Origin of the sequence: Ciceribacter sp. L1K22 (genome assembly GCF_017599385.1) — a bacterium.
Taxonomy (GTDB): Bacteria; Pseudomonadota; Alphaproteobacteria; order Rhizobiales; family Rhizobiaceae; genus Allorhizobium.
On sequence record NZ_JAGFPK010000001.1, the window covers coordinates 3,071,030 to 3,126,699 of the forward strand.

Here is a 55,670-nt window from a genome sequence, read left to right on the forward strand (position 1 = left end):
GACACCAGCGTCTCGTGGCCGATGCCGGTCAGTCGACCCTCGGCATCGGCGGCAAGCCGCACGCGCTGGCGGGTTTCCGACCGGCGCATGGTCGCCTCGAACACCTGCGGCCGGGTCATCGTCACCGACACCGGGCGGCCGAGCTTCTGCGCCGCAATCGCCGCCGCCACCGCCTCCGGCGCGATGCCGAGCTTGGAGCCGAAACCGCCGCCGACATAGGGCGACAGGATGCGCACCTTCTCCGGCGCGATGCCGAGACTGTCGGCGAGTTCGTTGCGGTTGTACTTCAGCATCTGGTAGCTGCCGCGCAGTGTCAGACGGTCGCCATGCCATTGGGCGATCGAGGCATGCGGCTCCATCGGCGCGCTGGAATGCGGCGGCGTCGTATAGGTGACGTCGATGCTGTGGGTCGCATCGCGCATAGCCGCATCGAGATCGCCCATCGACGACTGCTTCTTCTCCGGCACTTCGGGCTCCACCGCCTCGGGATCGACTACGGCGTCCGCGGCCCGCTCGATGGTCAGCGTCAGCGCCTGCGCGCCATGGCGGGCCTGCTCGAAGGTCTCGGCAACGACAAGAGCCACCGGCTGGCCGAAATAGGCGATCTCCTCCGGCCCCTGCACCGGCGCCTCGTTGGCCATGCCCTGGGCCGGATTGCGCAGCATGCGCTTGTCGCTGATGACGGCCAGAATGCCCGGCATCGCCTCGACCGCGGCGGCTTCGATACCGGTGACCCGACCCTTCGTTGCCGGGGCGCGCACCAGCACGCCGTGGCAGAGATCAGGGTCCTGCCATTCGCCTGCATAAGGGGCGGCACCCGACACCTTCAAAGGCCCCTCGGGGCGATCGAGCGGCAGGCCCAGCGCACCCTGCGCCATATCATCGAGCCGGCGGCGCGTATCGGGAACGTCCATCTTCATGTGACGGGTCATCGGGTAGCCTCCTGAAGAACGGCTTTGAGGGTGCGTCGGGCGAGCGGGATCTTGAAATCGTTCCCGCCCTGCCCTTTGGCGTCGGCGAGCAGCGCATCGGCCGCCGCGTCGAACGCCGCCTCGGACGGCGCCTGGCCGACAAGCGCCTGTTCGACGGCGGCATCCCGCCACGGCATCGGCGCAAGGCCGCCGAAGGCGATGTCGGCCCGCGCGATCGTTCCGTCTTTCACGTCGACGATGGCCGCGACGGAGACCAGCGCGAAGGCATAGGATGCGCGGTCGCGCACCTTTCGATAGACCTGCCGGCCGGTGACGGGGCCAGGCAGGATGACGGATGTGATCAGGTCGCCGGCGGAAAGCACGGTCTCCCGTTCGGGCGTGGCGCCGGGCAGCAGGTAGAGCTCGCCAAGCGGCAGGCGACGGCTTTCGCCGTCGCGGCCGCGGATCTCGACCTCGGCACCGAGCGCCCGCATGGCGACCGCCATGTCGCTCGGATGCGTGGCGATGCAGTGGTCGCTGGCGCCAAGGATCGCATGGATGCGGTTCACCCCGCCGATCGCGCCGCAGCCGGAGCCCGGCTCGCGCTTGTTGCAGGGCATGGCGGTGTCGTAGAAATAATAGCAGCGCGTCCGCTGCAGCAGATTGCCGCCTGTTGTCGCCTTGTTGCGCAGCTGGCCGCTGGCGCCCGCAAGAAGCGCCCGCGACAGCACCGGCCAGCGGCGGCGCACGCGCATGTCGGCGGCAAGATCGCTGTTGGTGACGAGCGCGCCGATCCTGAGGCCGCCGTCTTCCGTCTCTTCGATGGACTTGAGGTCGAGCCGGTTGATGTCGATCAGCCGCTCCGGCGTCATCACCTCGAGCTTCATCAGGTCGAGAAGATTGGTGCCGCCGGCGATGATCGAGGTAGCCGCATCGGCGGACGAAAGGTCGGACGGGGCCGCCGCGCGCTGGTAGTCGAACGGCCTCATGCGTCGCCTCCCTTCGCCACGCCTCTGATAGCATCGACGATGTTGGGATAGGCGGCGCAGCGACAGAGATTGCCGCTCATGCGTTCGGAAATCTCGGCGTCGGAAAGCTCCGGTTCGGCGGCGATGTCCTCGGTCACGTGGCTCGGCCAGCCGGCCTTCGCCTCCTCGATCATCGCCGTGGCGGAACAGATCTGGCCCGGCGTGCAATAGCCGCACTGGAAACCGTCATGCTCGACGAAGGCCGTTTGCAGGGGCGAGAGGTCGCCAGTGCTTCCAAGGCCCTCGATCGTGGTGATTTCGTCGCCGTCATGCATGCAGGCGAGCGTCAGACAGGAATTGATACGCCGGCCGTTGACGATGACCGTGCAGGCGCCGCACTGGCCGTGGTCGCAGCCTTTTTTCGTGCCGGTCAGGCCGAGATGATGCCGCAGTGCATCAAGCAGCGAGGTGCGGGGATCGGCGGTAAGAGGTCGCCGAACGCCGTTGATCGTCAGGTCGGTTTTCATGAAGTCCTCGCGCGGTCGGAATTGCAGATTTGTCCCTGCCGTTAACCGATCGCCGGGGGAATGGTTCCAGGGGCACGTGCAGCAAGGCCGCATGCCCCCGGTAATCTCGAAGAGAAGAAGAGACGAAAACCGCCTCAGAACAGGCCTTCAACCTCTCCGTCGGAATTCAGGAAAATCCGCTCCGACGATGGCGAGCGCGGCAGGCCGGGCATCGTCATGATCTCGCCGGTGATCGCGACGACGAAGCCGGCGCCAGCCGACAGCCGGACTTCACGGACATGGACCGAGTGGCCTTCCGGAGCCCCGCGCAGGTTGGGGTCGGTCGAGAAAGAGTACTGCGTCTTGGCCATGCAGACCGGCAGGTCGCCGTAACCCTGCGCCTCCCAGGCCTTCAGCTGATCGCGCACCGCCTTGTCGGCCGTCACCTCGCCGGCGTGGTAAATCTTCGAGGCCACGGTCTCGATCTTTTCCATGAGCGACAGGGCATCAGGATAAAGCGGGCGGAAATCAGACTGGCCGCTGTCGGCAAGTTCGGCCACCTTGAGGGCGAGTTCCTCGATGCCGGCCGAACCCTCCGCCCAGTGGCGGCAGAGAATGGCGTCGGAGCCGAGACGCGCGACATACTCCTTCACGGCGGCGACCTCGGCCTCGGTGTCGGATATGAAGTGGTTGATCGCGACGACCACCGGCACGCCGAACTTGCGGACATTGGCGACGTGGCGGCCGAGATTGGCGCAGCCCTTGATCAACGCCTCGACATTGGGCGTGCCGAGGTCCTCCTTCTTGACGCCGCCGTTCATCTTCAGCGCGCGCACTGTGGCGACGATGACCGCCGCGGCGGGCTTCAGCCCCGCCTTGCGGCACTTGATGTCGAAGAATTTCTCGGCCCCCAGATCGGCGCCGAAGCCGGCCTCGGTCACCACGTAATCGGCGAGCTTGAGCGCCGTCGTCGTGGCGACGACGGAATTGCAGCCATGGGCGATGTTGGCGAACGGTCCGCCATGCACGAAGGCCGGGTTGTTCTCGAGCGTCTGCACGAGGTTCGGCAGCACGGCATCCTTGAGCAGCACCGCCATCGCGCCGTCGGCCTTGAGATCGCGAGCGAAGACCGGGCTCTTGTCGCGGCGATAACCGACGATGATGTCGCCGAGCCGTTTTTCGAGATCCTTGAGGTCGCGCGCCAGACAGAGGATCGCCATGACCTCCGAAGCAACCGTGATGTCAAAGCCCGCCTCGCGCGGAAAGCCGTTGGCCGGGCCGCCGAGCGCGCAGACAATCTCGCGCAGCGCCCGGTCGTTCATGTCCATCACCCGCCGCCAGGTCACGCGGCGCGTATCGATGCCGAGCTCGTTGCCCCAGTAGATGTGATTGTCGACGAGCGCTGAAAGAAGGTTGTGGGCCGAGGTGATGGCGTGGAAATCGCCGGTGAAGTGGAGGTTGATGTCCTCCATCGGCACCACCTGCGCATAACCGCCGCCGGCCGCCCCGCCCTTCACACCAAAGCAGGGCCCAAGCGAGGCCTCGCGGATGCAGACGATCGCCTTCTTGCCGATCCGGTTCAGTCCGTCGCCGAGACCGACCGTCGTGGTCGTCTTGCCCTCACCCGCCGGCGTCGGATTGATCGCCGTGACAAGGATCAGCTTGCCGTCCGGCCGGTCCTTCAGCCCGGCGATGAACTCCTGGCTGATCTTGGCCTTGTCGTGGCCGTAGGGGATAAGATCCGTATGAGAGATGCCGAGCCGCTGGCCGATCTCGGTGATCGGCTTCTTTTTGGCGACACGGGCAATCTCGATATCCGATTTGATGTCCATGGGTGCTTTTCCTCCAACACACCCGCCATTGATAGCCAAACCGGTCTGTCGTGGGAACTGTGAACCATGGCGTCAATGTGACCAAAAAAGCACAGGCTTAAATGTTGACTGTTTTTATCACCTTTAAACTTGACTCTTTTTGACATGATTTAATAACTCTGGTTTCCGACCGCTGCAACGCAGCAGGGGGCACATCGAAATCAGGCGCATCCCGCCCCTGGGCGAAGGGCGCTCTTTTTTGAGGACATCAGTATGAAGTGGGGACTTTCACCGCGCACGCGGCTGCTCAATGGGACAGCGGTCGCGCTCGTCGTCGCGTTCACCGGATCGACATACGCGCAGGATGCGCAGCAGGCCGGGGGAACGGTTCTGGATACCATCACCGTGGACGGTCAGGCGCAAACCGGCACCAGCGCAACGGCACCGCAAACCCAGACCACGGACCGCGCCGTCGTGCAGCAGAAGATGGTCACCGATTACAAGGATTTTGCCCGCCGTATCGATGCGGGCGTGAACTTCGACAGCGCCAGCGGCAGTGTCAACCTGCGCGGCCTGCAGGACAACCGCGTCTTGACCACGATCGACGGCATTCGCCTGCCGTGGCTGACCGACCCACGCGATTCAGCCGTGGGCGGCGGCGACGCCTTCGATTTCGACAGCCTGTCGTCGGTCGACATTACCAAGGGCGCGGACTCCAGTCGCTACGGCTCGGGCGCCCTCGGAGGCGTCGTTGAACTGCGGACACTGAACCCCGAGGACCTGATCGAGGACGGCAAGAATTTCGGCGCCCTGACGAAGACGACCTATGACAGCGCCAACGACAGCACCGGCGGCAACGCAGCGGCGGCGGCACGCTCTGGCGACACATGGTTCATGGTCCAGGGGGGCTACACCAAGGGCCACGAGACCGAGACATCAGGCGATGTCGGCGGCTACAACTCCACACGCACCGAGGCCAATCCAGGCGACTTCGTGCAGAAGAACCTGCTCGTCAAGTTCCACCAGTATCTGGAAGGCGGCCACCGCATCGGCCTGACCGGCGAAATCTTCAACCGCGACGAAGACTTCGACAACATGCGCGGCACCACCGCGACCAACTACGAGGAAGGCACGCTGAAGGGCGGCGAGGAAACCGACCGCAAGCGGATCTCGGCCTCCTACGACTACGTCGCGCCTGACAACAGCTCGATCGTCGATACCGCGAGCCTGATCGCCTACTGGCAGAAGGAAAGGATCAACAACACAACGAGCGGCATCCGCCTGCCCGATGCCCGCGGCTTCATCATTCCGGGCGACCCGTTCTTCTACGGCTATCCGTCGGGCGCCTATTCACGCGACAACATGATCGAACAGACAAGCTACGGCATCACCGGCAATGCCGCCAAACAGGTCGATATCGGCGGCGTCAGCAACGAGTTCCGCTTCGGCGGCGAGTTCGTTTGGCAGCAGACGCACCAGTATTCCGCCGGCGAGGACAATTGCCCCGACGTCGACTGGACGACCATCCCGCAGTTCTTCGGACCGCAGACATGCCGCATGCTGCACTCGAACGCGTCAGACATGCCTGACGTCGACAGCTACATCTTCGGCCTTTACGTCGAGGACGACATCAAGCTGATGGATGACCGCCTCACGGTGACGCCAGGCCTGCGTTTCGACTGGTACAGCCATAATCCGAAGTCCACGTCGGCCTACGAGGACAATCCGAACTACGACCCGGCCTTCCTCGAATCCACCGACGACATGGGCCTCTCGCCGAAACTGCGCCTCGCCTACCAGGTGACGCCGGAACTGGAGGTCTTTGCCCAGTACGCCCGCGGCTTCCGCGCGCCGACTGCGCAAGAGCTCTACCAGAACTTCGGCGCGCCGGGCTCCTACGCCCGCATCGGCAATCCCGACCTGGATACCGAAACCAGCAATGGCTTCGAGATCGGCGCCAAATATGACGGCGGCGACTACCGCGTCGGCGCGACGGTGTTCAACAACTACTACAAGAACTTCATCGATACCGTCATGCTCGCCCCTCCGGGCGGCGAATACCCGGTCGGCGGCGTCACCGGCTACGAGAACCTCAACAACGTCCAGATCTACGGCGTCGAAATCGCCGGCGAATGGGTCTTCCAGCCGAATTGGCGCACGTGGGGTTCGTTCGCCTGGACCTATGGCGAGGATCGCGACACCGGCGCTTACCTTGACTCGATTGCGCCGATGCGGGCGATCGTCGGCCTCGGCTACTTCACCGAGACCTGGGGCACCGACGTGTCGGTGACGATGGCATCGAAGCGCGACAAGGTCACCGACGGCTTCGTCGCACCGGGCTACGGCGTGGTCGACGCCACCATCTGGTGGACGCCCGAACGCATCGCCGATGTCGACGTATCCGGCCTCAGGGTTCAGGCCGGTGTCTTCAACCTGTTCGACAAGAAGTACTGGGATGCCCTGAGCGTGCCGGATGGCACCACGACGGCATCGGCCGACTACTTCAGCGAACCGGGCCGTACCTTCAAGGTCTCGATCTCGAAGACGTTCTGAACGGACATCCATCCGCAGAAGGACGCCGCGCTGGAAAAGGGCGCGGCGTTTGCCGTTTGGCATGCGGTTCTCGGCGGCACAGTCTCTGCTTGCCGCTCCGCAAGCAGGCGATTTGTATCAGGGAGACTACGCTACGGAGAAGACCTCAGCGCAGCGATTCTCGGCCTCTTATCCCAGGGAGATTGCAGAATGGCGGACCTCACGAAAAACGCCACCATGAGTTGCATATAATTCCAGCCGGAGGCGGAAATTTGCGGCCTCTTTACCACGTGTCAAATGTGGACGGTCTGCCATCCCGCTGATCGTGCGAAAAATTCCGGCAGTCCCTTGTCATTGATATATTTGTAGGCTTAAACACTTCTCCATTGGTCAACTTAGATTTTGCGGATGATCATCGACGAGCGACAAACGCTGCTAAGCGCCGACATCTCGAAAACCGAGACACGAGCGGCGCTGATGCAGGTCATGGGGCGGGTTGTGCGCGAATTCGGCTTCGAATACGCGAGCATCCTCACGGCTCCGGGTCCGAACGACATCCTTCTGTCGCCGCTTGTGCACGAAAGCACCATCCCGGGCGCCTTTGTCAGGGAGTTCGATCGCAACCACTTCCTACGCTCCTGCCCTCTTCTGCCGCGAATGAGCAATTCGATCCTGCCGCAGGGCTGGCGCATCGGATCGCGCGATCCGGCCCTCTCCTACGACTGCCCGCCGGAAATGGCCGATCTGTGGCGCCGCTTCGGCATCGAGATGGGCATGGTCTTCCCGCTGAACTCGATCGATTCCACGCGTTTCCTGGTGCGTTACGACGGAAATCGGTGCGATCTATGCCAGCAGGAGATCAACGAACTCTCGATGATCACAATCCATGCCTTCGACATGTTCGACCGCATGCGCAGGTCCGAGATCGCCATTCCGGTGGCGCTGTCGGCACGGGAACTGGAAGTCGTTCGCTGGACAGCACAGGGCAAGACCTCGGTCGAGATCGGGCAAATCCTCTCGCTCTCGGACCACACGGTCAACGCCTACATGACGAATGCGATCCGCAAGCTCGATTGCGTCAACCGCACACAACTGGTTGCTAAGGCTATTCGCCTCAAGCTAATTAACTAAAGCTTAAAGTAAAGCATGTAGCCCTCGTCACGATGAACCAGAGGAAGAGGTCGTGCCTTGCCGATCCGCTACGACCAGATCGACAGCAAGACGTTTCAGGACGGCAGCGCCGTCGGCATCACCCCACGTGATATCATCGAACTCGTGACCGCCTTCAGGCTGTACGGCTTTTTCCGGATCGATCTCGAGACCGGCCACTTCTTCGCGACGCCCGACGTCTACACGATCTTTGGCATGGAGTACCAAACGGGTCCGATGAACCTGCTGGAGTTCCGCGACCACATCCACCCCGATGACCTGCCACTGTTGATGACCTCCTTCGAGCGTGCCAGCACGCACAAGGAGATATATCACAACATATACAGGGTGAAGCGTCCGGAAGGCGCCTACCGCTTCGTCCGCACCGTTGGAAAGTTTAGGGAAAAAGAGGGCACGCCCGGCGAGATCGTCGGCATCACCTACGAGTTTTTCGAGCGCCTTCGCACGATCGCTTTCGCATCGGAATTCGACGAGCCCTGACCGCCCTTAGCGGTCGAGCACCGCCCGCAGCTCCACCATGTTCGACCGTACCCGCAGGATGTAGAAGCCCATGGTCGCAAGATGGGTCGGCATGATCCAGCCATCTTCCGAGCCATTCGAGATGATCGCCGGCTGAATGCGCAGCGACGCCTGCAACTGCTTCTCCATCTCAACCCAGATCGAGGTCAGGTTGCGCTCTCTGATGACGTCCCTGAAGTCCGCCTTCGCCGCCTGCAGAATCGCATACTGGGCATAGAGCTGCCCGTAGGCGAACCAGAAACGGTCATCGGCGCGGGTATCGAACCAGCCTGCGTTATATTCCTCCGACCGGCGCCGCAGAATGTCCGACGTATTGCCGAGATCGCTCGCCATCCGGTCGAGCAGCTGCATCAGGTTGTCCGCGCGCGCGTCGAAGACCGCATTGCAGAGCTCCAGATCGGAGTTGAACTTGCGCCAGCTGTTGACAGCAGCACGGTAAAAGCTCGGCGTAGGTGTCTTGAAGCCGAACGGATTGGTGCCGAAATACCAGGTTCCTTCGTCAAACTGGATGTTGCCGCGCGCGTCCTGGAGATCGTTGTTGATGCCGGAGGTGCCGCGCACACGGCCAAGATTGTCGGCAAGCTCGATGCCGACGCGCCGCACGACCTGGTTCACACCACGCTGGAAGGAGGCCTTGTTGTCGAAGAACGGGGTATTGTCCCAGTCCATGCCGAACAGGCCCGTCTTGTAGAGCAGCGTCGAGGAAATCCAGACGTTCTGGTTGACGTTCATGTCGGTCAGATCGGCGGCCAGCGTGACGATCGCCGAATTCTGGCACACACCCGCCTGCCCCGCGACGGGTTCGCCCGCGGCGACCGTGCGTTCATTGAGATTATACCCTGACGCCATTTCCGGGTTGAAGCCGTACCAGACCTGGGTGCGCCAGAACAGCAGTCCGTAGAAGATCACGAGAACCAGAAGCACGAGGATGATCGGTCCCTTGATCAGCCAGTTGCGGCGCTGATACCAGCCGTGGGCGGCCATGAACGGCCAGAGAAGCCAGGCGACGACGAGACCGACGCCGCGCCCGAAGGCGGCGAAGACGCGCTGGAAGAACGCGATGACCGGGTCAAGCATTTGTGTCGTCTCCTATGGCATAGAGGCGTTGCCTGAAGCCTCTCTTGTCCTGCAGATAAGTGGAGCTCAGGCGCGATACAACATAGTCCCTGAATCTTTCGCCGAAGCCTTCATAGGCCAAGTAGAAACCCTGCTTGTCGAAAACGAAACGGGACACGAAGTCGCTGGGGTTGAACTGCGCGATCAGCCGCCCGGTCAGCCATTGGTCCGGATGACCGGGCTTGGGCCTGACGAGCAGGAAACGACGCTCCGCCGGCACCTGGGCAAGACGGATGCTGCCCGTCGCCGCCAGCTGCCGGATCATTTCCTGGAGGAATGGATAGGTGCCATCTTCCGCGATCCGTGCGGCATTGCGCTGCGCGAACGCCTGGAGCCAGACGGTGTCCACCAGCGATAGATCGGCCTCGGGGTCGAGATCTCGAACGAGCGCGATCAGCGCCATTTCGGCCCGGTGACGATAGAGGCCGGACTGCTCGACCCAGCTTGCGCGCGGCATCTCGATGCGGCCGGTGCTTGCCAGAAAATCGAAGATCTTTTCCCGGTCGTTGATCGAGATGTAGCTGACCTGCCACGGTCGCGACCGCCGGAACCCCGGCGCCGAGGGATCGCAGATGACAGTCGTCGTCCGGTCGTCGACGAAAACGTAGACACCGCCGAAATGATTGGCCCAGAAGGCATCGTGGCGGAAGACCAGCTTGTCCGGCACCAGCTCGTTCTGGCGGATGTCGCCGGTGAGTTTCGCCAGTTCCACCATGCGGTTCAAGAGCGCATCGTCGCGCCAGGCATCCGCCTCGGTCTCGACGCGATCGGCGAGCCGCCGAAGCTCTGTTGCCTTGCCCAGCACATCCTCGGCCGAGAGCACCCGGAATTGCACCTCGTTGATCGACAGCAGATCTTCAAGGGTGCGCACCTCGGCAACGCTGTCCTCGATCTCGCCGTAGATCGCATCCTTGATGGTGATCGCGTTGATCGACCGCGCATTGGCGGTGAAGAACTCGTGCATCAATCCGGCCGTGTTGGAAAAGCTCGTGTGCACCACCGGCAGGTTCTCCTGCTCGGGCGTCATGACGATGAAGCGGCGATTGACGCGCTTCGGGTCGAGATAGTCCTTATCGCCGAGTTCGTCCGCCACCTGAGGCGAAAAGCCGGTCATGTCGATGTCGAATTCCGTGAGCGCCGTCGGCGGCAGGCCGAAACGCGTCAGCGCCTTGTTGTAGCGGTCGACGAGATGCGGCTCCGTGACCGGCAGCAGCCGGCCGTAGATCAGTTCGGCTTCAAGCAGGCGGTTCATAAGACAGGGGCTCTCGTGACGCGCTGGTATCGGGTTCGTCGTTGCCGCTCCAGGCGACAAGGTCCTCGAGATCGACCTTCAGCGCCCTTGCGATCTTCTTGAGCGACGAAATGCTGCCTTCCTTCTTCTTCGATTCGATCTCCGACAGATAGGTCGCGCTGATGCCGGCGGTGGCGGCAAGGTCCTTGGCCGAAAGCCCCCGGAAATCGCGCCACACGCGCACGGGGCTTTCGCCATCCATCATCCGGTAGACGAATTCGGCCGGGATGAGTTCTTCCTCGCCCTTGGCGAGCTTTTCCTTAAAGCGATCATAGGCCGCCACGTCCTCAAGCATTTCGGCAGCCTCGACGAGAGCTTCGTAGTCTTCCTGGGACAGTATCACCATGTCTTCGCCATTCGGCGTCTTGAAGCGTGTTGCTACACCCATGTTCTTACCCCGTTAATAGACACTTCCGCGGCTCGCGATCTTTTGAATATCAAGAACATTGTCGTATTCGTCAAAGATAACACGCCAGTCTCCGACCCGCAGGCGGTAGCCCGGGCGGTCCTGCAGCTTCACGACGTTGTTTGCCTGCGATCGCGGATCTTCGGCATATTGTTCGATCTTCCTCGTTATGCGGCGACGCTCGTTCACGGGAATGCGAGCCAAAGTTTGGCTCGCCTGCTTGCTGAATATGATCTGCTTCGCAACCATACCGCCCCCTCCAGCGACCATCAACAAAATTCGCAATGGGCGAATTCGTGCAAAACCGCGACCCTACCAGCGCCCTTCTCTCTTCATTCCCTCGATCTCCAATACCGCCCTCTCCCTCTGCTTCTCGCGCCTGATGATCTCTGTCACGGCCGCGTCGTCGGACTTGTCGGCATAGCGGAATTCGCTGTCGGCGTAGCGATTGATCTCCTGCAGCACCATCTCCATGGTGATCGGGCCACGCAGCTCCTCGATCATCGCCTTCTTCTTGTCGTAGGACTTGCGCAGGAAGACCTCAGGCGTTTCGAACCAGTCGTCCGGCAGCTCCATGTCCATCGCCCGCATCTTGATCGCGTCGGTGATGTTCTTGATGGCACGGCCGGTAAAGCGCGGTTCGGCAAGCTTGATCTCGTGCAAATAGGCGCCGATGTCGGCGAGCGTTGCGATCCTGCCCTTCGCCTTTTCGAAGCGCTGCCAGACGGCAGCGAGCCCCTCTTCCTGCGGACGATCGTGCTGGCCGTAGGAGGTGGCGACCGCGCGCTTGATCTCCTGGTCGGCAAAGAGCGCGTGCTCGCCGAGCGGGATCTTGTGGTTTTTGCCAATCAGAAGCGCGAAGATATCGACATAGTCGTTCTGCGTCTGCGGTCCATCGACCAGCCAGCGGGCGCCGGCGCGCTGGCGCAGCGCATCGTCGACGTTTTCTGGAAAGTTCGAGAACATGCCGAAGCTGGCATTGCCGCGCACCACGGTGGAGGCGCCGGCGAAGCTCTCCATCAGGACCGCCGTCACTTCGTGCTGGCCGGACGAGGCCCGGTCGTCGGAGCGCTTGGCGGTGACCTGGTCGACATCGTCGATCGTGCCGAAGCCGATCGCCTTCGGGTTCAGCACGTTGGTGACGAATTCCTTGGCGTTCTGCCCCGACTTGCCCTGATAGGAGGAAATCTGGTCGACGCCGAAATTTTCGTAGTGGAAGGCATAGCCGGCCACCTGGCAGTAGTCGTGAAGCAGCCCCGCGATCATCTGGATCAGCGTCGTCTTGCCCGTACCCGGCATGCCGTCGCCGATGAAGGTGAAGAGAAAGCCGCCGAGTTCCACGAACGGGTTCATCTGCCGCTCGAAATCATAGGCCATCAGCATCTTGGCGAGCTTGATCGACTGGTATTTGGCGATGTGGTTGCCGACGACCTCTTCCGGCTTGCGAAACGTCATCGACAGCGGCTTGCGCCGCGCGCCGGGTGCGACATCGAACCCGTCGAGGGTGAAGTCGTCTGACTCGATGCGGATATGGGTGTTTTCGAAGGCGGACAATCCCGTGAAGCGCGCCTTGCGGGCGATCAGACCGTCGATCGTCACCCTGGCCAAGGCGCGAGCCCGTATCAAAAGGCCGGTATCATCTGGAGCACCGGAAAGCGCCATATCAAGACCCGCGATCAGGCTCTTCAGAGCATCCTGCGGCGTGTCGAACAGGAAATCCGGCTCTTTGGTATCGTTCGCGGGCTCGCTCTCGCCGGTCAGGGTCGAGAGCAGGTAGGCGGCGAAGGTGAATGCCGCAACATAGGCGCACGCCGACAGCAGCGCCTTGAATTGTTCGGCCTCGGCGCCGGCCAGCGGTGCGGCACGATTGCGCGCCTGCAATTGTTCGAGGTTGGTCTGGCGGGCGAAGACGTCGGACACCGCGAGCGCCACCTGCGCGCCGCGCCTGGCGCGGTAAAGTACGGCATGCTGCTGCGGCGACAAGAGCGGATCAGCGGGGCGGACCGACTGGATCGTTTTTTGCAATTCGATCTCGCGGGTGCGCTTGACCGACCCTGTAGACACCGTTGGCACGAAGCGTCGCCCGGTGCCGGCCAGCGTCGCGCCCTGCCCGTCGCCGGGATCGAGCACGACGGTTCGGGTTACCAGCCCTTGCGCGACCGCGAGGTGCTTGGCGATCTCGTCCTCGTGGATGGTCGTCAGCCCCGCGTTCAACCCGTTCATGCTCAGACCTCGCTCACGACATTGCTGCCGGAAATCACATGGACCTTGTAGCCGGCGAAGATCGAGGATGCCTCGCCCGAGGCATAAAGCGCCTGGTAGGCATCATGCGGCACCAGGGCGTGCTTCTGGTAGGCCGAGACACCCATGCGCGCCGCTTCGAGATCGCCGGTCTCGATGTGGAACTCCTGGATCGCCGGTGTGGAGGAGAAGAAGCCCTTCTGCGCCGGCCGCTCTGTCTTGGAGAAGATTTCCTGCATGGTCCAGGTGAGTACCCAGGCGTTTTCCGGCTTCCTGACTCGTGTGAGGATGTCGGTGACGCGACCGTTGTTCTCGGTGATACCGGCTGCGTAGAAGGGACCGAGCACCATGCGGTTCATCTGCTTGGGGTGCAGCGTCTCGAAATCCTTGTCCATATTGCCGATGACCGTCGCCGGCGTCAGCGAATAGGCGCCGTTCTTCGCGGCGAAATCGTCGAAGCGGGCGGCCAGCTCCGGATTGAGCAACCCGCCGACAGGCAGCGGTATATCAACGTCAGGATTGAGTTTGCCGTCCGGCGTCACGAGCAGCTTCGCGACATTGTCGGACGAGTCCTCAATGCCCGCCGCGTAGATCATCGGCAACGTGTTGGTCCCGTCGAACACGGCCCACGTGACGACATAGTAGGGTCGCCGGGTCTTCTCGTTGACGGTGACGCGCACCGTCTCCGGCATCACGAACGGCGAGAAGATTTCACCGCGACCGATCTGTTCGAGATAAAGCCGTTCAGCCATCTGCGTCTGCAGCGCGGTCGGAAATTCCTTCTGCCGCAGGATGAAATCGACGATTTCGGCCCTGAGCGCATTGGCGTCGGGGATCGCCGCCAGCCGTTTCGGCGCGCTGCCGCGATCGTTTTCCAGCTCCAGCACGTTCTGGAAGATCGGAAACCCGCTCTCCGCCTTCGATATCCGGAACTGGTCGGTGAAGCCGATGCGGTTCTCCCAGCAGGCGAAGGAATTCTTCAGCCGCTCGACATAAGGCAGCACCAGTCCGCCCGCCGATCCCATCGCCGGAAGCGTGACATCCGGATTGGAGAGATAGATCTCAAGCCCGCCGAGGGCCGAGTGGATGGCGTTGAAATAGTGGGTGACGGTGGGATTGGCGTTAGGGGCGTTCATTGAGCGCTCCCCGCGCGTTGCCCCTCATCCCCCTGCCGGGACCTTCTCCCCGTCTCGACGGGGAGAAGGGGGATGGAGCACCGCCTTGCCACACATCCCTTCTCCCCGCCTGCGGGGAGAAGGTGGCGGCAGCCGGATGAGGGGCTGGCTTCCACCTCAGCGATTGACAACCGCGAGCCCATCACGTCTTCACGTAGTTCGCCGAATTGTGCTTGTCGATGACCGTCTGGAAGCGGCGGGCAAACGCGTCGTCGGCGAGCTTCTTGCGGCGCTGGATGTCCTGCGTCGAGAGCATGTTCTTCTCGTGCAGTTCCAAGAGGTCGCCGATATGGCGCTGCGCGGCGGCACCGATGCCCGCCATGGTTTCTTCCGCCGCCGTATCCACCTGGCTGCCGAGCGTGTTGATCCGGTGCGCGACCTCCTGCTGGGCGGCGGTCTTCAACGAATCCTCAAGCGCCTTGTAGAGCACGATGCGCTGTTCGGTATCGATCGTCAGCTTGTTGATCAGCGTGTTCTGCGCGGCGATCTGGTTGTTGAGCGAATCGACAAAGGTCTGGAACATCGAGGTGTAGCGTTCCAGCGTCTGGCTCTCGGCGAGAAGCTCCTGCTCCTTGGCCTGCGCCTCGTTGTAGTCGGTCGCGAGTTTCGAGCGCTGGGCTTCGAGCTCGGTGCGCTCCGACTGGTCGGTGGACGCAGCGATCTTGTTTTCGATGTCGAGCAGTTGCGGATTGAGCGTCTCGATCTTCTTCTGCGTCGCCTCGAGGCTCGCGATCGTACCCTTGCGACGCTCGATCACCTGGATCAGGCTCGCTTCGGAGGTCTTGTAGCGCTGGTCGAGAACGGCACGCTGATCCTTGAGAATACCGACGATCGTGTCGGACTTGGCGAGCAGTTCCTGCAGGTTGCCGGCGAGCGACATGTTGCGGACGCGCTCGGTGCGCATGCGCTGCGCTCGCTGCTTGGAGAAGATGCCGATGAACTTCTCATAGCCTGAATAGGTCTTCATACTCTCGAACTCGGAGCCGAACACGTTGGTGGCGTCCTCCAGGCCGATGATGAGGTCGGCGATATTCGCCTCCATCACCTTCTGCTGGTTCAGCACATCCTGGATACGGGCGTTCTCGATGTCGAAATTCGTGTCGCCGAGCTTGGTGTCGGCCTTGGCGAACTGGTCGAGCACCTGGCCGGACTGGGCCAGCTTCGTCTTCATATCGTCGACGATGCCGCGGGTTTTCTCGATTTCGCTGTCGAAGGACTGTAGTGAAGCCATGCGCTCGTCTCCCTGAACCCTGTCCGCAACCGCAGGATTTGCAAATCCACGGCGACCTTATCCCAATTCGGCACTTTGAACAGCGCCGCGCCTCGCCAAAGCGGAGGATCGCATTGCAGATATGGAGGGCAGCGCCATCGCGCAAGGTGGTACACACGAAAACACGGCACCGGGATACCACCGTTGCCGTGTCGGGAAGCGAAAGGAACCCTTACTGGCCAGCGGCAGCAGGATCCTTGAGATAGGCGATGATGTTCGCGATATCTTCGGGCTTCTTCAGCCCGGCAAAGGACATCGTGGTTCCCTTGACCAGATCCCGCGGCTTTGGCAGGTAGAGCGCCAGCTCCTCCGCACTCCAGACCTTGCCGTCCGCGCCGAACTCCGTCATTGCCTTGGAATATTTGAAGCCGTCGACACTGGCGACCGGACGGTCGACGACGCCCATGAGGCTCGGGCCGACCTTGTTCTTGGCCTCGGTGGCGGTATGGCAGGCCATGCAGTTCTTCTTGAAGACGGCCGCTCCGGCGACCGCGTCGCCATCGGCAAGAGCCACGCCCGCCGGCAGGATCAGCGACGCGGCGAGAATGAGACAGTGCAGTTTCATGCGTTTTCCTCACACGATTGCATCCCTCCCGATTGGAGGGCGTTACGACGCCACTCTGGAGGAATTCAGGATCGGGCTCCATTGGACGACTTGACGCGGTCTAGCAGACAGCCTCGGCCCCGACCTTGATCATGATCAACTCTGGTGATTTCCGCCCGGAAAGCGGCGGGGAATGCCGCTGAAGCGTCGCAAACCGCACCGCAATTTCGCCGCATTTGCGCCTGTCGCGCTTGCAAATCTTGTCTATAGGTGTTGACTTGGGAACAGCAAAAACAAGGGAGCCCTCTCAATGACCAATGCCTCTTTCCGTCGACTATCGCTTGCAGCCCTGGCCTCGACACTGATGCTGTCCGCCGCGCCCGTCTGGGCTGCGGAGGCTGAAAGCTGCTCGACCGTCCGCTTCTCCGACGTCGGCTGGACCGACATCACCGCGACCACCGCGACGGCCTCCGTGATTCTGAAGGCTCTCGGTTACGAGCCGACCACCACCGTGCTCTCCGTTCCGGTGACCTACTCGTCGCTGAAGAACAAGGACATCGATGTCTTCCTCGGCAACTGGATGCCGACCATGGAAGCCGATATCGCGCCCTATCGCGAGGAAAAGTCGGTCGAGACCTTCGGTCCGAACCTCGAGGGCGCCAAGTACACGCTCGCCACCAACGCCAAGGGCGCCGAACTCGGCATCAAGGACTTCGCCGATATCGCCAAGCATGCCGACGCGCTGGAAGGCAAGATCTACGGCATCGAGCCGGGCAATGACGGCAACCGCCTGATCATCGACATGATCGACGGCAACAAGTTCGAGCTCGGCAGCTTCGAAGTGGTCGAATCCTCCGAACAGGGCATGCTGGCGCAGGTCGCCCGCGCCGAACAGGATGGCACGCCGATCGTTTTCCTCGGCTGGGAACCGCATCCGATGAACGCCAACTTCAAGCTGACCTACCTGTCTGGCGGCGATGACGTCTTCGGCCCCGACTTCGGTGGCGCGACGATCTACACCAACACCCGTGCCGGCTACACCACCGAATGCCCGAATGTCGGCAAGTTCGTGACCAACCTGAAGTTCTCGCTGGCCATGGAAAACGAGATCATGGGCAAGATCCTGAACGACGGTGAGGATGCCGAAGCTGCTGCCACGGAGTGGCTGAAGGCCAACCCGTCGGCCGTTGAACCCTGGCTTGCAGGCGTGACGACCAAGGACGGCGCCGAAGGCCTCGCAGCTGTCAAGTCGGAGCTCGGCCTCTGATCGAGCGGACGAAATGGCCCCGCGCGGAAGGATCGTCCTCCCGCGCGGGTGCTGAGCCATTTGCTCTGCGCCAATTTCGGGGACACGCATGAATTTTCTCACCGACTACAAGATCCCGATCGGGGCGACGTCGAAACTTTTGGTCGACTGGCTGACCACAAATCTCAAGATTTTCTTCGATTTCATCGCGACCATTCTGGACGCGTCGATCGACGCGATGCTTTTCGTTCTGCAGGCGCCGTATCTCAAGGGCAGCCCGCTCGAGGCGCTCTATCCGCTTCTGATGATCGCCATCTTCACGGCCATCGCCTGGCTGGTACGCCGTTCGCTCGGCGTGACGCTGTTCACGCTGATCGGCCTGCTCCTGATCTATAACCAGGGCTACTGGAAGGAGACGATGGAAACGCTGGCGCTGGTACTGGCTGCCACAGGTGTGTCGATGGTCGTCGGTGTGCCGATCGGCATTGCCTGTGCCCGCCGACCCTGGCTCTATGCCGGCGTTCGGCCCGTGCTCGACCTGATGCAGACCATCCCGACCTTCGTCTACCTGATCCCGGCGCTGATCCTCTTCGGCCTCGGCATGGTGCCTGGCCTGATCGCCACGGTGATCTTTGCGATCCCCGCGCCGATCCGCCTGACGCGCCTCGGCATCATCTCCACCCCGCCGTCGCTGGTCGAAGCCGCCGTGGCTTTCGGTGCCACGCCGACGCAGGTGCTGCGGAAGGTGGAACTGCCCTTTGCGACGCCGCAGATCATGGCCGGCCTCACCCAGACCATCATGCTGTCGCTGTCGATGGTCGTGATCGCCGCCCTCGTCGGCGCAAGCGGTCTCGGCGTGCCGGTCGTCCGCGCGCTGAACACCGTCAACATCGCCCGGGGATTCGAGGCAGGTCTCTGCATCGTCATTCTCGCCATCATCCTCGACCGGATCTTCCGCATTCCCGGAGAAGACACATGACCGAAGCCGTCATTTTCTCCAATGTCGACATCGTGTTCGGCGACAATCCGCAAAAGGCGATCGAACTGATCGACCAGGGGCGCACGCGCGACGAGATCGGTGCCGAGACGGGACTGGTGCTCGGCGTTGCCGGCGCCTCCCTGACGGTGCACGAAGGGGAAATCCTCGTGCTGATGGGCCTCTCGGGTTCCGGCAAGTCGACGCTGCTGCGCGCTGTGAACGGTCTTGCGCCCGTCGTTCGCGGCAATGTCACCGTCAGGACGACGGGCGGACATGTTGATCCCTACACGTGCTCCGCTGCCAAGCTGCGCGACCTGCGCATGCACACCGTCTCGATGGTCTTCCAGCAGTTCGGTCTCCTGCCCTGGCGGACGGTTGCCGAAAACGTCGGTTTTGGCTTGGAACTGGCGGGTGTTCGCGAGGCGGAGCGCCGGAAGACGGTCGACGAGCAGCTTCATCTGGTGAACCTCTCGCAATGGGCCGACCGAAAGGTCAACGAACTGTCGGGCGGCATGCAGCAGCGCGTCGGGCTCGCCCGCGCCTTCGCCACCGGCGCGCCGATCCTTTTGATGGACGAACCGTTCTCCGCCCTCGACCCGCTGATCCGCACGCGCCTCCAGGACGAGCTTCTGGAATTCCAGTCGCGCCTGAAGAAGACCATCCTCTTCGTCAGCCACGATCTGGACGAGGCCTTCCGGATCGGCAACCGCATCGCCATCATGGAAGGCGGCCGCATCATCCAGTGCGGCACGCCGCAGGAGATCGTCAGCAACCCGATCAACCAGTATGTCGCCGACTTCGTGCAGAACATGAACCCGATCAACATGCTGACCGCGAGCGACGTGATGACACCGGGCGCCGCCACCCAGGGCGCCGTCAGCGGCACGGCGAAACCGCAAACACCGCTGGTCGACATCCTCGACGTGCTGGCGCGGCAACCCGGCACGATCGGCGTTGTTGACAACGGATCGATCATCGGCACGATCAGCGCCAATGAAGTGATAGCAGGGCTGACGCGGCACAGGCGCAAGGAACCGGTCTGAGACCGGTTCCGCGCACGTCGGCGCGGGGCGGCCGGGAACGGGATGATGACTGACAAACCTTCCGTGATTCGCGAAACGGACGAGGACGCGAGACGCCTGGCGCGAACATTGGTGCGGGCGGCGCGTTACGTGGCGCTCGCGGTCGTCGATCCGGAGACGCTATTTCCCTCCGTCAGCCGCGTGCTGGTCGCAACAGACAGCGACGGCGTGCCGGTCATTCTCGTATCGAACCTGTCGGCCCACACACGCGCGCTCTCAGCCGACAGCCGCTGCTCGCTGCTGGCCGGAGAACCCGGCAAGGGTGATCCCCTCGCCTATCCGAGACTGACCGTCCAGTGCCTCGCCGAACCGGTGGACCGTGACAGCGACGTCCACGCACGTCTTCGCGCCCGCTTTCTTGCCCGCCACCCCAAGTCGAAGCTCTACATCGACTTCCCCGACTTTCGCTTCTTCCGGTTGGTCCCGCAGGGCGCAAGTCTGAACGGCGGCTTTGGCCGTGCATACATTTTGCCCGCCGACGACTTGATCATTGCAAACTTTGGACAGGCGGAATTTGCCGGTCGGGAGGCCGAGACACTGCAAGAATTAATGGGGGACCTACCCGATCTCCCGGCAGTACTGGCAGGGCACCTTGGTGGCGACAACGCGCTGAAATGGCAGGTCTGCGGCCTTGATATGGCCGGAATCGACCTGATTTCCGGGGATTTTGCCCTCCGGTGGGAGTTTAGCGCCCCCTGCCACAACCTTAGGGACATTAAATTAGACTTATCTAAATCAGCATACCCGATACCTTAAATTTAGGCATATACAATTTTTAGCCGCTTGGTACACTTTCGGGCATTCGTACTACGCTGATTGCAAGCGGTTCGCCCGCGTGGGCAACCGGTTTTTAGGGAAGAATGAGCTTATGAACACCAAGACTTTGACCGAACAGTCGGCAGCCGCTGCCGGCCTTCTTTCGGCGATGGCAAACCCCAAGCGGCTTATGATCCTGTGCAGCCTGGTCAAGGGCGAGGTGCCGGTTGGCGTTCTCGCACAGCAGGTCGGCCTCAGCCAGTCGGCGCTCTCCCAGCACCTGTCGAAGCTCAGGGCCCAGAAACTCGTCAAGACGCGTCGCGACGCGCAGACAATTTATTATTCCAGCAATTCGGAGTCCGTCATCAAGGTTCTTGAGACGCTGGAAGACATTTATTGCCAGACAGAGGCCAGCCGTTCCGCCGCCTGATGATAGCGCTGCCATAACGGCAGACAGCAGGCGGAAGAGCGGTCCAAGACTACCAGGCCAATGGTGTCGCGGCTTTTTGGATGACGTTATATGCAAGAGAGACTGGCCGGCGGATCCTCGATCCGCCGGCTTTTTCGTCGCCGAAGCTCAACTGCCGACGACGGCCTGGTCGTTGCGGCTGAGAACGATAAGCGAGGGCCGGGCCGGCATGCCGTCGGCAAAGTCCGGCCAGAGCGTGCCGATGTCGGCGATCGACGTGGCATCCTCGTTGTCATCCATCCGCAGCTCACCGGGATGCTGGATCGAGATGAACACCGACGTGCCGTCGGGCGTAAAGGTCGGCGAGCAGCATTCGGACCCGACCGGCGGGATGTAGAAGAGCTTCGGCAGTGCCCGCCCCTCGCCCTCCGTCTCCATCACGTAGAGCGCATCGGCAATGCCTTCCGGCGGCGGACCGTCGGTCGCGACCCAAAGGCGCCCGGCCGGGTCGACCGCCAGGTTGTCGGGGTCGGTGAACCAGCCGTTCGCGGTCGTCGAGGCGTGGAACATCGCGCCGTCCTCCGCCACAGCGGGATCGCCACAGAGCACGAAGACGTCCCAGCGGAAAGTCTCGGCGGCATAGTCCGGCTTGTCACCGGCACCCGGCGGCACCAGTTCGAGGAGGTGGCCGTGCGGGTTCGGCCCGCGCGGATTGGCGGCATTAACCTGCTCGGCTTCATCGCCCTCTCCGGCCGCCAGCCGGTCCTCGTTTTCGGTCATCGCCACATAGAGCTTGCCGGTCTGCGGATGCACGACGAACCCCTCCGGCGCATCCATCGGCGTCGCACCCAAGAGGTCGGCAGCCGCGCGCGTGTTGAGCACCACGTCGGCCTGGCTTGCAAAGCCCGCCTCGGCCGTCAGCGGCCCTTCGCCGGCGATGAGCGGCAGCCAGCGCATCGTGCCATCGCTCTCGAATTTCGCCACCGACAGCGTGCCCTCGTCCAGCAGGTCGCGGTTGGCTGCGCGGTCGTTCGGGTTCCACGGATCGCGGGTGACGAAGCGGTAGAGATATTCGAAGTCGTCGTCGTCGCCCATGAACACGACGACGCGTCCATCCGGGGCTACGGCGCATTGCGCGCCCTCATGGGTGAAGCGTCCGAGCGCCGTGCGTTTGACCGGCTTTGCCGATCGATCGAGCGGATCGATCTCGACCACCCAGTCGAACCGCATCCACTCGTTCGGCTCGTCCTCGAAGCGCAGCCGCGATTCCAGGCGGCCGGCGGCATAAATGTCGTTGTCCTCCTCGTCCCAGCCCTGTCGCTCAACCAGTTCCTGATTCGGCAGGACGGTGTAGTCGCCGGCGAAGACGTCCATCGCGCCCTCCTCGCCCGACAGCATCGTGCCCCAGGGGGTGATGCCGCCATTGCAGTTGGAGATGGTGCCGAACACGGCCCGGCCGGTCGGATCGGCCTTGGTCTTCAGCCGGTCATCGCCGGCCGCCGGTCCCGAGATCGCCATGTCGGTGCCCATGTGGATGCGGCGGTTGTAGGAACTGTCGAGCACCACGGACCATTTGCCGTCGGCGCGGCGGACCTCGAATATGCTGAGGCCGACGCTCGCCATGATGGCGCGGATCTGGTCGTCCGTCAGCGTGTCGCGGTAGTCCTCGTCGGTGAGGCCGGGAAACATCAGGAAGGGCGAGGCATATTCGTGGCTGACGATCATCAGGCCATTGTCGGCGGTCGCCGCACCATGCGGCAGCGGCATGAAATAGGTGAAGTCGTTGTTATAGCCGAACTGGCGCTCGGCCGCCTTGCCGTCGAGGGTGGCGAGATCGAAGGCCGGGCTGTCGGGGAAGAGCGCGTCGCCCCAGCGGATCAGCACCTGCCGGTCGTAGCCCTCCGGCCAGTGATCGCGATCGTCACGCACGCGCTCCAATTCGTTGAAGGATAGCGAGCCGCCGCCGGCCGCGGCGGCCGGCTGCGAGGAGAGCAGCGGCGCAAGCGCGACACCGCCGAGGCCGGCGACGAGGCCCTTGAGCACGGAACGGCGGCGGATGCCCTCGTTGAGGATGGAACAGTAGCTTTCTGCAATCTGGCGGCGCGGATTGGGACGCGCGCGCGTCTTCTGGCGGTCTGACATGATGCCTCCGAAAATTGACTGATATCAAGGAATGAATGAGGGAATGCACGTGCGCCTCAAGGCGTACGCCTCCTCCAAGAAGGACCGATGACAGGGCACCACGGTTACCCTTTTTGGACTCGACCGGTACGAGTTGCCGGCGCATGATCATCACCGCCAGACAGGCAATCCATGACGTTTGCTGATGCCGCCTTGACGGCCCCAAGCGCCCTGATAATTTGAGCAAGCGCTCAAAATATCAGGCATGATTTGCCGCCAACAACCGGGGTTCGGCCGCCCGTCACGCAAATGGCCTGGAGAGATTTCGATGTCCAACCGTCTTACGTCCACGCCCAACGACCTGCGCGCCTTCTGGATGCCGTTCACCGCGAACCGGCAGTTCAAGAAGGAGCCGCGCCTTTTCGTCGGCGCCAAGGATATGCATTACACCACCCATGACGGCCGCCAGGTGCTCGATGGCACCGCCGGCCTCTGGTGCGTAAACGCCGGCCACTGCCGCCCCATGATCACCGAGGCGATCCGCGAGCAGGCTGGCGAACTCGACTACGCGCCGGCCTTCCAGCTCGGCCACCCGAAGGCCTTCGAGCTGGCGAACCGCCTGATCGACCTCGCACCCGACAACATGGCGCATGTGCTCTACACCAATTCCGGTTCGGAATCGGTCGAGACGGCGCTCAAGGTGGCGCTCGCCTACCAGCGCGTGAAGGGACAGGGCTCGCGCACCCGCCTGATCGGCCGCGAGCGCGGCTATCACGGCGTCAACTTCGGCGGCATCTCGGTCGGCGGCATCGTCTCCAACCGCAAGATGTTCGGCACGCTTTTGACCGGCGTCGACCACATGCCGCACACCCACCAGCCGGGCAAGAACGCATTCTCCAAGGGCATGCCCGAGCATGGCGGCGATCTCGCCGACGAGCTGGAGCGCATCGTCACTTTGCATGACGCCTCGACCATCGCCGCCGTCATCGTCGAGCCGGTCGCTGGATCGACCGGCGTCCTGATCCCGCCGAAGGGTTATCTGCAGCGCCTGCGCGAACTGTGCACCAAGCACGGCATCCTGTTGATCTTCGACGAGGTCATCACCGGCTTCGGCCGTCTCGGCGCACCCTTCGCGGCCCAGTATTTCGACGTGAAGCCTGACATCATCACGACCGCCAAGGGCCTGACCAATGGTGTCATCCCGATGGGCGCGGTCTTCGTGACGGCGGAAATCCATGACGCCTTCATGACCGGCCCGGAACACATGATCGAGTTCTTCCACGGCTATACTTATTCCGGCAACCCGATCGCCTCGGCCGCCGCCCTCGGCACGCTCGACACCTACAAGGAAGAAGGCCTGCTGACCCGTGCGGCGGAGATCGCCCCCTACTGGGAAGAGAAGCTGCATTCCCTGCGCGACTGCCCGAATGTCATCGACATCAGGAACCTCGGCCTAATCGGCGCGATCGAACTGAAGCCGATCGACGGCGAACCGACCAAGCGCGCCTTCAACGCCTTCCTGAAGGCCTATGAATCCGGCCTCTTGATCCGCACAACCGGCGACATCATCGCGCTCTCGCCGCCGCTGATCATTACCACCGAGCAGATCGACGAACTCTTCGACAAGCTCCGCAAGGTGCTGATGGCGAATATCTGAGGACTTCGCCGTACCGAGACAGAAGGCCGCTCTCTAGCGGCCTTTTTTCATGCTTCGTTTTTGTCTAAAGCAATGATGGGGAGCAACAAAATAACCCAAATGGCGCCAGAACCGGCAGAGATCGGTCGTGCCGACCCAAGGAGACGGACATGAAATTTCACCTTCTCGCCGGCGCGGCTGCTGTCGCGCTTTTCGCCGCCACACCCGCCGCTTATGCCGACATCACCATCGGCATGGTCGCGCCGCTCACCGGACCGCTCGCCGCCATCGGCGCGCAGATTAAGAACGGCACCGAGACGGCCATCGAGGAAATCAACAAGAAGGGCGGCGTCAACGGCGAGCAGCTCGTGCTGAAGGTCGCCGACGATGCCGGCGAGCCGAAGCAGGGCGTATCGGCCGCCAACCAGCTGGTTGGCGAAGGCATCCGCTTCGTCGTCGGCCCGGTGACCTCGGGCGTATCGGTCCCGGCGTCCGCCGTCTTCGCCGAAAACGGCGTGCTGATGGTCACCCCGACAGCCACCTCGCCGGAACTGACCGCCCAGGGCTTCTCGACCGTATTCCGTACCTGCGGTCGCGACGACCAGCAGGGTGAGGTTGCCGCGAAATACGTGCTCGACACCTACAAGGACAAGAAGGTCGCGATTCTCAACGACAAGGGTCAGTACGGCAAGGGCCTCGCCGATGCCTTCAAGGTATCGCTGAACGCAGGTGGCGTCACGGAAGTGTTCAACGACGCGCTCAACGCCGGAGACAAGGACTTCGGAGCGCTCGTCACCCGCCTGAAGTCGGAAGGCGTAGAAGTTCTCTATTTCGGCGGCTATCATCCCGAAGCCGGCCTGCTGGCCCGCCAGATGAAGGATGCCGGAATGAGCGTGCAGCTGATCGCCGGCGACGGCCTGTCGAACAGCGAATACGTCACCACCGGCGGCGATGCCGCAAATGGCACGATCTACACGAACGCCGCCGACGCGCTGAAGAACGCCGACAGCAAAGCGGCCGCCGATGCGCTGACCGCCAAGGGCATTCCGGCCGAGGCCTTCACGCTGAACGCCTATGCCGCCGTCGAAGTGATCGCCGCCGGCATAGCGAAGGCTGGCTCCGCCGAGGATGCCGAAGCCGTTGCCGCCGCGTTGAAGTCGGGCGAAGCCATCCCGACCGCGATCGGCGCCGTGACCTACGGCGAAACCGGCGACCTTACCTCGCAGAGCTTCGCCGTCTACAAGTGGGAAGACGGCAAGACCGTTTCGGTCGACTGAGACCGACGAACATCAAGCCAACTACGGAAGCGGCTGGAAACGGCCGCTTCTTCGTTTGTATCGGATGCCAGGCCGTATCCCTAGAGGCGCGCCAGTTCGTCTGGCGTGTAGTCAGACGCAAGCGCGATGTCCTTCTGTGCCTCCAGCGCCGCAAGCCGCGCCGTCAGCGCCTCCCGTACATGATGATAGGCGTCGACGCCGAGCGTAAGCCGAAGCGGCGCCTCCTCGCGTTCCGTCGAGGCGATGATCGCATCGACCATGCGGACCGGGTCGCCGGCGATCACCCAGTCACCGCTCTGGGCGGCCGCGATGAGCGCGCGGGGCGGCGTGCCGTCATAGGCGTCCATTGGTTCGGACATCACAATACCAGCGCCGAAGTTGGTGCGCGTTGCGCCGGGCTCGACGATCGTGAACTGAATGCCGAATCCCCTCACCTCCTGCGCCACGCTTTCGACGAACCCCTCGATGCCCCATTTGGTGGCGTGGTAGAGGCTGAAGCCCGGATAGGCGATCTGGCCGCCCTCGGAAGCGACCTGCAGAATGCGCCCGCCGCCCTGCGCCCTGAGCCGCGGCAGCAGCGCCTTGATCAACCGGATAGAGCCGATCAGATTTGTGTCGATGATCTCTTTCATCTCGACATCCGATGCCTCCTCGGCCGCGCCGAAAACACCGTAACCCGCATTGCTGACCGCAAAATCGACACGGCCGAAAGCGTCGAAGCCCTTCGCCACGGCGGCCTCGATCGCCGCGCCATCGCGCAGGTCGAGCGTGACGATGAGAAGCCGGTCGCCATGGGCGGCGGAAAGATCGGCAAGCGTTTCGGGTCGGCGCACAGTAGCCGCCACGCGATCGCCGCGCTCAAGCAGTTTCTCGGTGAGGATACGTCCAAATCCGGAATTGGCGCCGGTGATCATCCAGGTCTTCATGACGTTCATCTCCTTGTGTCGACGTCCTGACCCGATAGATAGCAGCTGAGCTTTATTGAAATTATCCCTTGAATATTGCATGACTTGCTGAATAATTGCCAGCAATGACAGAGCCATCCCTCAGCGACCTCAAGGTCTTCGTGGCCGTCGCCACGCATCGCAGCTTCCGCAAGGCCGCCGACGAGATGGGCGTTTCGCCCTCCACGCTGAGCCACACGATGCGGTCACTTGAAACAGACTTGGGTGTACGACTCCTGAACCGCACCACGCGCAGCGTCGCCGTCACCGAAGCCGGCGAACGCCTCTTGGCACGCCTCTCGCCGGTGCTGATCGACCTCGCCTCGGCGCTGGACGAGGTCGACCCTTATCGCTCGACAGCGGCCGGCACCGTCCGTATCAACGCCGCCGCCGGCGTGGTGGGCCTGCTCGTGCGCCATGTCGTGCCGGAAGTCCTGAAACGCCACCCGCAGGTCTCCGTCGATATCGTCAGCGAAGGGCGGCTGGTGGATATTGTCGAAGGCGGCTTCGATGCCGGCGTCAGGCTCGGCGAAACCGTACCGCGCGACATGGTCGCCATTCGGTTCGGACCCGAGGCGCGGTTCATCTGCGTTGCCTCGCCGGACTATCTCGCCCGCGCCGGCACGCCCGCGACACCTGAAGACCTCGCCGCCCACGACTGCATCCGCCACCGCATGCCGAGCGGCAAGCTCTATCGCTGGGAGTTCGAGCGGCACGGCCAGGAATTGGCGGTCGACGTGCCGGGCCGGCTGACGCTCGACGACCAGGCGTTGATGACCGACGCCGCGATCGCCGGCCTCGGTATCGCCTATGTCTCCGAGCAGTCCGCCCGCGAGGCGCTCTCGGACGGCCGGTTGACACCGGTCCTGCTCGATTGGTGCCCGCCCTTCCCCGGTCTCTATCTCTATTATCCCGGCCACCGCAGAGTGCCGCCGGCACTGCGCGCCTTTATCGATGTCCTCAAGGAGATCGAGCTCCCCGCATCCGTTCTGGCGCCGGTACGGTCAGGCTGACCGGTTTCGACCTCCGACATAGGGCAGCAGGAACAGATAGATCCCCGTGACGAGCAGCGGAATGAGCGGCACGAGCGCCAGAAAACCGATCCACATTGCGTCCACCTGCATGATCATGGCGCCGATATTGGTGATGACGGCGAGTGTGAAGGCCATCGACAGAAAACGGTGCCATTGGCGGATTGTCCTGTTCCAGTTCAAGGTGAAATCTCCCGGTTTGCAGGGCGGTGGGCCCATGGTTGATCGGCCGCGAAACGGCACGAGGACGCAGCGCGACCCACACGGGTCACGTCGCAAGATTGACGATGAAAGCTGTGAGTTGCGGAGTGGCGCGTCAGCTTATGCGGGCCAGCACGCCCTCCAACCGGTCGAGGAAGCGCGGCCAGCCCTGTTTCGCGCCGCCGTAGAACATCGGTTGGTCGTGGCGGAAGCCGGTCTGCTCCATGCGCAGCAGGGTGCCGCTTTCCGTCGGCGTCAGCGTCCAGGTTACGAGGCTTTCGAGGGGCGCGGCGTCCCAAGTATAGCAAAGCCGGCGATGCTCTTCGACGGCCTTGACCTCGCAGGTCACCGTCCCCCAGTCGGCGCTGAGCGTGAAACCGTGGCCGATGGTCGGTGAAAACGCGTTCTTCATCAGCCATTCCTCGATCAGGTGCGGCTGCGTCAGCGCCCGCCAAATCTTCTCCGGCGGATGCGGAAACTCCCTCTCGACGACGACAGAGAGCGTCTTTTCAGCGGCTGCAGTCATTGGTCCATCCTCTTCAGCAGATCATCGAGATCGTCGAACCGGTTTTCCCAGAAGCCGGTCATCTGTTTCGTCCAGTCGGCAAGCGGCGCCAGTGCCTCCAACCGCGCGGTATAATGCGTCTGCCGCCCCTCGTGCCGATCCTCTACCAGCCCCGCCCGCTTCAGGACCCCGAGGTGTTTCGAGACCGCCGGCTGCGATACGCCGGCCTCCGCCGTCAGAGCGCCGACGGTCTGCGCGCCCTTTCGGCACAGGCGTTCGAAGATCGCGCGGCGCGTGGGATCCGCAAGCGCGCTGAAGATCGCGTCCGTGGTTTCATTCATCTAATTCATAACCCATTGGCTATTGATTAGCCAAATAACCGTCCGGTTATCGATCTGTCAAGCGACAGGCACCGAAAACATTCCCGTCGCGGGAGGCGAAAATCCCCTCTCGAACGTTTATGGTGCGACGCAAGACAAGGGCCGAAGGAGACGACCATGACCGACACGATCCGCATCGCGAACGATAGCCTTACCGTCGAGGTCGCCTCGCTGGGGGCGGAGATGCAGTCGCTGAAGTCCGCCGATGGCCGCGACTGGCTGTGGGACGGCGAAGCGACATGGTGGTCCGGGCGCTCGCCGATCCTGTTTCCGATCGTCGGGAAGGCGCCCGATGATACGCTGCTGATTGCGGGCAAGCCCTATCCGATGAAGCAGCACGGCTTTGCCCGCCGCAGCGAATTCGTCGTGGTCAACAGCGGCGAAGACTTCTGCCGCCACCAGTTGACCGCGACCGACGAGACGCGCGCGGTCTATCCGTTCGATTTCCTGCTGGAACTCGAACATCGCGTCGCTGCGAAGACCCTCACCGTAACCGCAACGGTCCGGAACACTGGCGCCTCCTCCATGCCCTTCGGAATCGGCTTCCACCCCGCCTTCCTCTGGCCGCTTCCGGGAGCGGCGGGCAAAACGCACACGGTCGCGCTCGACAACAGCGCCGAACCCGACCTCGTCCGGCTTGAGAATGGCCTCGTTTCACCCGACCGCCACCCCTCGCCGTTCAGGCAGGGCAAGCTGGTGCTCGACCCTTCGCAATTCGACGCGGATGCGATGATCTTCCCGGAAGGCGCGGGCACCGGACTGACCTACAGCGCGAGCGGCGGACCTTCGCTGCGCTTCCGCTTCGACAACCTGCCCAACCTCGCCCTCTGGCAGAAACCCGGCGCCCCTTTCATCTGCATCGAGCCTTGGCATGGCATGGCGGCCCACGCCGACGGCACCGCCGAACTGGTGGAGCGGCCCTACACTGTGGCGCTGGCGGCAGGTGAGGAGATGCGGTTCGGCTTCAGCGTCGAAATCGTGGGCTGAGGCGGGGCGCACGCCGACACCGCGCACCCCTTGCCGACGCAGCCACTTTCGGTACTCTCATCGCGTAAAAACCAAAACGAAGAGGGTGAACCGATGTGCAATCACTGCGTAATTGAAAACGTGAAACGGAACATGCTGTCGCGCCGCTCCCTGTTCAAGGGCATGGCGATCGCCAGTGCTGCGGTCGTCGCCAGCGGCTCCAGGGCGCCGGTGCTGGCGCAGGAGACCACGGGCAAGGTCGTCGACCTGACCCATGCCTATGACGGCTCGTTCCCGACCTTCGACGGCAAGCCGGGCATTGAATACGAATGGGCGGTGGAGTTCGCCGGAAATGGCTACCAGCTGCACAAGCTGACGATCTTCGAGCATACCGGGACACACATCGACGCGCCGTTCCATTTCAGCGCCGACGGCACCAGCGTCGATCAGATCGAGCCGGAAAAGCTCGTTGCGCCGCTCGCCATCATCGACATCACCGACCGGGCCAAGGACGAGGCCAACGCCACCGTGGAGGCCGCCGATGTCGAAGCCTGGATCAGCGCCAATGGCGAGATTCCCGCAGGCGCCGTCGTCGCCCTGCGCTCGGGCTGGGCCAAGAAGGTTACGGACCCCTCGTTCCGCAACGACGGCGAAGGAAAGTTTGCCTTCCCCGGTTTCGGCAAATCGGCGACCGATCTGCTTGCGACGCTGGATGTTGCCGCCATCGGCGTCGATACGCTGTCGCTCGACCCCGGCAATTCGGCCGACTTCGCCGTGCACAACAGCTGGCTTCCGGCCGGCCGTTACGGCATCGAATGCCTCAACAACCTGGAGGAACTGCCGGTCAAGGGCGCGACCATCGTCGTCGGCGCGCCGAAGCACAAGGGTGGCACCGGAGGCCCGGCCCGCGTTCTGGCCCTGGTCTGAGGTCCGAACGAATGGCCGTCCTTCCCCTGCTTGGTGATGAGGAGGCGAACGCGGAAGCGCTCGCCGTCTTCAACGACATTCGCGAAAAACGCGGCACCGACTACGTCAACAACTTCTGGCGCGCTCTGGCGCACGATCCGGCGCAGCTTCGTTCGGTCTGGGAGAGCATCCAGACGGTCATGGCCCCCGGCGCGCTCGATCCGCTGGTCAAGGAACTGATCTACGTCGCGGTGTCCACGGCCAATGGCTGCGGCTATTGCGTACATTCTCACACGGCCTCCGCCAAGGCGAAGGGCATGACGCCACAGATGCATGCGGAACTGCTGGCGGTGATCGCCATGGCGAGCCGGACCAATGCGCTGGCTACGGCTCTGGGCGTTCCGGTGGATGACAGATTCGATAGCACCAGGGGCGAGTGACGGCGCTTCAAACCCTCAACTCCTGCGCCGGACTCCACTCTCCTTGCGCAAAACCCCCGTTCGCCCTATCTTGTAGCGGTATGAGCACGGCCAGCGCCAGAGGCGGATGACAGCATCTGGACCGGTCGATCGCGAAAGCAGCCAGCAGCCCAGATGCCGCTGACATCAGGTCAACCGGCGCCGGACAGGCTGGCAGGTCCCCATGAGGAGAAGTCCATGGTCGACCCGGTGACACGCATATCCCCCAGCGAAGCCTCGATCCCGACCAATGTCGGCAGCACGCTCGCGATCGGTTCAGAGGCCTACAACGCATGGATCGCCGCGCGGCAGGCACAGATCAACGCCGATCTTCTGGACCTTGAGAACGCCGCCCGCGAGGAGCTGGAACGCCGCCAGGCGGAGGGCGAGACAGCGACGGACGAGGATCAGGCCCATGCCCGGCAATGGGGAGAGCCGCTCCCCGATTGGGAAGAGGCCGAGAGCGAACCGGACCAGCAGACGCTGTCTGGCGAGAGCCGGCGTATCGGCACCCAGAACTTCGACGACGAGACCCCCTTCGGCTCGCGGGTGGCGATCCTCTAACGCTCGCCCGCCGGTGGGTCCAGGTGGACGGCGAGCGTCTGCTTCAGCGTCTTCAGGACGACACTGGTCGTGAATTTGCGGATGTTCGGATTGCGTTCCATCATGCGGTCGGCGAAGGCATCGAAATGCTCGACAGACCCCGCCACGACCACCAGCGTATAATCACCCCTGCCTGTAACACACCAGGCCTGCTGGACTTCCGGTGTCTCTGAAATCCAGCGGAGAAGCGGTGGCAGGAGTTCCGGCCGGTCGCGTTCCAGCTCCAGCTCCACCAGCATCGCGACGCCGGAGCCGACCTTCTTGCCATCGATGACAGAAACGTCCCGAAGGATCACCTTATCGTCCCGCAGTTTCTGCAGGCGACGTTGCGTGGCCGACGGAGAGAGTCCGACACGATCGGCAAGCTCCGCGATCGTCAGCGTCGCATCGCGTTGCATCTCGCGCAGGATGGCGCGGTCGGGTTTATCGACTGACATGGGAATTTTCTCGATTGATGGGCTATGGTCGGGATAATTATCCATACTGGCGCAAAAATCGGGAACTTCAATCGCAAAGACGCCGCCATGATGTCGGCCATGACACAGCAATCCTTTCCTACCGCAGCCGCCATCGCCACTGCCTCCGGCAGCATCGACAGGCTTTTCGCCAACAGTCCGCTGATCGAGCAGCAGCGCGCCAACGAGACATTGGGGCTCCGGCTTTTCGCCAAGGTCGAGACGCTGAACCCGATCCGCTCCTTCAAGGGCCGCGGCACCGACTGGTGGATACAAAGCCAGCCGCCGGGCAACGATCCCATCGTCTCGGCCTCGGCGGGCAATTTCGGCCAGGGGCTCGCTTATGCCGGTCGCAAGCATGGACGTCCCGTCATCATCTACGCAGCAACCACTGCAAATCCGGGAAAGATCGAGGCGATGCGAAGGCTTGGCGCCGAGGTGCGGCTGGAAGGAGAAGATTTCGACGCAGCCAAGGCGGCCGCCCGCAGCTTCGCCGGGGCCAAGGGCTATGCCTTCGTCGAGGACGGCGCGCTCAAGGAAATCGCCGAGGGCGCCGGAACCATCGCCTACGAAATCACCGGGCAATTGGAGGAGAGAAATATCCGGCTGGATGCGATCGTCGTGCCGCTCGGCAATGGCGCGCTGCTGACCGGCGTCGGAACCTGGATCAGGGCGCACGCGCCGGAATGCCGGGTGATCGGCGTCGTCGCTTCAGCCGCGCCCGCGATGAAGCGCTCCTTCGAGAGCGGCACTCTGGTGTCTACCGAAACGGCTGCCACCGCTGCCGATGGCATCGCGGTTCGCGAATGCGTGCCCTACGCGCTGGAGAACATGAAGACGACGGTTGACGAGGTCTGGGAGGTAGACGAGGAAACGATCGCCGCAGCGAGACGTTTCTGCGTGCAGCATTACGGACTGGTGGTGGAGGAAGCCGGCGCCGCCGGTCTTGCGGGGATCATGCTTCGGAACGCGGATATGGTCGGCCTGAAGGTCGCGACCATCCTCTGCGGCGGCAATGTTCGCGATCCGACCTGAAGCGTCGTCGCCTCAGGCAGCGATGCGCCGGAACTGGCGGCGGATATGCTCGATATAATACTGACCGGGCGACTCCGCCGAGCACATCTCGGCGACCTTGGCTTGCGCCACGCCCTCAAACCGCCGCTCCTCGCCATTCTTGAAGCAGATGCGCAGCTGCCCGTCCTCCTGGCTGAAATAGACCGACTTGATGATGCGCGACGTGACTGGAACTTCGATCATGGCGATCCCCTTGGATATTTGGAGAGACCCTATCCCAATCCTCCGAAATTCCGGTGAATGGAGAGGGTTAATCGGCGGTTAGACGCCGGTCGCCTCGCCTGTCACTTCTTCCCCTGCCCGGTCGTGACCGTTACACTCAACGGAGCAGACGGAATCGGAGTACCCCCATGACAGACCTCGCACGCCGCATCGACCAGGGCACCGGCCGCGAGCCGGCGGACATCGTGTTGAAGGGCGGGCGGTTCTTCGATCTGGTCACCGGCGAATTGGTCGCGTCGGACATCGCCCTCTGCGGCGACACCATCATCGGCACGGTCGAGAACTACGAGGGCAGCGAGGTCATCGACATCACCGGCAAGATCGTGGTGCCGGGCTTCATCGACACGCACCTGCATATCGAGAGCTCGTTGGTCACGCCGCATGAATTCGACCGCTGCGTCCTGCCCTATGGGGTGACGACCGTGATCTGCGATCCGCATGAGATCGCCAACGTGCTCGGCACCGAGGGCATCCAGTTCTTCCTCGACTCCGCCGAGCAGACGATCATGGACATTCGTGTCCAGCTCTCCTCCTGCGTGCCGGCGACGCATCTCGAGACCTCAGGCGCCGACCTGCCGATCGAAAGGCTCCTGCCCTTCCGCAACCACCCGAAGGTCATCGGCCTTGCCGAGTTCATGAATTTCCCGGGCGTGATCCACAAGGATCCGATCTGCATGGCCAAGCTCGAAGCCTTCCAGGACGGCCATATCGATGGCCATTCGCCGCTTCTCTCCGGCCGGGACCTCAACGGCTATCTCTCCGCCCGCATCCGGACCGACCACGAATGCACAAGTGCGGTGGAAGCCATGGAGAAAATCCGCAAGGGCATGCATATCCTCGTGCGCGAAGGCTCGGTGTCGAAGGACCTCCACGCGCTGATGCCGATCCTGACCGAGCGGCTCTCGCCCTTCCTGGCGCTCTGCACCGACGACCGCAACCCGCTCGACATCGCCGAACAGGGCCATCTTGACTACATGATCCGCGAGGCGATCAGACACGGCGTCGAGCCGCTCGCCGTCTACCGCGCCGCCTCGATTTCCGCCGCCCGCGCCTTTGGTCTGCGTGATCGCGGCCTGGTGGCGCCGGGCTGGCGCGCCGATCTCGTCGTGATCGACAGCCTGGAAAACTGCAAGGCCGAGATGGTGTTTTCCGCCGGTCGCCGCGTGACCAACGAACTCTTCGCCAGCCGCAAAGCTGTCGCCCCCGTCGGCCTCGACAGCGTCAAGGCGAGCGAGGTGAAGGCCGCAGATTTCGGCGTGCCGGTGGCAGAAGGCGAAACGCCCGTGATCGGCGTGATGCCCGGCAAGATCATCACCGAACACCGCCGCTACCGCCTGCCGACCTCCGGCAACCAGACCTCCGTCGATCTCGCAAACGACGTGATCAAGGTCGCCGTCATCGAGCGACACGGCAAGAACGGCAACCATGCCAACGGCTTCGTCCAGGGTTTCGGCCTGAAGAAGGGTGCGATCGCCTCGACCGTCGGCCATGACAGCCACAACATCTGTGTCGTCGGCGTCTCCGAGGAAGACATGGCACTCGCGGCCAACCGGCTGGGCGAGATCAAGGGTGGCTTCGTTGTGGTCGAGGACGGCAAGGTCACCGGCGAAATCCCGCTCCCCGTCGCCGGCCTGATGAGCCTCGAGCCCTACGAGAGCGTGCGCGACACGCTGCACAGCTTGAGAAAAGCCGCCTATGCCCTTGGAACGACTCTCGAAGAACCTTTCCTCCAGGTCGCCTTCCTTCCGCTGCCGGTGATCCCGCATCTGAAGATTTCCGACAAGGGCATGGTCGATGTCGACCAGTTCAAGCTGATCGGGTGATCTACGTTGCATCACCTCGGAAGTTGTACCATATTACGGACAACTCGGAGGTTGCCATCATGGATACGATCTTCTTTTCGAAGGCACGGGCCGAGCTTGCCGGCTTGCTCGATAAGGTCAATGACGATGCGGCGCCGGTCGAGATCGTCAGGCGTGACAAACCCTCAGCAGTGCTCATGGGCAAGGATGAATACGAAAGCCTCGTGGAGACCATTCACCTTTTGTCATCTCCCGCGAACGCGGCGCGGTTGTTGAACGCCAAGAAAGATCTGGAATCTGGAAACTTAGCCGAGCGTCCGGCACCGGTTGAAATAGGGCGATAAAACAATGCGGATCGCCTTCACGCCGGATGGCTGGGAGGACTACCTTTATTGGCAGGATCACGATCGGAAGATACTCCAGCGGATAAACGAACTGGTCCGCGACATGCATCGTCATCCGTTTGAGGGCATCGGCAAGCCTGAGCCTTTGAAGGGGACACTGACGGGCATGTGGTCCCGCCGCATGACGCAGGAACACCGCATTGTTTATACCGTTGTCAGGGCGGGCAATGACCAGATGCTGGCCATCCTCCAATGCCGCTATCATTACTGAAGAGGCCCTATGGCATCCGAGACTGCAAAATCCGCTTCGATGACTCTCCGCCAGCGCCTCGCCCGCCTCTATTACGGCCGTGACACGGCCGCCATCCGGTTCCAGTTCGCGCTGATGGTGATCGATGTCGCCATTATCGGATTTTTCCTCGCAGGCCCCTATCTGCGCGACCGGCCGAGCTATCTGATCCTGGATTACACGATCGCCGCGTGGATTGCGCTTGAACTGGTGGCCCAGTGGTCGGCGACCTATCCGGCCCGCCGCTACCTGATGCGGCCGATGACCTGGGTGGATATCTTCGTTCTCTGCACGCTGCTCTTCCCGCAATGGCTCTTCAACTTCGCCTTCCTGCGGGTCGCCCGCATCTGGGCCGTGGCACAGCGTCCGATTTTCGACGTCATGCTGCGACGGCTCGGACTGAAGGAGCATTCCGACGTCGTTACCGCCTTCATCAACCTCTTCGTCTTCCTCTTCCTGGTGACGGGCTTCGTCTACACCTTCTTTTTCTACCGGGAAGATGCCGGCACCGGTTTCATCGATGCCTTCTATTTTACCGTCGCGACGGTCACCACGACCGGCTTCGGAGACATCACGCTCCCGGGCACATTCGGCAAGCTGACGTCGATCATCACAATGATCATCGGCATATCGCTGTTCGTGCGGCTCGCGCAGGCAATCGTCAGGCCCTACAAGGTGACCTTCCCCTGCCCGGAATGCGGCCTCCAGAGGCATGATGCCGATGCCGTCCACTGCAAGGCCTGCGGCCATATCCTCAACATTCCCGACGAGGGGCTCTGATCCCCTCGCCGGAGGTCATGTCCCGCATCAGTCGGGATAAAGCACCGAACCGGCATGATGTATGGCTCCGCCGCGAAGATCGCCGGAGACCGTAACGCCGCTGTCGTCGATATAGTCGATATGGTCACCCGCAATCCGGTAGCGGCCGCGATAGACGCCTTCGCGTGCGCCCCGCGCCTCCACATAGCGTCCGTTGGGAAAAAGCTGTTGACGGATATACCCGTCCTCGCTGGCCCAGAGGCCGACGTGCGACATCGTTGTGGCAATGGCTGAGGTCATAAATCCCTCCTTCGCTTGCAAAGCAGTATCTGGAACATCAAGCCGGCAGATCAACCGCTGGCCAGAATTATCGCGAACACGAACATAAACGCCGCAATCGTGGCAACGAGTGCGGCGAGGTTGGCCGCACGCCTAGCCATTCGGCTCGTACCTGCGCACGGATGCCTCGCGGCGGCGGCTGACCGTGTCCTCAACCCGATGTACGAGTTCGGACCCGAGATTGAACGCCCAGCGAAACGGACTTTCCAACATGCATTGAAATGCTGCCATGACTATTCTCCATCTCTCCGCCCGCCCCTGATCGGCGGGTGAGACCCATATGGGTGCTTCGTCTCGGCAAGTGATAGAACAGTCGCCCGGAATGATTGCACGATTGTCCAAAACTCCGGGGTATCGTATTTTTGGCAGGGCTGCCTATCTATAGGTCATTCAGGCAGTTAATAATGGAAAGACGATGAGCGGATATCGCGAAATTGCCGAAAAGATTGCACAACACGCCGCGGAAGACGGCGTTCATGCAACGCAAATTCCGCGCCTCTCCCTGGTCCGGATGTCAAAACCGACCGAGCCCACGCACGGCGTGCATTCCGCCTCCATCTGCATTATCGCCCAGGGACGCAAAAAGCTCGTGCTCTGCGAGGAGAAGGTAATCGACTATGGCCCGGGTCGGCACCTGGTCGTCTCGGTCGACGTGCCGCTGGTCGGCCAGGTGATCGAGGCGACGGAGGACGAGCCGTATCTCTGCATGAAGCTCGACCTTGATCTCTCCCTGCTTGGCGAACTCGTGCTGGCGATGAACTGGTTCGACGACCAGGCGAACGCCTGCCGTGCGGTGGGACTCGGTGAGACACCCGATGCCCTGCTCGACGCCGCGGCGAGACTGGTCCGGCTTCTCGACACGCCTGACGACATCGCAATCCTGGCACCCGTCATCGAACGTGAAATCCTCTATCGTCTGCTGCGCGGCGAGCAGGCCGGCGTACTGCGCCAATTGCTGACGCCGAACAACCGGCTGCAGAACGTCAACCGTGCGATCAACTGGATCAAGGACAATTACACCCGCTCTTTCAGCATCGAACAGTTGGCGACCGAGGCCCGCATGAGCACCTCGTCGCTGCACGAGCACTTCCGTCAGGTAACCAACATGAGCCCGCTGCAATACCAGAAGCAACTCAGGCTCCAGGAGGCGCGCCGCCTGATCCTGTTGCAGGCGATGGATGCGGCGACCGCCGGCCGTCGGGTCGGCTATGACAGCCCCTCGCAGTTCAGCCGCGAATACCGTCGCCAGTTCGGCGCACCGCCGCTCAAGGACATCGACCGCCTTCGCGCCCAGCCGGAACGCTACGCCGAGACATAAGGCTCAGAACCGACCGCAGAATCCGTCGAGCGCCGGCACGGTCACCGTCCGACCGGAATGCGTGCCGGTGAGGCCGGGCATCTCGATGGCGCTCGCAACCACGCAATCGTCCGGAAGCGTCAGTTCCTGCTCCTCGCGACTAAGATTGAACACGAAAAGCAATTTCTCCTCCTCCACCTCACGGGTAAAGGCGAGAATGTTTCCGTTGGTCTGAAGGAAGGTCATGGCACCGGCGCGCAAGGCCGGATGCGCCTTGCGGAAGGCAAGCGTGTGGCGATAGTGAGTGAGCACCGAACGGGCGTGCCCATCCTGCCCGTCGACGGCGAGCGCCCGGTGCTCGGCAGGCACCGGCAACCACGGTTTGGCCGTTGAAAAGCCCGCATGATCGCGGCCGAACTCCCAAGGCATCGGCGTGCGGCACCCGTCACGGCCCTTGAAGGCGGGCCAGAAGCGGATGCCGTAGGGATCGCGCAAGTCGGCGAAGGAAAGCTCCGCCTCCGGCAATCCCAGTTCCTCACCCTGGTAAAGGCAGATCGAACCTCTGAGTGTCGCGAGCACGCTGATGGCAAGCTTCGCGACGGTCTCGCGCTCGTGCTCGCCATGGATGAAGCGGCTGACATGGCGGTTGACGTCGTGGTTGGAAAACGCCCAACACACCCAGCCATCGGCGACGGCCATCTCGAAGGCGGTGACGCAGCCCCTGATATGCTGCGGCGTAAACTGCGGGCCGAGCAGATCGAAGGTGTAGCACATGTGCAGCTTGTCGCCGCCGCTCGTATAATCAGCCACCGTCTTCAACGACCGCGCGCCATCGCCGACCTCGCCGACCGTGGTCCTGTCGGGATATTCGTCGAGCACGGCGCGCAGCCGCTTCAGGAAGGCGACGTTTTCAGGCTGCGTCTTGTCGTGCAGGTGGTTCTGCATGCCGTAGGGATTGACATCAGGCGCATCGAGGCCGGCATCCTCGCTGTCGGGCATGTGCGGTGGGTTGTCCCTGAGCAACTTGTCGTGGAAATAGTAGTTCACGGTGTCGAGCCGGAAGCCGTCGACGCCCCGGTCGAGCCAGAAGCGTAGCGTATCGAGCAGCGCGTCCTGGACTTCCCTGTTGTGAAAGTTGAGATCGGGCTGCGAACTCAGGAAGTTGTGCATGTAATACTGCTTGCGCACCCCGTCCCACTCCCAGGCCGGACCGCCGAACACCGAAAGCCAGTTGGTCGGCGCCGTCCCGTCGGGTTTGGCATTCGCCCAGACATACCAGTCGGCCTTGGGATTGTCGCGGCTCGACCGGCTTTCAACGAACCAGGGGTGTTGGTCGGAACTGTGCGAGATCACCTGATCGATGACGACCTTCAGGCCAAGACGATGGGCCTCCGTCATCATCTCGTCGAAATCGGCCAGCGTGCCGAACATAGGGTCCACGTCGCAATAGTCCGACACGTCATAACCCATGTCGGCCATCGGAGAGGTGAAGAACGGCGACAGCCAGATCGCGTCGACGCCGAGCGAAGCGATGTAGGGCAGATGCCGCGTCACGCCCTTGAGGTCGCCGATGCCGTCGCCGTCCGTGTCCTGAAAAGAGCGCGGATAGACCTGGTAGATCACCGCCCCCCGCCACCAGTCCGGATTGACAGAGGAAGGCGCGGCTTTCGGAGCTTTGGTCATCGGCGGGTCCTGAAGGGCGGAATCGGGGTGGCGGCTGCAGCCTCCGGACTATAGGCGAAGCGTTCCGGAGTCGGAATTGCAAATCCGGAAGCACCAAGATTGTTCCGCATGCTCGCGATCAACCGCCACTGACATCAACTTGTAATATTTCCATCACATAAAGCCGCCAATGACGCTGGTGGCCCCGAGTGACGGAAAGCAGACGAAAGATCGCCGAGGAATTTGCAACGGGGGATGAAAGTTCCGCGGCAGAAGCCTCCTACCAAGGCACCCGCCTGACCATCGTCACCGACGCCTGGCATCCGCAGGTCAATGGCGTGGTCCGCTCGATCGAGACCACCAACCGCGAACTGGCTGCCATGGGCGTCACCGTCTCGATGATCACGCCGGAGCATTATCGCAGCGTACCGATGCCGACCTACCGCGAGATCCGGCTCTCGCTTGCCCGCTACCGTCAGGTGGCCCGCGCGATCGAAGAACAGCGGCCGGACTACATCCACATCGCCACGGAAGGACCGCTCGGTCTTTGGGCGCGACGTTGGTGCATCCGCCACAACATGCCGTTCTCGACCAGCTATCACACGCGCTTTCCGGAATATGTCGCCGCCCGCGTCCCGATCCCGATCCGCTGGCTCTACGCCTATGTTCGCTGGTTCCACAATCGCGGCGGCGCCTGCATGGTGGCGACCGAAAGCCTCAGACGCGAGCTCGCCGAGCGCGGGATGCACAATCTGCGTCTCTGGAGCCGCGGCATCGACACCGCCCTCTTCCGCCAGCGCCCGGCGGAACCGGAACCCTTCGGCCTCAAGCGTCCGATCTTCATGACAGTCGGCCGGGTCGCCCTGGAGAAGAACCTGCCCGCCTTCCTCGACCTCGATTTGGAGGGGTCGAAGGTGGTGGTCGGTGACGGGCCTGCGCTGGCCGAGCTCACTGCAAAGTATCCCGACGTGCTGTTCACCGGCGTGAAGTTCGGCGAGGACCTCGCCGCAGCCTATGCCCAGGCCGACGTCTTCGTCTTCCCGTCCAAGACGGACACCTTCGGCAACACCATCCTGGAAGCGCTCGCCTCCGGCGTCCCGGTCGCAGCCTACCCGGTGACCGGACCGGTCGACATCATCCCGGCGGAGAGCAGGGCCGGCGTGTTGCGGAACGATCTCAGAGAAGCCTGCATCGCGGCGCTGGACTGCTCGCGCTCCGCTGCCAGATCGCTGGCCCAGACCTTTTCCTGGCGCGCGGCGACCAGGCAGTTTCTTGACAACGTGATGTCGGCCCGCGCGGTGGCACGGCGCCGAAAGTGATTCACCAACAGAAGGTTATCAGCGCCTCTTCGCCCGATTTGCGAAGGGGTTGTCACCGGACTTGAAGTGGATGCGGATCGGCACGCCCGGCATCTCGAAATCGCCGCGAAGGCCGTTCGTGAGGTAACGAACATAGCTCTCCGGCAGGGCCTCGGGACGGGTGCAGGAAATCATGAAGGCCGGCGGACGAGCCTTTACCTGCGTCATGTATTTCAGTTTCAGACGACGCCCGGAAACCGCCGGTGGCGGATGCTGGACCTGCGTTTGCTCCAGCCAGCGATTGAGCCGCGCGGTGGAGATACGCTTGTTCCAGACCCGGTCTGTGTCGACGATCGACTGCATGAGCTTGTCCAGACCGTAGCCGGTCTGGCCGGAGATCGGGACCGCGCGGATGCCGCGCGCCTGCGGCAGAAGCCGCTCGGTCTTTTCGCGCAGATCGGCGAGCACCGCCTGCGGATCCTCGACCAGGTCCCACTTGTTGAACGCGAGCACGGCTGCCCTACCCTCGCGCAGCACCAGATCGACGATCTGCAGGTCCTGCTTCTCGAAGGGGATCGTCGCATCGAACACGATCACCACGGTCTCGGCGAAACGGATGGCGCGCAGCGCATCGGCGACCGAGAGTTTTTCGAGCTTCTCCGTGACCTTGGCCTTGCGGCGCATGCCGGCGGTATCGAACATCTTGATGGTGCGGCCGCGCCAGTCCCATTCGACCGAGATCGAGTCGCGGGTGATGCCGGCTTCCGGGCCGGTCAACAGCCGGTCCTCGCCGAGAAAGCGGTTGATGAGCGTCGACTTGCCGGCGTTCGGACGGCCGACGATCGCCACACGCAGCGGCTTGGTTTCGTCGTAGACAGACTCCTCGTTCTCGTCGTCCTCGCCGGTCTGTGGCAGGACGACGTCGGTGACGGCCTCGTCTTCATCCCGGTCTTTCGGCGGAAAGGCCCTGTCCTCGCCGATCGCCTCGACGATCGCGTCGCGCAGATCGAGCATGCCTTCGCCATGTTCGGCCGAGATCGGACACGGATCGCCGAGCCCAAGCGTGAAGGCGTCATAGAAACCGCTGTCGGACCCGCGCGCCTCCGACTTGTTGGCGACGAGAACGACCGGCTTTCCCTTGCGGCGGATCATTTCGCCCATTTCCCGGTCGACGGGCGTCAGCCCCGCCTTCGCATCGATGACGAACAGCGTCAGGTCGGCCTCATCGATGGCGAGTTCGGTCTGGGCGCGCATGCGGCCCTGCAGCGTGTCGGGCGCCGCCTTCTCGAGGCCGGGCGTGTCGACGATGCGGAAGCGCAGGTCGATGAGCTTGGCCTCGCCGGGACGACGGTCGCGAGTCACGCCCGGCGTGTCGTCGACGAGCGCCAGCTTCTTTCCGACCAGCCGGTTGAAGAGCGTGGACTTGCCCACATTGGGGCGGCCGACGATGGCGATGGTGAAGCTCATGAACCCGTCTTCCTGAAGGCTCCGGCGCGGTTACGAGTTGCCGCCGGCCGCCGTGATGTTGTCGAGCATGATCTGTGCCCGGTTGGCGACATTGCGCGGCGCATCGGTATCCTCGACGATCTGCTCGAACCACTCGCGGGCACGGCCCATGTCGCCGGCCTTGTAAGCAGAAAGACCCAGCGCTTCGCGTGCCGAATGGCGCAATGCGTTGCCGGGCGTGGCCAGAACCTCGACCTCGGCGGAGACTGCATTGTAGTCCGCCGTATCGATCAGCAGCCAGGCGGCCCGCACGCGCGCCGCGTCGCGGATCACCTCGGGTACGGACGTGTCCTTGCCGAGCGCGGAGAAGGTCGCGGCGGCAGCAGCCGTATCGCCATTGGCGGCCTGAACGGTCGCAGCCCGCATGCGCGCCAGCACGGGATAAGAACCATAGCCATCCTTCTCAAGCTCGGAAAGCGCAGCAAGCGCCTCCTCGTTCTTGCCTTCGCGGGCAAGCGTCAGGGCGGCAAGAAACTTGTCACCCGACGCAGACGCCCGGTTGTCGTGCCAATATTCGTAGGCGCGATAGCCGGCCGTGCCGAGAACGATAAGAACCGCGAGCGCGATGATATAGGGGCCGAAGCTCCGCCATATGCCCTTGAACTGGTCGGAGCGCAGTTCCTCGTTGACCTCGCGGATAAAGCTGTCGTTTTCGTTCGCCATGTCGTTCCCCGGCCCCTGGGGCCATCAGAAAATGCTGTTCGACGGCCTTCTAGCCGCATTTGCCCGCCGTTGTAAGGGGTCTGGCCTCAAATCCCTGTCAAAGGCTCATGGCCGGGATGGGGGCCACGCCGATCAGCCACTCGTGCAGCTTCAAGAGGAAGGCGAGCCAGACCGCAACACCGATGACAACGGCAAGCAGGTCGTTGCGGGCGGCGACGAAAGACCGCAGCACCGGCTCACCGGCACGTTCCCGGCGCTTAAGCGAGATGCGGACAACCACGCCCCACGCCAGAAAGGCAACGAACAGCAGGATCGAGGCCAGATCGCCGTTGGCGAGCAGGTGAGCAAGTGCCCAAATCTTCACCGACAGAACCATCGGGTGCTTGGTCTTCGTCGCGATGTGTCCGGCCGGCAGCGAACTGGCGGCAAGACAGATCATGGCCAGCAGCATCAGCGTCACGGCTAGATGCGCCGTCCAGGTCGGCGGAAACCAGACATTGATCACCGGTGCGGTTGCATAACCCCACACCAGAACCACGATCGAGAGGATCGACAACAGCGAATAGACCCCGCGCCAGCCCTGCGGGCCGAGCTTCTCGATCATGCTCGTGCGCAGACCGGGCGCGACGACGCGGATCGAATGCGTACCGATGAACAGAATGATGCCGAGAATGAGAATGGCCATGGATGTCCCCGCCGGATGCTGAAATGTCCCGTCTGGAATAGAGCCATCGCGCCAAAATTACCAGTGCGTTCAAAGCTTCGCCGTATTTGGGTGTCACCCCGGCCAGCCCGTTGAATTGTCCCCGTATCGGTGGGAGGTCCCGTCTTGCGTCAAAGCCTAACCGCCGCCTGTCTGCTGGCGATGATTGCCACCCTGCCGGCCCATGCCGGACCGAAGGCGCCGCAAATGCTGGTCGTCTCCTTCGATGGCGCGGGCGAGAACCGGATGTGGGTCAAAAGCCGCGAGATGGCAAAGCGCACCGGCGCCCGCTTCACCTATTTCCTCTCCTGCACCAATCTCATCGATCGACCCCGGGCAGATAGCTACAAGGCGCCCGGCAGGAAGGCCGGCCGCTCCAATGTCGGCTTTGCCCCGACGACGGCGGATGTCCGCGTCCGGCTCGACCACATCTGGAACGCCCGCGCCGAAGGCCACGAAATCGCCAGCCACGGCTGTGGCCATTTCGATGGCGCTGACTGGACGAGAGAGGACTGGCTGACGGAAATGGCGAGCTTCGACCGCGTGTTGAAGAACGCCTGGAAAGACGCCGGGATCGGCGACCGCGAGCCTGCGGATTGGCAGGATTTCGTGCAGCACGAGATCACCGGCTTTCGCGCGCCCTACCTCTCCACCGGTCCGGCGCTGATCGAGGCCGAACGCAAGCACGGCTACCGCTATGATGCGAGCCCGGTTGCACGCGGACCGGAATGGCCGGACGAGGATGGCGGCGTTTATCTCTTCGGCCTGCCGCTCATCCCGGAAGGACCGAGCGCCCGCAAGATCGTCGCCATGGATTACAACCTCTTCGTTCGCCATTCGATGGCGGTCGACAATCCGTCCCGCTCGGCCGAATTCGAGGATCGCGCCTACAAGGCCTTCCGCGCCGCCTTCGATCGCGAATACGAAGGCGATCGCAATCCGCTGCAGATCGGACTGCATTTCCCGCAGATGAACGACGGCGCCTACTGGCACGCGATTGACCGCCTGCTCGGAGAGGTTTGTCAGCGGGAAGACGTCGCCTGTGTGACTTATGCGGAGGTGGTGAAGGCCTCGGAGGCGAGGCAGGCGAAACGGGACGACGAGACAACGTTCGGCCCGAGCCAATAACAGCGCTAAAACAAAGCCGCGCCTCGAAAGGCGCGGCCGGGTTTCGTTTCTTCCTGTCCGTTCAGTACGGCTTGTCGGCCGCGATTTCCCCGAACTGCGCCTCACGCTGCAGATAGCGCTGGTCGATCTCCGGCAGCGGCTCGTCATCGATCGCCGCCTCGAAAGCCTTCAGACGCTTGTGGATCGAGAGAAGCTCGATGATCGTCGACCAGGAACTGACGAGATACTGGAGGCTGTCGCTCACCTGACCGAAGGCGGTCGCAATCTGCTGCCAGATACCCATCGTGATCCGACCCGCCACGATCGTCGGGATCAACATGAAGGTCAGGATGAGGGCATCGAGCTGGCCATAAGTGTAGCGGGCGACGTTGAAGTAGGTGTAGTGCCAGTACATGCGGAAATAGTTTTTCCGGACATTGGCGAACAGCTCCACCATGGTCGGCGGCCGCGCACGGTCGGGATTATCCTCGCCATAGACGAGTTCCTTACGGAAAGCCGCCTCGACGCGCTGGTTGCGGAATTGCAGGCCCGGCAACTTGATGCCGACGACGGCGAGCAGCACCGTTCCGAACAGCGACCACAGCAGGGCCAGCCAGAACAGCGAATGCGGGATCGCTCCGAGGATCGGCAATTCGCTGACATTGGACGACATCTGGAACAGCAGCGGCAGGAAGACCACCAGCGTCATCACCGAGTTGATCAGGACGACGCCCAGTCCTTCGACGATCGATGCGAACCGCATCGTATCTTCCTGAACACGCTGCGAGGCGCCTTCGATGTGGCGGAGCTTGTCCCACTTCGACAGGTAGAAGTCGTTCATCGCCGTACGCCAACGAAATACGTAGTGGCTGGTGAAGAAGGCAATCACGACATTCATCGCCACGCTGACCATGCCGATTTCAAGAAACCGCAGCTGCAACTCGTAGAACTGCCCGGCGGTGATGCCTGGCTGCTTTTCAAGCGCAGCCTGGAAAAGGTCGAAGAAGGGACCGCGCCAGTTGTTGATCGCCACCGAAATCTGCACGACGAAATAGGCGATGAAGATGATGAAGGCCGAGCCCCAGATCGACCAGTTCGACCAGGGATGGTCGCGATCGATGAGTTTCCAGGCCCCGCCGAAGATCAGCACGAAGATCGTGAAGTAGAGATAGAACCAGATATTGTCGGGGCTGACGAAAAAGGCCAGTCCGAGCGGCGCCTGCTCCCCTTCGGCCAGAGGCGGCATGCCGAGTGCGGCTCCCATCTGCGGGCCGATGGTATACCACACGAAGATACAGACGGCGGTCCATATTACTGCGGATGTGAAGAACAGTTTGGGGCGCGGAAAGAAGGAATGGAACACGGTATGGCTTGCTTTCCTGTCGGAGGCTGTGACGTGAGGAACAGTCGATTGCCCGAAACTAGGGCAGAACCGTGTCGCCAGCAATGGACTAAGCAGAACGTGACGATATTGTAATGCTCAACTCGCGCGACATCAGCGCACTGCACGGCAGACCGGCAAGGCGATGAGAGCCGACAATGCAAGAACGGTCGCTGCGACGGCGCTCGCGACGGTAAAACCTCCCGTTGCCTCGGCCAGCCAGCCGGCAACGATGGGTCCGACGATCTGACCGATGCCGAAGGCGGCGGTCATGAACGCCAGCGCTCGCCGTGGACTTTCCGGCGCCAGCACCCGGCCGAGCCTCAGGCCATAAGCCGTGACGATCACGAAGGTGGCCCCAAGTCCGATGCCACCCGCAAGTGGCGCCCCGACCCCGTCGAGACTGACGGAGGCGAACACGGCAACCGCTTCGATGAGGAGCGCGGCGACGTAAAGCCGGGCGAGCCCGTACCTCGCCAGCACCGGCCGCCATGCTGCAATCGAGGCCGCCGCCGTCAGTCCGGTGAGCAACCACGTCAGGAATTCGATCAGCGGCCCCGCCTCGTTAAGCCGGGCCATGGTGACGATAAAGGTCGCGGTGATGACGTAGCCGAAGCCGAAAAGTCCATAGGAGAGCGTCAGCAATATCAGGGGATGGCCCCAGACAAGCTCCGGCTCCGGCTTGGCCTCGCCGGCGATCTTCGGCGGATACGGGAGGAACGCCCATACGACAACCAGCATCGCGAGACTGACCACGGCGGCCACGACCCAGTCGATACGCCACATCGAAGGATCGCCATGACCCGCGCCGGAAATCAGGAAGACCATCAGCGAAGACGCAGCGATTCCCACACCGACACCGCCGAAATAAATGGACTGCACATGCTCGTTGGCACGTGCCGCCGCGTATGTCAGCACGATCGACGACGTGAAGATCATGGCGAAGGCGCTGGCCAGACCCGCGACGAAACGGATCACGACAAAAGCCGCGACGCTGTCGACGACAGCCATGGCTGCAAGCGCCAGCGTGCTGAGAAGCAGCGACAAGAGAGCGACCGATCGTTCACGCCCGGTGGCCCAGCCATAGGCGGCGAGCACCGCGCCCACGAGATAGCCGAGAAAATTGCCGGCCGCGATAAGCCCGGCCTGCGCCGACGACAGAGCCAGATCGGCGATCATGCCGGGCAGAATGGGCGTGAAGGCGAACCGGCCAAAACCCATGGCCGCGGCGAGCGCCAGGCCGCCGGCGATGGCGACCGGCAGCAATTTGATATCGGAGAAGCGCGGGATCATGTGCCGCTTATGGCATCGCGGACGGGTGGCAACAAACCACAAATTCTCATTCCCCGGTTTACAAAATCGAATGGAAGCATACCGCCGCTGTCCTCACCCGCTTGCCCCCGGCGCAAAAATCGCTAGTTCAGGACGACCAATCACGGAGTGCCCCCATGAGCGACCTCAGCCTGCAGCAGGCCATCGACAACATCTACGCCTCGATCAACAACGACAACGAGGACATCGACAGCCATATCGCCGCGCTGAAAGCCGCCATGGCGAAGGAGGGTGTGAAGGAAGCGATGTTCGAGCCCGGCAAACTTGCGCAGAACAACCGCCAGGGACGCAAGCTGATGCAGTCCTATTTCCGCAAGAAGGGCGTAACCGTCAGCTTCACGAAACAAAGCAGCGACGAGCCGACGCTCAGTCGACCAGCGTGACGATCACAGGTCCGTTCTTCGTCACGACTACCGTATGCTCGAACTGCACCGTCGGCGCCTTCGGCTCGGCATAAAGCGTCCACGGGTCGTCGCCGTCTTCGGCCCAGACACCGCCAAGCGACAGGAAGGGTTCGATGGTGAACACCAGCCCCTCCTCCATGATCCGGGTCTCGTCCGGATCCGGCCAGGTCGAAAGTTCCTTCGGCTCCTCGTGCAGCGAATGGCCGACGCCATGGCTCGCGAGGTTCTGGATCAGCGTGTAGCGGTTCTTCTTCGCAAACGTGCCGATCGCATTGCCGATACTCGCCATCTTCGCGCCGGTCTTGACCTGGTTGAGGCCGACCCACAGCGCACGCTTGCCGTCGCGAACAAGACGGTCGAGCTTGGCAGTACCGGGCGGGACGATGAAGCTCGCGCCCGCATCGGCGAAATAGCCGCTCTTCTCGGCCGACACGTCTATATTGACGAGATCACCCGCCTTGATGATCCGGTCGCCAGGAATGCCGTGCGCGACCTCCTCGTTGACGCTGATGCAGGTGGCGCCCGGAAACTGGTAGCAGAGCTCCGGCGCCGAACGCGCGTCGTTGTCCTCGAGCACCTTGCGCCCGATCAGGTCCAGTTCCCGCGTCGTGATACCCGGCTCCAGCGCTTCGCTCATCGTCTTGATGGCGATCCCGCAGAGCCGGCCGATCTCCTTCAGCCGGAGCAGTTCCTCGTCAGTGCTTACGATCATCCGGCATCCAATGCACGTTTCAGGCCTAAACGGCCTTCTTTTCGTCGGTTGCGCCCGCTTTGACCCCGTCGCCCGCCGGCGTCAACGCCTTTCTGACCAGCGGCGCCACTTTCGTACCGAACAGTTCGATGGCGCGCATCAATTCCCTGTGCGGCATCAGGCCGATCGCCATCTGGATCAGGAAGCGGTCATTCTTGAAGATGGCGTGATGCGCGACGATCTTTTCGGCGAGCGTTTCCGGATCGCCGACGAACAGCGCCCCGCTTGGTCCGCGCATGGCATCGTACTGGGCGCGTGTTCCCGGACCCCAGCCGCGTTCGCGGCCGATACGGTCCATAACCGCCTTCTGAGGACCGTAGAAGATATCGGCCGCCTGGTCGGTCGTATCGGCGACGAAGCCGTGCACGTTGATCGAGGTCTTGAGCTGCGCCGGATCGCGGCCGACCTTCTTGGCGGTCTCGCGATAGAGCTGGAAGAGTGGCGCGAACCGGCGCGGCTCGCCGCCGATGATGGCAAGCGCCAGTGGCAGACCGAAATAAGCGGCGCGCGCCACGGAGTTCGGCGTACCGCCAACGGCGACCCAGAGCGGCAACGGGTCCTGCATCGGCCGCGGATAGACCGGCCTGCCGTCGATCGGCGCCCGCGTCTCGCCTTTCCAGGTGACGACCTCGTTGTCGCGAATAGTCATCAGGAGCTGCAGCTTCTCGTCGAACAGCTTGTCGTAGTCATCGAGATCGTAGCCGAACAGCGGGAAGCTCTCGATGAAGGAGCCACGGCCGGCCATGATCTCGGCCCTTCCGCAGGAAAGCAGGTCGATGGTGGCGTATTGCTGGAAAACACGGACCGGATCTTCGGAGGAGAGAACCGTGACAGCGCTCGTGAGGCGGATGTTCTTCGTCTTGACGGCAGCGGCGGCCAGGATCGTCGAGGGAGAGGAAGCCATGTAGTCCGGCCGATGATGTTCGCCGAGGCCGAAGACGTCGAGGCCCACCTGGTCGGCAAGCTCGATCTCGGCCATCAACTCGTCCATGCGGCGCTTGGCCTCCGCGCCCTTGCGCGCTGCGGCTGGGTCGACGTCGGCGAATGTGTAGAGACCGAGTTCCATCGTGACTGTTTCCTTGTCCGCTGTTTGCGTCGACAGACACATAGGCCGATTGGCGCAGGCCTCCAAGTCACCGGACGGAAACAGTCCGTCTCGTCAGGCGTACCAATAAACGTCGATACCCGATGTCGGCCATTGCCCAAAAGGCAACGCTCCGCTCTCCAATTAGCCGATTGCCAGCCGGCGCGCTTTGCGACTAACCTCGCTTTTGCGGCGCAGCAGAACGCCGGCATTCGTTCGGGAGAGAGAGCATGAAGAGAACCGTCGTCGTCACAGGCTCCACCAGCGGGATAGGGCTCGGGATCGCCCGCGCCTTCGCCCGGGATGGCGCCAACCTCGTCATCAACGGTTTCGGCGACGCAAACGAGATCGAGGCGATCCGCCAGGAATTGGAACAGGCCGGCGGCAAGGCTCTTTATCACGGCGCCGACATGACGGAGCCCGACGAGATCGCCGAGATGATGGCGCTGGCGGCGAGCCAGTTCGGCATGGTCGACGTGCTCGTCAACAATGCCGGCATCCAGCACGTCTCGCCCGTCGAGGATTTCCCGACCGACAAGTGGGACCGGATCATCGCCATAAACCTGACGAGTTCCTTCCATACGATGAAGGCTGCGATTCCGGCGATGAAGGCGAAGAAGGCCGGCCGCATCATCAACGTCGCTTCCGCCCACGCCCTCGTCGCCTCGCCCTTCAAGGCGGCCTATGTCGCCGCTAAGCACGGCATTCTCGGCCTCACCAAGAGCGCGGCACTGGAACTCGCCGAATTCGGCGTGACGGTGAACGCGATCTGCCCCGGCTACGTGCTGACGCCGCTGGTGGAAAAGCAGATCCCGGACACGGCCAAGGCACGCGGCATCTCCGAGGCGGAGGTGAAGACGGATGTGATGCTGCGCCTGCAGGCCACCAAGGAATTTGTCGCGATCGAGGAAGTGGCGGCCACCGCCCTCTTCCTCGCCAGCGACGCCGCGCGCCAGATTACCGGCACACATATCTCGATTGATGGCGGCTGGACCGCGCAGTAACCTGTTTTGCTCGAACCGCCCCAAGATGGGGAAGACTGAAGAAGGCTTTTGATGACAGACAGCATCCGTTTCATCCTGAACGGCGAGGACGTGGCTCTGCGCGACGTTCACCCGACGGAAACGCTTCTCGATTTCCTGAGGCTGAAACGACGTCTGACCGGCACCAAGGAAGGCTGCGCCGAGGGTGACTGCGGCGCCTGCACCGTTCTCGTCGGACGGCTGGTCGGCGGCGAGCTGGTCTACGAAACGGTCAACGCCTGCATTCGCTTCGTCGGTTCGCTGCACGGGACGCATGTCGTCACCGTCGAGCACCTCGCCGCCGCCGATGGCACGCTGCATCCGGTGCAGCAGGCCATGGTCGACTGTCACGGCTCTCAATGCGGCTTCTGCACGCCGGGTATCGTGATGTCGCTCTACGGCCTCTGGATGACCAACGACAACCCGAGCCGGCCCGCCATCGAACGCGCGCTCCAGGGCAATCTCTGTCGCTGCACAGGCTACGAGCCGATCGTCAAGGCAGCGGAACTTGCAAGCCGCATCCGGCCCTCCGCCCTGTTCGACCCGCTGGAGCGCGAGCGGCAGGACATCTGCGCCCGCCTCTTCGCGCTGCAGACCGGCGATACGATCGTCCTTTCGAAGGATGGTCGTCGCCTGATCGTACCGCCGTCGGTCGCGACACTCGCCGACCTTCTGGCCGAGGAACCTAAGGCCACCATCGTCGCCGGCGCCACCGATGTCGGTCTCTGGGTGACCAAGCAGATGCGCGACCTCGACCCGGTGATCTTCATCAATCACCTCAGCGAACTTCAGTCGATCGATGTTTCTGACGCCGGCATCACCATCGGCGCGGGCGTCACTTATGCCCGCGCCTTCGACACGCTCGCTGGCGAGATCCCGGCCTTCGGAGCTCTGATCGATCGCATCGGCGGCCAGCAGGTGCGCAATATGGGCACGATCGGCGGCAACATCGCCAACGGCTCCCCGATCGGCGACACGCCGCCCGCCTTGATCGCGCTCGGCGCCAAACTCACGCTCCGCTCGGCCAGCGGCACCCGAGAGCTGCCGCTGGAGGACTATTTCATCGCCTACGGCAAGCAGGACAGAAAGCCCGGCGAGTTCGTCGAGAGCATCTTCGTGCCCCGCCCCGCGGCAAACCTTCGTTACGCCGTCTACAAGATCTCGAAGCGGCGCGAGGAAGACATCTCGGCGCTCTGCGGCGCCTTCCTGCTCGGCCTTAATGCCGACGGCAAGGTCGAGACCATCCGCATCGCGTTCGGCGGCATGGCCGCGACACCGAAACGGGCCCGCGCGGTTGAGGCCGCCTTGTTCGGCAAGCCCTGGACCGAGGCGACTGTGGCCGACGCCCGTACCGCCTTCGACGAGGATTACAAGCCGCTGACCGACTGGCGCGCCACCGCCGAGTATCGCCAGTTGACGGCAAAGAACCTGCTGACCCGCTTCTTCCTGGAAACCTCGGGCACGCCGCAGGAACTGAAGCGTTTCGCGGTGGAGGAGGTTTGATTCCATGCTGAAGAAAGCCGATCACGAGCTCTACAAATACATCAACGGCCCGATGCATGCGCCGCTGAAACATGATTCAGCGCACAAGCATGTCAGCGGAAGTGCCGAATATATCGACGATATTCCCGAACCCGCTGGCCTCCTGCACGGCGCGCTCGGCATGGCCGATAGGGCGCATGCGGAGATCGTTTCCGTAGACCTCTCGCAGGTGAAGGCCTATCCGGGCGTCGTCTGCGTGCTGACGGCCAAGGACGTGCCCGGCGACAACGACATCGCTTCCGGCTCACACCACGACGAGCCGTTGTTCGCCGATACGAAGATCGAATTCCACGGCCAGGTGATCTTCGCCGTCATTGCCGAAACCCGCGATGCCGCCCGGCGCGCCGCACGACTGGCGAAGATCGAATACCGTGACCTCCCCCACTGGCTGACGGTCGACACCGCCCGGGACAATGCCGCGCCGCTGGTGACGCCCGGCATGGTGCTGAAGCGAGGCGAGCCGGAAAACGAACTGGACAAGGCGCCGCGACGGCTGAAAGGTCGCATGGAGATCGGCGGGCAAGAACACTTCTACCTCGAGAGCCATATCGCCATGGCGATCCCCGGCGAGGACGACGAGGTGACCGTCTGGTCGTCGACCCAGCATCCTTCCGAGGTGCAGCACATTGTCGGCCACGTGCTGGCCATCCCCTCGAACGCGGTTACCGTCAACGTGCGACGCATGGGCGGCGGCTTTGGCGGCAAGGAAACGCAGGGCAACCTGTTTGCGGCACTGGCCGCCATCAGCGCCAAGAAGCTGAACCGCGCGGTAAAATTCCGCCCCGACCGCGACGAGGACATGGTGGTCACCGGCAAGCGTCACGACTTCATCGTCGACTATGACGTCGCCTTCGATGACGAGGGCCGGTTGCATGCCGTCGACGCAATATTCGCCGCCCGTTGCGGCTACTCCGCCGACCTTTCAGGACCGGTCACCGACCGCGCCCTCTTCCATGCCGATTCAAGCTATTTCTATCCGCATGTCCGGCTGGCATCGGAGCCGCTGAAGACCCACACCGTCTCAAACACCGCCTATCGCGGTTTTGGTGGTCCGCAAGGCATGCTGGGCGGCGAGCGCATCATCGAGGAAATCGCCTATGCAGTCGGCAAGGACCCGCTCGAGGTCCGCAAGCTGAACTTCTACGGCGATGTCGGCTCGGGCCGCAACGTGACACCCTACCATCAGGAGATCGAGGACAACATCGTCGCCCGCGTCGTCGAGGAGTTGGAGACGTCCTGCGACTATCAGGCCCGACGCAAGGCTATCATCGAGTTCAACAAGACGAACCCGATTATCAAGAAGGGCATAGCCCTTACTCCGGTCAAGTTCGGCATCTCCTTCACCATGACCGCCTTCAACCAGGCCGGCGCGCTCGTCCACGTCTATCAGGACGGCTCGATCCACCTAAACCATGGCGGCACGGAAATGGGCCAGGGGCTCTACACCAAGGTGGCCCAGGTGCTGGCCGATGCATTCCAGGTGGATATCGAGCGCGTCAAGATCACGGCGACCACTACGGCCAAGGTGCCGAACACTTCGGCCACGGCTGCCTCGTCCGGTTCCGACCTCAACGGCATGGCCGCCTACGATGCCGCCCGTCAGATCAAGGATCGGCTCGTCGCCTTCGCGGTCGAAAAGTTCGGCGTGCCGGTCGACGAGGTCGTGTTCCTGCCCAACAGAGTGCGGGTCGGCGACCAGGAAATCCCCTTCCCCGATTTCGTCAAGCAGGCCTATTTCGCCCGCGTGCAGCTCTCCGCCGCCGGCTTCTACAAGACGCCAAAAATCCACTGGGACCGTGCCGCCGGACGCGGCACTCCGTTCTACTACTTCGCGTATGGCGCGGCTTGCTCGGAAGTATCGATCGACACGCTGACCGGCGAGTACCTGATGGACCGCACCGACATCCTCCATGACGTCGGCAAGTCGCTCAATCCGGCGATCGACATCGGCCAGATCGAGGGCGCCTTCGTGCAGGGCATGGGCTGGCTGACGACCGAGGAACTCTGGTGGGACGACAAGGGCCGGCTGCGCACGCACGCGCCGTCGACCTACAAGATCCCGCTCGCCTCCGACCGTCCGAAGATCTTCAACACAAGGCTCGCCGAATGGTCGGTCAATGCCGAACCGACGATCGGCCGCTCCAAGGCCGTCGGCGAACCGCCCTTCATGCTGGCGATCTCCGTGCTGGAGGCGCTGTCGATGGCCGTCGCGTCGGTCGCCGATTACAAGGTGTGCCCGAAGCTGGACGCCCCGGCGACGCCCGAGCGTGTGCTGATGGCAGTGGAGCGGTTGAAGACACTGTAAAGCCTCGACAGACACGCCTTATCGAAGAGCTGTCCGCAGCAGATAGAGGAAGGCGGACAGGATCAGGATCGGCAGGATCAACAGCTTGACCAGATAGGCAACGGCGATGCCGATCGATGCGTTGAAAAGGTCGGACGCCAATGCCACCCCGTCATTGATAACCTGCGCATTGGTCGCCACCGACTCCGACATGTCGGACGCGGCCTGCAACGTGCCGGAAAAGGCGGAACCGAGCCTGTCGAACACACCGCGTTCCGCCAGGGGATCAGCGTCCGCCGGCGGATCCTTGGCCAGTTCGTCCACCTGTTGCTCGATGGCGGCCACCTCGCCATCCATGTTCATACGGTGAAAAACCTGCGTCGCGCTCGT

At 62.8% G+C, this 55,670-nt stretch carries 56 protein-coding genes (2 of these 56 running past the window's edge); 27 read left to right on the forward strand and 29 right to left on the reverse strand.

What is annotated here, in order from left to right:
• The 4 genes from J5J09_RS15260 to J5J09_RS15275 all read right to left on the reverse strand — a co-directional run.
• On the reverse strand, positions 1–932 hold the start of the coding sequence (locus J5J09_RS15260) for a xanthine dehydrogenase family protein molybdopterin-binding subunit (RefSeq protein WP_208551862.1). Its footprint begins 1,261 nt before the window's first position; the window shows 932 of its 2,193 coding nt (coding positions 1–932); its start codon is at positions 930–932; its stop codon lies beyond the left edge, outside the window.
• A complete protein-coding gene (locus J5J09_RS15265; RefSeq protein ID WP_208551863.1) occupies positions 929–1,900 on the reverse strand; it encodes a xanthine dehydrogenase family protein subunit M in 972 nt (323 codons plus the stop codon). The genes J5J09_RS15260 and J5J09_RS15265 overlap by 4 nt, the downstream gene beginning before the upstream one ends.
• A complete protein-coding gene (locus tag J5J09_RS15270; RefSeq protein WP_208551864.1) occupies positions 1,897–2,406 on the reverse strand; it encodes a 2Fe-2S iron-sulfur cluster-binding protein in 510 nt (169 codons plus the stop codon). The genes J5J09_RS15265 and J5J09_RS15270 overlap by 4 nt, the downstream gene beginning before the upstream one ends.
• A gap of 134 nt (positions 2,407–2,540) precedes the next feature.
• Positions 2,541–4,217, reverse strand: a complete 1,677-nt coding sequence (locus J5J09_RS15275) for a formate--tetrahydrofolate ligase (protein ID WP_208551865.1) — start codon at positions 4,215–4,217, stop codon at positions 2,541–2,543.
• A gap of 252 nt (positions 4,218–4,469) precedes the next feature.
• On the opposite strand from J5J09_RS15275, the gene J5J09_RS15280 reads away from it, so the two are divergent.
• From J5J09_RS15280 to J5J09_RS15290, 3 genes are all read left to right on the forward strand, one after another.
• Positions 4,470–6,749 carry a TonB-dependent hemoglobin/transferrin/lactoferrin family receptor gene (locus J5J09_RS15280; RefSeq protein ID WP_208551867.1) on the forward strand — a complete coding sequence of 760 codons (2,280 nt, stop codon included), beginning with the start codon at positions 4,470–4,472 and terminating at the stop codon, positions 6,747–6,749.
• A gap of 387 nt (positions 6,750–7,136) precedes the next feature.
• The gene (locus J5J09_RS15285; protein WP_208551868.1) at positions 7,137–7,859 is read left to right on the forward strand and encodes a LuxR family transcriptional regulator; all 723 of its coding nucleotides are present in this window, start codon (positions 7,137–7,139) and stop codon (positions 7,857–7,859) included.
• A 57-nt stretch (positions 7,860–7,916) separates the two neighbouring features.
• Positions 7,917–8,378 carry a PAS domain-containing protein gene (locus J5J09_RS15290; RefSeq protein WP_208551869.1) on the forward strand — a complete coding sequence of 154 codons (462 nt, stop codon included), beginning with the start codon at positions 7,917–7,919 and terminating at the stop codon, positions 8,376–8,378.
• Between the two features lie 6 nt (positions 8,379–8,384).
• Here the strand turns inward: J5J09_RS15290 and J5J09_RS15295 are convergent, their stop codons facing one another.
• The 8 genes from J5J09_RS15295 to J5J09_RS15330 form a co-directional block, all read right to left on the reverse strand.
• Positions 8,385–9,494, reverse strand: a complete 1,110-nt coding sequence (locus tag J5J09_RS15295) for a DUF2333 family protein (RefSeq protein WP_208551872.1) — start codon at positions 9,492–9,494, stop codon at positions 8,385–8,387.
• A complete protein-coding gene (locus tag J5J09_RS15300) occupies positions 9,487–10,785 on the reverse strand; it encodes a DUF6638 family protein (protein WP_208551875.1) in 1,299 nt (432 codons plus the stop codon). The genes J5J09_RS15295 and J5J09_RS15300 overlap by 8 nt, the downstream gene beginning before the upstream one ends.
• Complete coding sequence (locus tag J5J09_RS15305; protein ID WP_208551877.1) at positions 10,769–11,212, reverse strand: helix-turn-helix transcriptional regulator; 444 nt, start codon at positions 11,210–11,212, stop codon at positions 10,769–10,771. The genes J5J09_RS15300 and J5J09_RS15305 overlap by 17 nt, the downstream gene beginning before the upstream one ends.
• Before the next feature lie 12 nt (positions 11,213–11,224).
• On the reverse strand, positions 11,225–11,479 hold the full coding sequence (locus J5J09_RS15310; protein ID WP_208551879.1) for a type II toxin-antitoxin system RelE/ParE family toxin: 255 nt from the start codon (positions 11,477–11,479) through the stop codon (positions 11,225–11,227).
• A 63-nt stretch (positions 11,480–11,542) separates the two neighbouring features.
• Positions 11,543–13,453: an AAA family ATPase gene (locus J5J09_RS15315; protein WP_208551882.1), complete on the reverse strand. Its 1,911-nt coding sequence runs from the start codon at positions 13,451–13,453 to the stop codon at positions 11,543–11,545.
• A gap of 2 nt (positions 13,454–13,455) precedes the next feature.
• Positions 13,456–14,607 (reverse strand): hypothetical protein, encoded by a 1,152-nt coding sequence (locus J5J09_RS15320; protein ID WP_208551884.1) that lies wholly within the window; start codon positions 14,605–14,607, stop codon positions 13,456–13,458.
• A 181-nt stretch (positions 14,608–14,788) separates the two neighbouring features.
• A complete protein-coding gene (locus tag J5J09_RS15325) occupies positions 14,789–15,877 on the reverse strand; it encodes a hypothetical protein (RefSeq protein ID WP_208551885.1) in 1,089 nt (362 codons plus the stop codon).
• Positions 15,878–16,088: 211 nt separating this feature from the next.
• Complete coding sequence (locus J5J09_RS15330; protein WP_208551886.1) at positions 16,089–16,481, reverse strand: c-type cytochrome; 393 nt, start codon at positions 16,479–16,481, stop codon at positions 16,089–16,091.
• A gap of 289 nt (positions 16,482–16,770) precedes the next feature.
• Between J5J09_RS15330 and J5J09_RS15335 the strand changes: the two genes are divergently transcribed.
• From J5J09_RS15335 to J5J09_RS15355, 5 genes are all read left to right on the forward strand, one after another.
• Complete coding sequence (locus tag J5J09_RS15335; RefSeq protein WP_208551888.1) at positions 16,771–17,727, forward strand: choline ABC transporter substrate-binding protein; 957 nt, start codon at positions 16,771–16,773, stop codon at positions 17,725–17,727.
• An 88-nt stretch (positions 17,728–17,815) separates the two neighbouring features.
• Positions 17,816–18,685 carry a choline ABC transporter permease subunit gene (gene choW, locus J5J09_RS15340; RefSeq protein WP_208551894.1) on the forward strand — a complete coding sequence of 290 codons (870 nt, stop codon included), beginning with the start codon at positions 17,816–17,818 and terminating at the stop codon, positions 18,683–18,685.
• The gene (gene choV, locus J5J09_RS15345; RefSeq protein WP_208551899.1) at positions 18,682–19,728 is read left to right on the forward strand and encodes a choline ABC transporter ATP-binding protein; all 1,047 of its coding nucleotides are present in this window, start codon (positions 18,682–18,684) and stop codon (positions 19,726–19,728) included. Before choW ends, choV begins: the two co-directional genes overlap by 4 nt.
• Before the next feature lie 45 nt (positions 19,729–19,773).
• On the forward strand, positions 19,774–20,523 hold the full coding sequence (locus J5J09_RS15350; protein WP_208551900.1) for a pyridoxamine 5'-phosphate oxidase family protein: 750 nt from the start codon (positions 19,774–19,776) through the stop codon (positions 20,521–20,523).
• Between the two features lie 112 nt (positions 20,524–20,635).
• On the forward strand, positions 20,636–20,953 hold the full coding sequence (locus tag J5J09_RS15355; protein WP_208551902.1) for a metalloregulator ArsR/SmtB family transcription factor: 318 nt from the start codon (positions 20,636–20,638) through the stop codon (positions 20,951–20,953).
• A 147-nt stretch (positions 20,954–21,100) separates the two neighbouring features.
• On the opposite strand, the gene J5J09_RS15360 is transcribed toward J5J09_RS15355, so the two are convergent.
• Entirely contained in the window at positions 21,101–23,074 is a 1,974-nt protein-coding gene (locus J5J09_RS15360; RefSeq protein ID WP_208551905.1) for a PhoX family phosphatase, read from the reverse strand.
• A 307-nt stretch (positions 23,075–23,381) separates the two neighbouring features.
• On the opposite strand from J5J09_RS15360, the gene J5J09_RS15365 reads away from it, so the two are divergent.
• Together J5J09_RS15365 and J5J09_RS15370 are read left to right on the forward strand one after the other, a co-directional pair.
• Positions 23,382–24,710 carry an aspartate aminotransferase family protein gene (locus J5J09_RS15365; protein WP_208551907.1) on the forward strand — a complete coding sequence of 443 codons (1,329 nt, stop codon included), beginning with the start codon at positions 23,382–23,384 and terminating at the stop codon, positions 24,708–24,710.
• Between the two features lie 149 nt (positions 24,711–24,859).
• A complete protein-coding gene (locus J5J09_RS15370; protein WP_208551911.1) occupies positions 24,860–25,966 on the forward strand; it encodes a branched-chain amino acid ABC transporter substrate-binding protein in 1,107 nt (368 codons plus the stop codon).
• An 80-nt stretch (positions 25,967–26,046) separates the two neighbouring features.
• On the opposite strand, the gene J5J09_RS15375 is transcribed toward J5J09_RS15370, so the two are convergent.
• Positions 26,047–26,901, reverse strand: a complete 855-nt coding sequence (locus J5J09_RS15375; RefSeq protein ID WP_208551915.1) for an SDR family oxidoreductase — start codon at positions 26,899–26,901, stop codon at positions 26,047–26,049.
• Positions 26,902–26,996: 95 nt separating this feature from the next.
• On the opposite strand from J5J09_RS15375, the gene J5J09_RS15380 reads away from it, so the two are divergent.
• Positions 26,997–27,923, forward strand: coding sequence for a LysR family transcriptional regulator (locus J5J09_RS15380; protein ID WP_208551921.1), 927 nt, complete (start codon positions 26,997–26,999; stop codon positions 27,921–27,923).
• On the opposite strand, the gene J5J09_RS15385 is transcribed toward J5J09_RS15380, so the two are convergent.
• The 3 genes from J5J09_RS15385 to J5J09_RS15395 form a co-directional block, all read right to left on the reverse strand.
• The gene (locus J5J09_RS15385; RefSeq protein ID WP_246745851.1) at positions 27,915–28,124 is read right to left on the reverse strand and encodes a hypothetical protein; all 210 of its coding nucleotides are present in this window, start codon (positions 28,122–28,124) and stop codon (positions 27,915–27,917) included. The genes J5J09_RS15380 and J5J09_RS15385 overlap by 9 nt on opposite strands.
• 133 nt (positions 28,125–28,257) lie before the next feature.
• Complete coding sequence (locus J5J09_RS15390; protein WP_208551928.1) at positions 28,258–28,668, reverse strand: SRPBCC domain-containing protein; 411 nt, start codon at positions 28,666–28,668, stop codon at positions 28,258–28,260.
• Positions 28,665–28,988 (reverse strand): metalloregulator ArsR/SmtB family transcription factor, encoded by a 324-nt coding sequence (locus J5J09_RS15395; protein WP_208551929.1) that lies wholly within the window; start codon positions 28,986–28,988, stop codon positions 28,665–28,667. The genes J5J09_RS15390 and J5J09_RS15395 overlap by 4 nt, the downstream gene beginning before the upstream one ends.
• A 156-nt stretch (positions 28,989–29,144) precedes the next feature.
• Between J5J09_RS15395 and J5J09_RS15400 the strand changes: the two genes are divergently transcribed.
• The 4 genes from J5J09_RS15400 (at position 29,145) to J5J09_RS15415 (ending at position 31,921) form a co-directional block, all read left to right on the forward strand.
• On the forward strand, positions 29,145–30,014 hold the full coding sequence (locus tag J5J09_RS15400; RefSeq protein ID WP_208551930.1) for an aldose 1-epimerase family protein: 870 nt from the start codon (positions 29,145–29,147) through the stop codon (positions 30,012–30,014).
• A 93-nt stretch (positions 30,015–30,107) separates the two neighbouring features.
• Positions 30,108–30,920 carry a cyclase family protein gene (locus tag J5J09_RS15405; protein WP_208551931.1) on the forward strand — a complete coding sequence of 271 codons (813 nt, stop codon included), beginning with the start codon at positions 30,108–30,110 and terminating at the stop codon, positions 30,918–30,920.
• 11 nt (positions 30,921–30,931) lie between these two features.
• Positions 30,932–31,339 (forward strand): carboxymuconolactone decarboxylase family protein, encoded by a 408-nt coding sequence (locus J5J09_RS15410; RefSeq protein ID WP_208551933.1) that lies wholly within the window; start codon positions 30,932–30,934, stop codon positions 31,337–31,339.
• Positions 31,340–31,555: 216 nt separating this feature from the next.
• Positions 31,556–31,921, forward strand: a complete 366-nt coding sequence (locus J5J09_RS15415) for a hypothetical protein (protein ID WP_208551935.1) — start codon at positions 31,556–31,558, stop codon at positions 31,919–31,921.
• On the opposite strand, the gene J5J09_RS15420 is transcribed toward J5J09_RS15415, so the two are convergent.
• Positions 31,918–32,397 (reverse strand): Lrp/AsnC family transcriptional regulator, encoded by a 480-nt coding sequence (locus J5J09_RS15420; RefSeq protein WP_208551936.1) that lies wholly within the window; start codon positions 32,395–32,397, stop codon positions 31,918–31,920. The two genes, J5J09_RS15415 and J5J09_RS15420, sit on opposite strands and share 4 nt — an antisense overlap.
• Before the next feature lie 99 nt (positions 32,398–32,496).
• On the opposite strand from J5J09_RS15420, the gene J5J09_RS15425 reads away from it, so the two are divergent.
• Positions 32,497–33,450, forward strand: a complete 954-nt coding sequence (locus J5J09_RS15425) for a threonine/serine dehydratase (protein WP_208551937.1) — start codon at positions 32,497–32,499, stop codon at positions 33,448–33,450.
• 12 nt (positions 33,451–33,462) lie between these two features.
• Here the strand turns inward: J5J09_RS15425 and J5J09_RS15430 are convergent, their stop codons facing one another.
• Positions 33,463–33,672 (reverse strand): KTSC domain-containing protein, encoded by a 210-nt coding sequence (locus J5J09_RS15430; protein ID WP_208551941.1) that lies wholly within the window; start codon positions 33,670–33,672, stop codon positions 33,463–33,465.
• Between the two features lie 167 nt (positions 33,673–33,839).
• Here J5J09_RS15430 and ade point away from each other — a divergent pair, with 167 nt between their 5' ends.
• Genes ade through J5J09_RS15450 form a run of 4 tightly spaced genes read left to right on the forward strand, consistent with a single transcriptional unit; the run spans position 33,840 to position 36,926 of the window.
• The gene (gene ade, locus J5J09_RS15435) at positions 33,840–35,534 is read left to right on the forward strand and encodes an adenine deaminase (protein WP_208551942.1); all 1,695 of its coding nucleotides are present in this window, start codon (positions 33,840–33,842) and stop codon (positions 35,532–35,534) included.
• Between the two features lie 59 nt (positions 35,535–35,593).
• Positions 35,594–35,857, forward strand: a complete 264-nt coding sequence (locus tag J5J09_RS15440) for a type II toxin-antitoxin system prevent-host-death family antitoxin (protein WP_208551945.1) — start codon at positions 35,594–35,596, stop codon at positions 35,855–35,857.
• Between the two features lie 4 nt (positions 35,858–35,861).
• Positions 35,862–36,128, forward strand: coding sequence for a Txe/YoeB family addiction module toxin (locus tag J5J09_RS15445; protein WP_208551948.1), 267 nt, complete (start codon positions 35,862–35,864; stop codon positions 36,126–36,128).
• A gap of 9 nt (positions 36,129–36,137) precedes the next feature.
• Positions 36,138–36,926: a potassium channel family protein gene (locus J5J09_RS15450; RefSeq protein WP_208551950.1), complete on the forward strand. Its 789-nt coding sequence runs from the start codon at positions 36,138–36,140 to the stop codon at positions 36,924–36,926.
• Positions 36,927–36,953: 27 nt separating this feature from the next.
• Here J5J09_RS15450 and J5J09_RS15455 read toward each other — a convergent pair whose 3' ends face one another.
• Positions 36,954–37,205 (reverse strand): Atu4866 domain-containing protein, encoded by a 252-nt coding sequence (locus J5J09_RS15455; protein WP_208551952.1) that lies wholly within the window; start codon positions 37,203–37,205, stop codon positions 36,954–36,956.
• Between the two features lie 454 nt (positions 37,206–37,659).
• Between J5J09_RS15455 and J5J09_RS15460 the strand changes: the two genes are divergently transcribed.
• A complete protein-coding gene (locus J5J09_RS15460; RefSeq protein WP_208551953.1) occupies positions 37,660–38,562 on the forward strand; it encodes an AraC family transcriptional regulator in 903 nt (300 codons plus the stop codon).
• 3 nt (positions 38,563–38,565) lie between these two features.
• On the opposite strand, the gene J5J09_RS15465 is transcribed toward J5J09_RS15460, so the two are convergent.
• Positions 38,566–40,224 carry an alpha-amylase family glycosyl hydrolase gene (locus J5J09_RS15465; protein WP_208551954.1) on the reverse strand — a complete coding sequence of 553 codons (1,659 nt, stop codon included), beginning with the start codon at positions 40,222–40,224 and terminating at the stop codon, positions 38,566–38,568.
• Between the two features lie 275 nt (positions 40,225–40,499).
• Between J5J09_RS15465 and J5J09_RS15470 the strand changes: the two genes are divergently transcribed.
• Positions 40,500–41,522 carry a glycosyltransferase family 1 protein gene (locus J5J09_RS15470; RefSeq protein ID WP_246745981.1) on the forward strand — a complete coding sequence of 341 codons (1,023 nt, stop codon included), beginning with the start codon at positions 40,500–40,502 and terminating at the stop codon, positions 41,520–41,522.
• An 18-nt stretch (positions 41,523–41,540) separates the two neighbouring features.
• Here J5J09_RS15470 and der read toward each other — a convergent pair whose 3' ends face one another.
• The 3 genes from der to J5J09_RS15485 all read right to left on the reverse strand — a co-directional run bounded on the left by der (position 41,541) and on the right by J5J09_RS15485 (position 44,355).
• Positions 41,541–42,968 (reverse strand): ribosome biogenesis GTPase Der, encoded by a 1,428-nt coding sequence (gene der / locus J5J09_RS15475; RefSeq protein ID WP_208551955.1) that lies wholly within the window; start codon positions 42,966–42,968, stop codon positions 41,541–41,543.
• 30 nt (positions 42,969–42,998) lie between these two features.
• On the reverse strand, positions 42,999–43,670 hold the full coding sequence (locus J5J09_RS15480) for a tetratricopeptide repeat protein (RefSeq protein WP_208551956.1): 672 nt from the start codon (positions 43,668–43,670) through the stop codon (positions 42,999–43,001).
• A 97-nt stretch (positions 43,671–43,767) separates the two neighbouring features.
• Positions 43,768–44,355 carry an NnrU family protein gene (locus J5J09_RS15485; protein ID WP_208551958.1) on the reverse strand — a complete coding sequence of 196 codons (588 nt, stop codon included), beginning with the start codon at positions 44,353–44,355 and terminating at the stop codon, positions 43,768–43,770.
• 144 nt (positions 44,356–44,499) lie between these two features.
• Between J5J09_RS15485 and J5J09_RS15490 the strand changes: the two genes are divergently transcribed.
• A complete protein-coding gene (locus J5J09_RS15490; protein ID WP_246745852.1) occupies positions 44,500–45,501 on the forward strand; it encodes a polysaccharide deacetylase family protein in 1,002 nt (333 codons plus the stop codon).
• A 61-nt stretch (positions 45,502–45,562) separates the two neighbouring features.
• On the opposite strand, the gene sbmA is transcribed toward J5J09_RS15490, so the two are convergent.
• Complete coding sequence (gene sbmA, locus J5J09_RS15495) at positions 45,563–46,843, reverse strand: peptide antibiotic transporter SbmA (protein WP_208551959.1); 1,281 nt, start codon at positions 46,841–46,843, stop codon at positions 45,563–45,565.
• Between the two features lie 132 nt (positions 46,844–46,975).
• Positions 46,976–48,154, reverse strand: coding sequence for a YbfB/YjiJ family MFS transporter (locus J5J09_RS15500; protein WP_208551960.1), 1,179 nt, complete (start codon positions 48,152–48,154; stop codon positions 46,976–46,978).
• A 155-nt stretch (positions 48,155–48,309) separates the two neighbouring features.
• On the opposite strand from J5J09_RS15500, the gene J5J09_RS15505 reads away from it, so the two are divergent.
• The gene (locus tag J5J09_RS15505; RefSeq protein WP_208551961.1) at positions 48,310–48,576 is read left to right on the forward strand and encodes a hypothetical protein; all 267 of its coding nucleotides are present in this window, start codon (positions 48,310–48,312) and stop codon (positions 48,574–48,576) included.
• Here J5J09_RS15505 and map read toward each other — a convergent pair.
• Entirely contained in the window at positions 48,560–49,309 is a 750-nt protein-coding gene (map, locus tag J5J09_RS15510) for a type I methionyl aminopeptidase (protein ID WP_208551969.1), read from the reverse strand. The two genes, J5J09_RS15505 and map, sit on opposite strands and share 17 nt — an antisense overlap.
• A 25-nt stretch (positions 49,310–49,334) precedes the next feature.
• On the reverse strand, positions 49,335–50,414 hold the full coding sequence (locus tag J5J09_RS15515) for an LLM class flavin-dependent oxidoreductase (protein WP_208551972.1): 1,080 nt from the start codon (positions 50,412–50,414) through the stop codon (positions 49,335–49,337).
• A gap of 248 nt (positions 50,415–50,662) precedes the next feature.
• Here J5J09_RS15515 and J5J09_RS15520 point away from each other — a divergent pair, with 248 nt between their 5' ends.
• The 3 genes from J5J09_RS15520 to xdhB are packed head-to-tail and all read left to right on the forward strand — an operon-like array spanning position 50,663 to position 55,301.
• The gene (locus J5J09_RS15520; RefSeq protein ID WP_208551974.1) at positions 50,663–51,436 is read left to right on the forward strand and encodes a 3-hydroxybutyrate dehydrogenase; all 774 of its coding nucleotides are present in this window, start codon (positions 50,663–50,665) and stop codon (positions 51,434–51,436) included.
• A gap of 51 nt (positions 51,437–51,487) precedes the next feature.
• A complete protein-coding gene (gene xdhA, locus J5J09_RS15525) occupies positions 51,488–52,957 on the forward strand; it encodes a xanthine dehydrogenase small subunit (RefSeq protein WP_208551975.1) in 1,470 nt (489 codons plus the stop codon).
• Between the two features lie 4 nt (positions 52,958–52,961).
• On the forward strand, positions 52,962–55,301 hold the full coding sequence (xdhB, locus tag J5J09_RS15530) for a xanthine dehydrogenase molybdopterin binding subunit (protein ID WP_208551976.1): 2,340 nt from the start codon (positions 52,962–52,964) through the stop codon (positions 55,299–55,301).
• An 18-nt stretch (positions 55,302–55,319) separates the two neighbouring features.
• On the opposite strand, the gene J5J09_RS15535 is transcribed toward xdhB, so the two are convergent.
• A protein-coding gene (locus J5J09_RS15535) for a hypothetical protein (protein ID WP_208551977.1) crosses the window boundary here: on the reverse strand, positions 55,320–55,670 show its 3' portion. The gene runs 531 nt beyond the window's last position; the window shows 351 of its 882 coding nt (coding positions 532–882); its start codon lies off the right edge, out of view; the stop codon is at positions 55,320–55,322.

Coding starts and splice junctions, on each gene's coding strand:
- choW (WP_208551894.1), top strand. CDS start 17,816: ATGAATTTTCTCACCGACTACAAGATCCCGATCGGGGCGACGTCGAAA.
- J5J09_RS15305 (WP_208551877.1), bottom strand. CDS start 11,212: ATGGGTGTAGCAACACGCTTCAAGACGCCGAATGGCGAAGACATGGTG.
- J5J09_RS15415 (WP_208551935.1), top strand. CDS start 31,556: ATGGTCGACCCGGTGACACGCATATCCCCCAGCGAAGCCTCGATCCCG.
- J5J09_RS15265 (WP_208551863.1), bottom strand. CDS start 1,900: ATGAGGCCGTTCGACTACCAGCGCGCGGCGGCCCCGTCCGACCTTTCG.
- J5J09_RS15375 (WP_208551915.1), bottom strand. CDS start 26,901: ATGAACGTCATGAAGACCTGGATGATCACCGGCGCCAATTCCGGATTT.
- J5J09_RS15505 (WP_208551961.1), top strand. CDS start 48,310: ATGAGCGACCTCAGCCTGCAGCAGGCCATCGACAACATCTACGCCTCG.
- der (WP_208551955.1), bottom strand. CDS start 42,968: ATGAGCTTCACCATCGCCATCGTCGGCCGCCCCAATGTGGGCAAGTCC.
- J5J09_RS15330 (WP_208551886.1), bottom strand. CDS start 16,481: ATGAAACTGCACTGTCTCATTCTCGCCGCGTCGCTGATCCTGCCGGCG.
- J5J09_RS15395 (WP_208551929.1), bottom strand. CDS start 28,988: ATGAATGAAACCACGGACGCGATCTTCAGCGCGCTTGCGGATCCCACG.
- xdhB (WP_208551976.1), top strand. CDS start 52,962: ATGCTGAAGAAAGCCGATCACGAGCTCTACAAATACATCAACGGCCCG.
- J5J09_RS15380 (WP_208551921.1), top strand. CDS start 26,997: ATGACAGAGCCATCCCTCAGCGACCTCAAGGTCTTCGTGGCCGTCGCC.
- J5J09_RS15410 (WP_208551933.1), top strand. CDS start 30,932: ATGGCCGTCCTTCCCCTGCTTGGTGATGAGGAGGCGAACGCGGAAGCG.
- ade (WP_208551942.1), top strand. CDS start 33,840: ATGACAGACCTCGCACGCCGCATCGACCAGGGCACCGGCCGCGAGCCG.
- J5J09_RS15480 (WP_208551956.1), bottom strand. CDS start 43,670: ATGGCGAACGAAAACGACAGCTTTATCCGCGAGGTCAACGAGGAACTG.
- J5J09_RS15300 (WP_208551875.1), bottom strand. CDS start 10,785: ATGAACCGCCTGCTTGAAGCCGAACTGATCTACGGCCGGCTGCTGCCG.
- J5J09_RS15450 (WP_208551950.1), top strand. CDS start 36,138: ATGGCATCCGAGACTGCAAAATCCGCTTCGATGACTCTCCGCCAGCGC.
- J5J09_RS15430 (WP_208551941.1), bottom strand. CDS start 33,672: ATGATCGAAGTTCCAGTCACGTCGCGCATCATCAAGTCGGTCTATTTC.
- J5J09_RS15325 (WP_208551885.1), bottom strand. CDS start 15,877: ATGGCTTCACTACAGTCCTTCGACAGCGAAATCGAGAAAACCCGCGGC.
- J5J09_RS15360 (WP_208551905.1), bottom strand. CDS start 23,074: ATGTCAGACCGCCAGAAGACGCGCGCGCGTCCCAATCCGCGCCGCCAG.
- J5J09_RS15365 (WP_208551907.1), top strand. CDS start 23,382: ATGTCCAACCGTCTTACGTCCACGCCCAACGACCTGCGCGCCTTCTGG.
- J5J09_RS15500 (WP_208551960.1), bottom strand. CDS start 48,154: ATGATCCCGCGCTTCTCCGATATCAAATTGCTGCCGGTCGCCATCGCC.
- J5J09_RS15420 (WP_208551936.1), bottom strand. CDS start 32,397: ATGTCAGTCGATAAACCCGACCGCGCCATCCTGCGCGAGATGCAACGC.
- J5J09_RS15405 (WP_208551931.1), top strand. CDS start 30,108: ATGTGCAATCACTGCGTAATTGAAAACGTGAAACGGAACATGCTGTCG.
- J5J09_RS15280 (WP_208551867.1), top strand. CDS start 4,470: ATGAAGTGGGGACTTTCACCGCGCACGCGGCTGCTCAATGGGACAGCG.
- J5J09_RS15520 (WP_208551974.1), top strand. CDS start 50,663: ATGAAGAGAACCGTCGTCGTCACAGGCTCCACCAGCGGGATAGGGCTC.
- choV (WP_208551899.1), top strand. CDS start 18,682: ATGACCGAAGCCGTCATTTTCTCCAATGTCGACATCGTGTTCGGCGAC.
- J5J09_RS15350 (WP_208551900.1), top strand. CDS start 19,774: ATGACTGACAAACCTTCCGTGATTCGCGAAACGGACGAGGACGCGAGA.
- J5J09_RS15445 (WP_208551948.1), top strand. CDS start 35,862: ATGCGGATCGCCTTCACGCCGGATGGCTGGGAGGACTACCTTTATTGG.
- J5J09_RS15515 (WP_208551972.1), bottom strand. CDS start 50,414: ATGGAACTCGGTCTCTACACATTCGCCGACGTCGACCCAGCCGCAGCG.
- J5J09_RS15320 (WP_208551884.1), bottom strand. CDS start 14,607: ATGAACGCCCCTAACGCCAATCCCACCGTCACCCACTATTTCAACGCC.
- J5J09_RS15485 (WP_208551958.1), bottom strand. CDS start 44,355: ATGGCCATTCTCATTCTCGGCATCATTCTGTTCATCGGTACGCATTCG.
- J5J09_RS15275 (WP_208551865.1), bottom strand. CDS start 4,217: ATGGACATCAAATCGGATATCGAGATTGCCCGTGTCGCCAAAAAGAAG.
- J5J09_RS15335 (WP_208551888.1), top strand. CDS start 16,771: ATGACCAATGCCTCTTTCCGTCGACTATCGCTTGCAGCCCTGGCCTCG.
- J5J09_RS15355 (WP_208551902.1), top strand. CDS start 20,636: ATGAACACCAAGACTTTGACCGAACAGTCGGCAGCCGCTGCCGGCCTT.
- map (WP_208551969.1), bottom strand. CDS start 49,309: ATGATCGTAAGCACTGACGAGGAACTGCTCCGGCTGAAGGAGATCGGC.
- J5J09_RS15400 (WP_208551930.1), top strand. CDS start 29,145: ATGACCGACACGATCCGCATCGCGAACGATAGCCTTACCGTCGAGGTC.
- J5J09_RS15460 (WP_208551953.1), top strand. CDS start 37,660: ATGAGCGGATATCGCGAAATTGCCGAAAAGATTGCACAACACGCCGCG.
- J5J09_RS15285 (WP_208551868.1), top strand. CDS start 7,137: ATGATCATCGACGAGCGACAAACGCTGCTAAGCGCCGACATCTCGAAA.
- J5J09_RS15295 (WP_208551872.1), bottom strand. CDS start 9,494: ATGCTTGACCCGGTCATCGCGTTCTTCCAGCGCGTCTTCGCCGCCTTC.
- J5J09_RS15440 (WP_208551945.1), top strand. CDS start 35,594: ATGGATACGATCTTCTTTTCGAAGGCACGGGCCGAGCTTGCCGGCTTG.
- J5J09_RS15455 (WP_208551952.1), bottom strand. CDS start 37,205: ATGACCTCAGCCATTGCCACAACGATGTCGCACGTCGGCCTCTGGGCC.
- J5J09_RS15425 (WP_208551937.1), top strand. CDS start 32,497: ATGACACAGCAATCCTTTCCTACCGCAGCCGCCATCGCCACTGCCTCC.
- J5J09_RS15270 (WP_208551864.1), bottom strand. CDS start 2,406: ATGAAAACCGACCTGACGATCAACGGCGTTCGGCGACCTCTTACCGCC.
- J5J09_RS15315 (WP_208551882.1), bottom strand. CDS start 13,453: ATGAACGGGTTGAACGCGGGGCTGACGACCATCCACGAGGACGAGATC.
- J5J09_RS15370 (WP_208551911.1), top strand. CDS start 24,860: ATGAAATTTCACCTTCTCGCCGGCGCGGCTGCTGTCGCGCTTTTCGCC.
- xdhA (WP_208551975.1), top strand. CDS start 51,488: ATGACAGACAGCATCCGTTTCATCCTGAACGGCGAGGACGTGGCTCTG.
- J5J09_RS15310 (WP_208551879.1), bottom strand. CDS start 11,479: ATGGTTGCGAAGCAGATCATATTCAGCAAGCAGGCGAGCCAAACTTTG.
- J5J09_RS15465 (WP_208551954.1), bottom strand. CDS start 40,224: ATGACCAAAGCTCCGAAAGCCGCGCCTTCCTCTGTCAATCCGGACTGG.
- J5J09_RS15390 (WP_208551928.1), bottom strand. CDS start 28,668: ATGACTGCAGCCGCTGAAAAGACGCTCTCTGTCGTCGTCGAGAGGGAG.